The 56,913-nt window shown below is 71.4% G+C and carries 57 protein-coding genes (1 of these 57 only partly in view); 28 read left to right on the top strand and 29 right to left on the bottom strand.

Annotated features, from left to right (window positions below; genetic code table 11):
• Positions 1–175 precede the first annotated feature (175 nt).
• The 8 genes from AB0J91_RS23975 to AB0J91_RS24010 all read right to left on the bottom strand — a co-directional run bounded on the left by AB0J91_RS23975 (position 176) and on the right by AB0J91_RS24010 (position 5,806).
• Positions 176–982 carry an ESX secretion-associated protein EspG gene (locus tag AB0J91_RS23975; protein WP_363872740.1) on the bottom strand — a complete coding sequence of 269 codons (807 nt, stop codon included), beginning with the start codon at positions 980–982 and terminating at the stop codon, positions 176–178.
• Positions 979–1,836, bottom strand: a complete 858-nt coding sequence (locus tag AB0J91_RS23980; protein WP_363872743.1) for a PPE domain-containing protein — start codon at positions 1,834–1,836, stop codon at positions 979–981. The genes AB0J91_RS23975 and AB0J91_RS23980 overlap by 4 nt, the downstream gene beginning before the upstream one ends.
• Positions 1,837–1,842: 6 nt before the next feature.
• Positions 1,843–2,193: a hypothetical protein gene (locus AB0J91_RS23985; RefSeq protein ID WP_132686579.1), complete on the bottom strand. Its 351-nt coding sequence runs from the start codon at positions 2,191–2,193 to the stop codon at positions 1,843–1,845.
• Positions 2,194–2,287: 94 nt separating this feature from the next.
• On the bottom strand, positions 2,288–2,962 hold the full coding sequence (locus AB0J91_RS23990; protein ID WP_363789830.1) for a DUF3558 domain-containing protein: 675 nt from the start codon (positions 2,960–2,962) through the stop codon (positions 2,288–2,290).
• A 44-nt stretch (positions 2,963–3,006) separates the two neighbouring features.
• Positions 3,007–3,378: a DUF1707 domain-containing protein gene (locus AB0J91_RS23995; protein ID WP_363872746.1), complete on the bottom strand. Its 372-nt coding sequence runs from the start codon at positions 3,376–3,378 to the stop codon at positions 3,007–3,009.
• Positions 3,379–3,473: 95 nt separating this feature from the next.
• Positions 3,474–4,805 carry a dicarboxylate/amino acid:cation symporter gene (locus AB0J91_RS24000; protein WP_363872749.1) on the bottom strand — a complete coding sequence of 444 codons (1,332 nt, stop codon included), beginning with the start codon at positions 4,803–4,805 and terminating at the stop codon, positions 3,474–3,476.
• Positions 4,806–4,925: 120 nt separating this feature from the next.
• Positions 4,926–5,006 carry a putative leader peptide gene (locus AB0J91_RS24005; RefSeq protein ID WP_363872896.1) on the bottom strand — a complete coding sequence of 27 codons (81 nt, stop codon included), beginning with the start codon at positions 5,004–5,006 and terminating at the stop codon, positions 4,926–4,928.
• A gap of 173 nt (positions 5,007–5,179) precedes the next feature.
• Complete coding sequence (locus tag AB0J91_RS24010) at positions 5,180–5,806, bottom strand: nucleoside triphosphate pyrophosphatase (protein ID WP_363872752.1); 627 nt, start codon at positions 5,804–5,806, stop codon at positions 5,180–5,182.
• 80 nt (positions 5,807–5,886) lie between these two features.
• Here AB0J91_RS24010 and AB0J91_RS24015 point away from each other — a divergent pair, with 80 nt between their 5' ends.
• From AB0J91_RS24015 to AB0J91_RS24030, 4 genes are all read left to right on the top strand, one after another.
• Positions 5,887–6,714 (top strand): biotin--[acetyl-CoA-carboxylase] ligase, encoded by an 828-nt coding sequence (locus AB0J91_RS24015; RefSeq protein ID WP_363872755.1) that lies wholly within the window; start codon positions 5,887–5,889, stop codon positions 6,712–6,714.
• A gap of 74 nt (positions 6,715–6,788) precedes the next feature.
• On the top strand, positions 6,789–7,295 hold the full coding sequence (locus AB0J91_RS24020) for a PH domain-containing protein (RefSeq protein WP_363872758.1): 507 nt from the start codon (positions 6,789–6,791) through the stop codon (positions 7,293–7,295).
• Positions 7,296–8,246, top strand: a complete 951-nt coding sequence (locus tag AB0J91_RS24025; RefSeq protein WP_363872760.1) for a hydroxymethylglutaryl-CoA lyase — start codon at positions 7,296–7,298, stop codon at positions 8,244–8,246. It begins immediately after the preceding gene.
• Positions 8,243–8,884 (top strand): adenosylcobinamide amidohydrolase, encoded by a 642-nt coding sequence (locus AB0J91_RS24030; RefSeq protein WP_363872763.1) that lies wholly within the window; start codon positions 8,243–8,245, stop codon positions 8,882–8,884. The genes AB0J91_RS24025 and AB0J91_RS24030 overlap by 4 nt, the downstream gene beginning before the upstream one ends.
• Before the next feature lie 2 nt (positions 8,885–8,886).
• On the opposite strand, the gene AB0J91_RS24035 is transcribed toward AB0J91_RS24030, so the two are convergent.
• Positions 8,887–9,336, bottom strand: coding sequence for a MaoC family dehydratase (locus AB0J91_RS24035; RefSeq protein WP_363872766.1), 450 nt, complete (start codon positions 9,334–9,336; stop codon positions 8,887–8,889).
• Positions 9,337–9,553: 217 nt separating this feature from the next.
• Between AB0J91_RS24035 and AB0J91_RS24040 the strand changes: the two genes are divergently transcribed.
• From AB0J91_RS24040 to AB0J91_RS24060, 5 genes are all read left to right on the top strand, one after another.
• Positions 9,554–9,973, top strand: coding sequence for a YbaB/EbfC family nucleoid-associated protein (locus AB0J91_RS24040; RefSeq protein ID WP_363789818.1), 420 nt, complete (start codon positions 9,554–9,556; stop codon positions 9,971–9,973).
• 2 nt (positions 9,974–9,975) lie between these two features.
• Positions 9,976–10,296: a hypothetical protein gene (locus tag AB0J91_RS24045; RefSeq protein WP_363872769.1), complete on the top strand. Its 321-nt coding sequence runs from the start codon at positions 9,976–9,978 to the stop codon at positions 10,294–10,296.
• A gap of 5 nt (positions 10,297–10,301) precedes the next feature.
• A complete protein-coding gene (locus AB0J91_RS24050) occupies positions 10,302–12,296 on the top strand; it encodes a TNT domain-containing protein (protein ID WP_363872772.1) in 1,995 nt (664 codons plus the stop codon).
• On the top strand, positions 12,293–12,595 hold the full coding sequence (locus tag AB0J91_RS24055) for a hypothetical protein (RefSeq protein ID WP_363872775.1): 303 nt from the start codon (positions 12,293–12,295) through the stop codon (positions 12,593–12,595). Before AB0J91_RS24050 ends, AB0J91_RS24055 begins: the two co-directional genes overlap by 4 nt.
• 357 nt (positions 12,596–12,952) lie before the next feature.
• Positions 12,953–14,710: a DUF2339 domain-containing protein gene (locus AB0J91_RS24060; RefSeq protein WP_363872777.1), complete on the top strand. Its 1,758-nt coding sequence runs from the start codon at positions 12,953–12,955 to the stop codon at positions 14,708–14,710.
• Between the two features lie 198 nt (positions 14,711–14,908).
• Here AB0J91_RS24060 and hisN read toward each other — a convergent pair whose 3' ends face one another.
• Positions 14,909–15,682, bottom strand: a complete 774-nt coding sequence (gene hisN, locus AB0J91_RS24065) for a histidinol-phosphatase (RefSeq protein ID WP_363872780.1) — start codon at positions 15,680–15,682, stop codon at positions 14,909–14,911.
• Between the two features lie 125 nt (positions 15,683–15,807).
• Between hisN and AB0J91_RS24070 the strand changes: the two genes are divergently transcribed.
• Positions 15,808–16,482: a response regulator transcription factor gene (locus AB0J91_RS24070; protein ID WP_363789812.1), complete on the top strand. Its 675-nt coding sequence runs from the start codon at positions 15,808–15,810 to the stop codon at positions 16,480–16,482.
• Between the two features lie 202 nt (positions 16,483–16,684).
• Complete coding sequence (locus AB0J91_RS24075; RefSeq protein WP_363872783.1) at positions 16,685–17,959, top strand: ATP-binding protein; 1,275 nt, start codon at positions 16,685–16,687, stop codon at positions 17,957–17,959.
• 3 nt (positions 17,960–17,962) lie between these two features.
• Here AB0J91_RS24075 and AB0J91_RS24080 read toward each other — a convergent pair whose 3' ends face one another.
• Both AB0J91_RS24080 and AB0J91_RS24085 read right to left on the bottom strand, forming a co-directional pair.
• A complete protein-coding gene (locus AB0J91_RS24080; RefSeq protein WP_363872786.1) occupies positions 17,963–18,487 on the bottom strand; it encodes a GtrA family protein in 525 nt (174 codons plus the stop codon).
• Positions 18,488–18,612: 125 nt separating this feature from the next.
• Entirely contained in the window at positions 18,613–21,105 is a 2,493-nt protein-coding gene (locus tag AB0J91_RS24085) for a sigma-70 family RNA polymerase sigma factor (protein WP_363872789.1), read from the bottom strand.
• A gap of 232 nt (positions 21,106–21,337) precedes the next feature.
• Between AB0J91_RS24085 and AB0J91_RS24090 the strand changes: the two genes are divergently transcribed.
• From AB0J91_RS24090 to purE, 3 genes are all read left to right on the top strand, one after another.
• Positions 21,338–22,105: a hypothetical protein gene (locus AB0J91_RS24090; protein WP_363872792.1), complete on the top strand. Its 768-nt coding sequence runs from the start codon at positions 21,338–21,340 to the stop codon at positions 22,103–22,105.
• A 71-nt stretch (positions 22,106–22,176) separates the two neighbouring features.
• Positions 22,177–23,361, top strand: coding sequence for a 5-(carboxyamino)imidazole ribonucleotide synthase (locus AB0J91_RS24095; RefSeq protein ID WP_363872795.1), 1,185 nt, complete (start codon positions 22,177–22,179; stop codon positions 23,359–23,361).
• 64 nt (positions 23,362–23,425) lie between these two features.
• Positions 23,426–23,914, top strand: coding sequence for a 5-(carboxyamino)imidazole ribonucleotide mutase (gene purE / locus AB0J91_RS24100; RefSeq protein ID WP_363872899.1), 489 nt, complete (start codon positions 23,426–23,428; stop codon positions 23,912–23,914).
• Positions 23,915–24,073: 159 nt separating this feature from the next.
• Here purE and AB0J91_RS24105 read toward each other — a convergent pair whose 3' ends face one another.
• From AB0J91_RS24105 to AB0J91_RS24125, 5 genes are all read right to left on the bottom strand, one after another.
• Entirely contained in the window at positions 24,074–24,856 is a 783-nt protein-coding gene (locus AB0J91_RS24105) for a thioesterase family protein (protein WP_363872798.1), read from the bottom strand.
• 55 nt (positions 24,857–24,911) lie between these two features.
• Positions 24,912–25,625: a TIGR03089 family protein gene (locus AB0J91_RS24110; RefSeq protein WP_363872801.1), complete on the bottom strand. Its 714-nt coding sequence runs from the start codon at positions 25,623–25,625 to the stop codon at positions 24,912–24,914.
• Positions 25,626–25,642: 17 nt separating this feature from the next.
• Positions 25,643–26,737, bottom strand: a complete 1,095-nt coding sequence (locus tag AB0J91_RS24115) for an LCP family protein (protein WP_363872804.1) — start codon at positions 26,735–26,737, stop codon at positions 25,643–25,645.
• A gap of 409 nt (positions 26,738–27,146) precedes the next feature.
• Entirely contained in the window at positions 27,147–27,755 is a 609-nt protein-coding gene (locus tag AB0J91_RS24120) for a DUF4232 domain-containing protein (RefSeq protein ID WP_363872807.1), read from the bottom strand.
• Between the two features lie 450 nt (positions 27,756–28,205).
• A complete protein-coding gene (locus AB0J91_RS24125; RefSeq protein ID WP_363872810.1) occupies positions 28,206–29,618 on the bottom strand; it encodes an LCP family protein in 1,413 nt (470 codons plus the stop codon).
• Positions 29,619–30,208: 590 nt separating this feature from the next.
• Between AB0J91_RS24125 and rfbB the strand changes: the two genes are divergently transcribed.
• Both rfbB and rfbD read left to right on the top strand, forming a co-directional pair.
• Complete coding sequence (gene rfbB / locus AB0J91_RS24130) at positions 30,209–31,195, top strand: dTDP-glucose 4,6-dehydratase (RefSeq protein ID WP_363872813.1); 987 nt, start codon at positions 30,209–30,211, stop codon at positions 31,193–31,195.
• Complete coding sequence (rfbD, locus tag AB0J91_RS24135; RefSeq protein ID WP_363872816.1) at positions 31,192–32,112, top strand: dTDP-4-dehydrorhamnose reductase; 921 nt, start codon at positions 31,192–31,194, stop codon at positions 32,110–32,112. The genes rfbB and rfbD overlap by 4 nt, the downstream gene beginning before the upstream one ends.
• Positions 32,113–32,125: 13 nt before the next feature.
• On the opposite strand, the gene AB0J91_RS24140 is transcribed toward rfbD, so the two are convergent.
• The 6 genes from AB0J91_RS24140 to AB0J91_RS24165 all read right to left on the bottom strand — a co-directional run bounded on the left by AB0J91_RS24140 (position 32,126) and on the right by AB0J91_RS24165 (position 41,323).
• Complete coding sequence (locus AB0J91_RS24140) at positions 32,126–33,160, bottom strand: glycosyltransferase family 1 protein (RefSeq protein ID WP_363872819.1); 1,035 nt, start codon at positions 33,158–33,160, stop codon at positions 32,126–32,128.
• Positions 33,150–35,648 carry a glycosyltransferase gene (locus tag AB0J91_RS24145; RefSeq protein ID WP_363872822.1) on the bottom strand — a complete coding sequence of 833 codons (2,499 nt, stop codon included), beginning with the start codon at positions 35,646–35,648 and terminating at the stop codon, positions 33,150–33,152. Before AB0J91_RS24145 ends, AB0J91_RS24140 begins: the two co-directional genes overlap by 11 nt.
• Before the next feature lie 174 nt (positions 35,649–35,822).
• A complete protein-coding gene (locus AB0J91_RS24150; RefSeq protein WP_363872825.1) occupies positions 35,823–37,025 on the bottom strand; it encodes an NAD(P)/FAD-dependent oxidoreductase in 1,203 nt (400 codons plus the stop codon).
• 4 nt (positions 37,026–37,029) lie between these two features.
• Complete coding sequence (locus AB0J91_RS24155) at positions 37,030–38,472, bottom strand: AMP-binding protein (protein WP_363872827.1); 1,443 nt, start codon at positions 38,470–38,472, stop codon at positions 37,030–37,032.
• Positions 38,469–40,346 (bottom strand): beta-ketoacyl synthase N-terminal-like domain-containing protein, encoded by a 1,878-nt coding sequence (locus AB0J91_RS24160; protein WP_363872830.1) that lies wholly within the window; start codon positions 40,344–40,346, stop codon positions 38,469–38,471. The genes AB0J91_RS24155 and AB0J91_RS24160 overlap by 4 nt, the downstream gene beginning before the upstream one ends.
• 56 nt (positions 40,347–40,402) lie before the next feature.
• Entirely contained in the window at positions 40,403–41,323 is a 921-nt protein-coding gene (locus AB0J91_RS24165) for a glycosyltransferase (protein ID WP_363872833.1), read from the bottom strand.
• A gap of 56 nt (positions 41,324–41,379) precedes the next feature.
• On the opposite strand from AB0J91_RS24165, the gene AB0J91_RS24170 reads away from it, so the two are divergent.
• The 3 genes from AB0J91_RS24170 (at position 41,380) to AB0J91_RS24180 (ending at position 44,669) form a co-directional block, all read left to right on the top strand.
• The gene (locus AB0J91_RS24170; RefSeq protein WP_363872836.1) at positions 41,380–42,471 is read left to right on the top strand and encodes a glycosyltransferase family 1 protein; all 1,092 of its coding nucleotides are present in this window, start codon (positions 41,380–41,382) and stop codon (positions 42,469–42,471) included.
• A 173-nt stretch (positions 42,472–42,644) separates the two neighbouring features.
• Complete coding sequence (locus AB0J91_RS24175; RefSeq protein WP_363872902.1) at positions 42,645–43,772, top strand: glycosyltransferase family 1 protein; 1,128 nt, start codon at positions 42,645–42,647, stop codon at positions 43,770–43,772.
• A gap of 36 nt (positions 43,773–43,808) precedes the next feature.
• Positions 43,809–44,669: a glycosyltransferase family 2 protein gene (locus AB0J91_RS24180; RefSeq protein ID WP_363872839.1), complete on the top strand. Its 861-nt coding sequence runs from the start codon at positions 43,809–43,811 to the stop codon at positions 44,667–44,669.
• A gap of 4 nt (positions 44,670–44,673) precedes the next feature.
• On the opposite strand, the gene AB0J91_RS24185 is transcribed toward AB0J91_RS24180, so the two are convergent.
• Positions 44,674–45,039, bottom strand: coding sequence for a hypothetical protein (locus AB0J91_RS24185; protein ID WP_363789791.1), 366 nt, complete (start codon positions 45,037–45,039; stop codon positions 44,674–44,676).
• Between the two features lie 184 nt (positions 45,040–45,223).
• Here AB0J91_RS24185 and AB0J91_RS24190 point away from each other — a divergent pair, with 184 nt between their 5' ends.
• From AB0J91_RS24190 to AB0J91_RS24210, 5 genes are all read left to right on the top strand, one after another.
• Positions 45,224–46,324, top strand: a complete 1,101-nt coding sequence (locus tag AB0J91_RS24190; RefSeq protein ID WP_363872842.1) for an NDP-sugar synthase — start codon at positions 45,224–45,226, stop codon at positions 46,322–46,324.
• A 5-nt stretch (positions 46,325–46,329) separates the two neighbouring features.
• The gene (locus AB0J91_RS24195) at positions 46,330–47,238 is read left to right on the top strand and encodes a DNA-3-methyladenine glycosylase 2 family protein (protein ID WP_363872845.1); all 909 of its coding nucleotides are present in this window, start codon (positions 46,330–46,332) and stop codon (positions 47,236–47,238) included.
• A 188-nt stretch (positions 47,239–47,426) separates the two neighbouring features.
• Positions 47,427–47,720 carry a hypothetical protein gene (locus AB0J91_RS24200; protein ID WP_363872848.1) on the top strand — a complete coding sequence of 98 codons (294 nt, stop codon included), beginning with the start codon at positions 47,427–47,429 and terminating at the stop codon, positions 47,718–47,720.
• 141 nt (positions 47,721–47,861) lie between these two features.
• Complete coding sequence (locus AB0J91_RS24205) at positions 47,862–48,119, top strand: hypothetical protein (protein ID WP_132672468.1); 258 nt, start codon at positions 47,862–47,864, stop codon at positions 48,117–48,119.
• Positions 48,116–48,514, top strand: coding sequence for a type II toxin-antitoxin system VapC family toxin (locus AB0J91_RS24210; protein ID WP_363872851.1), 399 nt, complete (start codon positions 48,116–48,118; stop codon positions 48,512–48,514). The genes AB0J91_RS24205 and AB0J91_RS24210 overlap by 4 nt, the downstream gene beginning before the upstream one ends.
• 34 nt (positions 48,515–48,548) lie before the next feature.
• Here AB0J91_RS24210 and AB0J91_RS24215 read toward each other — a convergent pair whose 3' ends face one another.
• The 4 genes from AB0J91_RS24215 to AB0J91_RS24230 form a co-directional block, all read right to left on the bottom strand.
• Positions 48,549–49,052 carry an NUDIX hydrolase gene (locus tag AB0J91_RS24215; protein WP_363872905.1) on the bottom strand — a complete coding sequence of 168 codons (504 nt, stop codon included), beginning with the start codon at positions 49,050–49,052 and terminating at the stop codon, positions 48,549–48,551.
• A 26-nt stretch (positions 49,053–49,078) separates the two neighbouring features.
• Positions 49,079–50,428 carry a coenzyme F420-0:L-glutamate ligase gene (locus AB0J91_RS24220; RefSeq protein ID WP_363872854.1) on the bottom strand — a complete coding sequence of 450 codons (1,350 nt, stop codon included), beginning with the start codon at positions 50,426–50,428 and terminating at the stop codon, positions 49,079–49,081.
• Positions 50,425–51,414 carry a 2-phospho-L-lactate transferase gene (gene cofD, locus AB0J91_RS24225; protein ID WP_363872857.1) on the bottom strand — a complete coding sequence of 330 codons (990 nt, stop codon included), beginning with the start codon at positions 51,412–51,414 and terminating at the stop codon, positions 50,425–50,427. Before cofD ends, AB0J91_RS24220 begins: the two co-directional genes overlap by 4 nt.
• Positions 51,415–51,480: 66 nt before the next feature.
• Positions 51,481–52,239, bottom strand: a complete 759-nt coding sequence (locus AB0J91_RS24230; protein WP_363872860.1) for a site-2 protease family protein — start codon at positions 52,237–52,239, stop codon at positions 51,481–51,483.
• A gap of 597 nt (positions 52,240–52,836) precedes the next feature.
• Here AB0J91_RS24230 and AB0J91_RS24235 point away from each other — a divergent pair.
• Both AB0J91_RS24235 and AB0J91_RS24240 read left to right on the top strand, forming a co-directional pair.
• Positions 52,837–53,064 (top strand): WhiB family transcriptional regulator, encoded by a 228-nt coding sequence (locus AB0J91_RS24235; protein ID WP_145744635.1) that lies wholly within the window; start codon positions 52,837–52,839, stop codon positions 53,062–53,064.
• Positions 53,065–53,237: 173 nt separating this feature from the next.
• The gene (locus AB0J91_RS24240) at positions 53,238–55,265 is read left to right on the top strand and encodes a hypothetical protein (RefSeq protein WP_363872863.1); all 2,028 of its coding nucleotides are present in this window, start codon (positions 53,238–53,240) and stop codon (positions 55,263–55,265) included.
• On the opposite strand, the gene AB0J91_RS24245 is transcribed toward AB0J91_RS24240, so the two are convergent.
• The gene (locus tag AB0J91_RS24245) at positions 55,249–55,722 is read right to left on the bottom strand and encodes a metallopeptidase family protein (protein ID WP_363789782.1); all 474 of its coding nucleotides are present in this window, start codon (positions 55,720–55,722) and stop codon (positions 55,249–55,251) included. The genes AB0J91_RS24240 and AB0J91_RS24245 overlap by 17 nt on opposite strands.
• A 205-nt stretch (positions 55,723–55,927) precedes the next feature.
• On the opposite strand from AB0J91_RS24245, the gene AB0J91_RS24250 reads away from it, so the two are divergent.
• Positions 55,928–56,287, top strand: a complete 360-nt coding sequence (locus AB0J91_RS24250) for a DUF3499 domain-containing protein (protein WP_363789781.1) — start codon at positions 55,928–55,930, stop codon at positions 56,285–56,287.
• Between the two features lie 104 nt (positions 56,288–56,391).
• Positions 56,392–56,913 carry the start of a phosphomannomutase/phosphoglucomutase gene (locus tag AB0J91_RS24255; RefSeq protein WP_363872866.1) on the top strand. Its footprint extends 828 nt past the window's final position, so the window shows 522 of its 1,350 coding nt (coding positions 1–522); the start codon lies at positions 56,392–56,394; its stop codon lies beyond the right edge, outside the window.

The following is a 56,913-nucleotide window of genomic DNA, read 5'->3' on the forward strand; positions in this document are numbered from 1 at the left end:
AGCCGAGCCCGGCACGCTTCCAGACGAACACGCGCCGAGGTGCGCCTCCGCTAGCAGGATTCGAATTTCGCGCGAAATTCGAATGCGAACTTCGGCGCTCGAATTTCGCGCGAAATTCGAATGGTGATGCGGGGGCGAGGTCCTCGCCGTGCCGGGGCGGTGGCCGTGGTGAGCGCTACGGCCGGGGTGCGGCGGTCACCTCGTTGAGCAGTTCTTCCACGTGGCCTGCCAGCCGGCGGTTGTCCGCCGGGGCGATCGTGCTCCAGGCCTCCCCGGACGGGGACGTGGTGCGCAGTTGCGCGTAGCGGCCGAGGGCGGAGTCGAAGAACCCGACGACGCGCTCGGCCCTCTCGCGCCTGCCGTACCGGACTCGCGCGGCCGCACCGAACTGCCCCTGCGCCACGGCTCCGGCGACCATCTCGCCCAAGACCTCGGCGTCGTCGGGGCGAACACCGCGTCGTTGCAGCGCGGAGGCGAACTGCTCGGTCTTGTCACCCACCTCGTGGGCGGCGGCGTCGAGGACGTCGCTGGGCACCGACACCGACCGGCCCGGACCGGGAGGCAGCTCCGGCAGCGGCGAGATCGCCGCGCGCGGAAGCCCCGCGGCCGAAACAGCGGAAAAGCTCAGGTGATCGCCGTCCTTGACCACGAGCACGGCGCGCTCGCCGTCCTTCTCGGCGGCGGCCAGCACCCGAACGCTGCGCTGCAACCAGCTCCGCCCGTCGACCTCGCGGCCGGGTTCGGCGACGAGCCGCAGCATCCACGCCAGGTCGGCGTCGAGCTCACCACCGCTGATCAGGCCGCGATTCGACATCACGCGCCACGCGGAGGCGACCAGCTTCGCGCGTTCGGCGTGGGTGCGTCCCGGCGACGGGACCTTGAGGACCAGCGGGACGCCGTCGAGCTCCAGGTGCTCGGCCAGGACGTCGAATTCCAGCGCCGAGAGGCTGATCAACCTCTCGGCGCGTGCGGTGGTGTTCATCGACCGGGCTCGCCGCCGATCACCGGGCGCGAACCCGTCTGCTGCTCGCCGAAGAACCCGCCGTCACCCAGCTTCTCCGTGACCTCCCGCTCCACGGCCTCGTCGCGGCCGCCCTTGGCGCGCTTGCCCGACGCCCGCCCGGCGGCGGAACCGGCGGGCCGTCCCGAACGCCGGCCGTCCTGCTTGGCGCCGGGCGCGGTGGTGCCCGAACCGGTCCTGCCGGTCGGCGCACCGGTGCTCGGCGCGGCGACGGTCGGACCCCAGCTGATCGTCACCTGCGGTGATCCACCCGGCGCCCTGGACCCGCCCGCGGCCGGGGCGTCCACGACGACCTGCGGAGGTGGGGCGAACGAGGCCAGCGAAGTCGTGTTGGCCTGCGTGGACGCCTCGTAGGTGCGCATCACGTCGAACGCGCGCTGCTCAGCGGCGTGCTGCCGGGCCTCCTGGACCTCGTAGTCGGTCTGCCCGCCGAACAGGTGCGTGAGCGCGGTCGCCGCGGTTCCCGGGTCTTCGCTGGTCGCCTGCACCGGCGGTGGCATGTCCCTGCGGGCCTTGCTGATGAACTCCGCCTGCTGCTCGGCGCGCTCGCGCATGACCGTGCTCGCCTGCTGCGCCAGCACCGCCCACTCGCCCAGCGGGCGAAGCCCGGCATTGGCGTTGTCGGCCGCCGAGCCCTGCCAGCCGCTCTTCGCGGCGGCGACCGCGGCGGCCAGACCGCCGTCGATCTCGCCCAGCGCGCGGGTCAGCTCGCTCCAGCGGCGCACGCTGTCGGTCGAGCCGTGCGCACCCGGGCCCTCGTTGATCTGCGCGTGCAGCTCGGCGTGCTGGTATCCCTGCCATCGGTGGTCACCCATCGCGGATCAGCAACCCCCGCCCAGACCGGCCGCGCTGTCGTGGTCGATCTGCTCGTACTCGCGGCCGGCCTGCTGCAACGACTCCGCGGCGGCCTGCAGCTGGTCGCGGTAACCGCACAGCGCGGTCAGCGCGTCCTCACCGCCGCCCACCGATCGCTCGTTGAACAGCTCGGCCGCGTCCGCGCTGACCGGGTCCCCGGCCCACGGACGGATGCGGAGCTCGGTGATGGCGTGCTCGATCTGCAGCCCGACGGCGTCCAGGGACTCCTGCAGCGAGTTGACCAGACGCGGGATCGCGGTGGGCTCGACCTGCATCGAACCACCGGAACCCGCGCCGTACGGCTCGGTTAGCGGCACGTCGCCCCCTCCCACAGGTGAAACGTCCGCCGGACACTGTATCCGCGATCTGTAACGCTGTGGAGTCCTCCATACGCGGGGAGTGGCGTGGACCTCAGGGCGTCGACTCGGATGGCAGCTGCGTCGGGGCCTCCGAGCTGGAGGTTCCCGAGGCCGGCGGGTGGGCCAGCGTCCGCACCGCCTCTTCGGCGACCCGCTGAGCACCGGAGCACAGCTGGTCCACCGGCGGCGGTGGCTGGCCGCCGTCGTCGCGGTAGAGGACGTCGAGGTGCTGCCCCTCGGCCACGTCGACCGCCACGTTGCAGGACAGGTCGAGTCCCGGGGTCTTGATCACCAGCGCGGGGAACTGCTGCACGAGGATCGGCGTGGCCTCGACCTGCGCGGTGTCATCGGTCCACACCCGCATGCCCTCGGTGGTGATCAGCGCCAGGCGGGCGCCGACCTTGGCGGTGGTGTTGCGGTAGCTGCAGGTGGCGGCGTTGCCGAAGCCGGCGTCGGAGTCCGGCTGCGGTTCGCGGTCGAAGCCGAGCTGGTTGCGCTGGTCGGCGGTGAGCAGCTCGCACGGGTCGACGCCGTCCAGGCCGAGATCGAACGGCCTCGGCGGCAGCGACGGCGGTGCGCTGCTGACCGGTGCCGGTGGTGGCGGTGGAGGCGGTGCCGTGCCTGCCGTGGGCGCCGACTGCCAGATGCCGCAACCGGTGAGGGTGAGCGCGCCGAGGCCGAGCAACGCGCTGAGACGTCGCACCTCGGTGAACCGCGAGCTGTGCATGGGCCTCACCGTAACGAAACGTGGTCGCAGGTGACGGCAGGTCGTCACCTTCGTCGCCACACGAACCAGATGATCGCCACGGTCGGCAGCAGCAGCATCAGCCCGATCGGTCTCGCGACCACCACGAGCGCGAGCAGCAGCGCCACCGCGCCGACGGCCAGAGCGATGTTTCCCACCGAGGGCGCGGGGCGTGTCGTGGCGGGTGCCAGCTCGCCGAACGGGCGGGGTCCGGGCAGGTCGTCGAAGAGCACGTCGAGCTCGGAGCCGAACCGCGCTCCGGCCGCCAGCTTGCTGCGCTCGTCGTACTCGGCGAGCTCCAGGCGCCCGGCGGAGAAGTGCTCGCCGAGCAGCCGGATGGCCCGCTCGCGCTCGGGGTCACCGATGCGCAGGTCTTTTCCCCGCCGGCCGCTGTCCACGCGGCCCATCCTACGGATGGGCCATCACCCGAACGAAGTGCCGACGCGGGTTTCCCCGCCCGGTGCGCGCGATCACGCGCACCGGGCCGGTCCGCTCACGCCGTGGCAGGTTCCCGGTCGCCGATCAGCGGCGGCGTGCTGGGGGTGTCCAGCACCTCGTCGTCGAGGACGTTCTCGCTGCGGGCCACGATCACCGGCACGGCGATCTGGCCGGCGACGTTGGTGGCGGTGCGCATCATGTCCATGATCGGGTCGACCGCGTAGGCGATGGCGATGCCGGTGGCCACGACCTCGGGCGGGAAGCCCAGCGCGCCGACGGTCAGCGTCAGCATCGTGAACCACCCGGTCACGCCCGCGGTGGCGATCGAACCGAACACCGCGACCGCGATGATCGTCAGGTACTGCACCCAGCCCAGCTGGATGCCGAAGAGGTTGGCGATGAACAGCGAACCGATCGCCGGGTAGATCGCCGCGCAACCGTCCATCTTGGTGGTGCTGGCCAGCGGGACCGCGAAGCTCGCGTAGGAGGGCGGAACGCCGAGGTTCTCCGCGGCCTGGCGGGTCATCGGGAGGCTCGCGCCGGAGGAGCGGGAGGCGAAGGCGAACTGCAGGACCGTCCACGACTTGGCGAAGAAGCGGGCCGGGCTGACCTTGGCCACCAGCCCCAGCAGCAGCGGGTACACGGCGAACAGCACCAGCAGGCACGCCACGTAGGTGGAGCCGATGAGCTTGACCAGCGGCAGGAAGAACTCGTTGCCGTAGGTGGCCACAGCGTTGCCGATCAGGCCGAGGGTGCCCAGCGGGGCCAGCCGGATGATCCAGCCCAGCACGCGCTGGATGACCTCGAAGGCCGCCTTGTTGAAGTTCACGAACGGCGCGGCCTTGTCGCCGAGGCTGTAGGTGGCCGCGCCGATGATCAGCGACACGAACACGACCTGCAGGGTCTCGCCCTCGGCGAAGGCGCTGATCAGGTTGTCGGGCACCAGGCCGTTGAGCAGGTCCAGCCAGGAGCCCTGCGTCTTCTCGCCGATCGCCTGCAGCTTCGCCGGATCCGGCTCGATGACCAGGCCGCGACCGGGCTGGAACAGCCGGCCGACCACCAGGCCGATCACCACGGCGATCAACGACGTGATGGCGAACCACAGCGCTGTCTTGCCGCCCAGCCGGGCCGCGGTCCGGCCGCCGCCGAGCGAGCGGAGGCTGTTGATGCCCACCACGATCGCCGTGAAGATCAGCGGCAGCACGGTGAAGCTGAGCAGCTTGGTGAACGTGCTGCCGATGGTGTCCAGCGCGGTGACCAGCCATTCGGCGCCGGTCTGCTTGGCGACCCAGCCGAGCAGGGCGCCGAGCACCAGCGAGGCGAGCACTGCGACGGCGAACAACTTCGGGTTGAAGCGCAGGCGGGACCGCCCGGCGGTTTCGGACACAGGGATCTCCTGAAGTCGTGAAGGGTTGATGCGGCGAAGGGCGCGGGTCAGCGCCGGAGCGCGGCGGAGCGCCGCGTGGGTGAGTGCCCGAGCGAGGGCTTCAGCTCGGGCCGGAGGAGATCAGCGACAGACGCAGCTGGCCTGCCGTCGAAGATCGACGTGCAGGCGCGAGGTCAACAGCCACGGTCGCAGAACAGACATAGCGACCTCAATTAACCACCCGATCGAGCGATTAAGTCCCGAAGGTGGGGGAAATGTGCCCACGTTCACCCCGATGGCGGCCCGAGGCGACCGAATACCCCGGTGTTCGGGGTCATCACGGTTCTGACGGAGCCCGGATCACGAGGTGTTCTGGGGGCGGGAGGGACCTCGGGTCAGGAGGTGGGGGTGGTCCAGAGGTCGGTGATGCTGAGGCCGAGGTCGGCGAGGAGCCTGCGGGTGAGGGGGAGGCTGATGCCCAGGACGCTGGACGGGTCTCCGTCGACGCCCTCGATGAACCAGCCGCCGAACCCCTCCAGGGTGAAACCGCCCGCGACGTTGAGGGGTTCGCCGGTGGCGATGTAGGCGTTGATCTCGTCTTCGGAGGGGGTTCCGAAGCGGACCGTCGTGCCCAGGTGGCCGGAGGTGCGCTCGGTGATCTGCCCGTCGCGCACCCGGATGATCGCGTGCCCGGTCAGGAGCTCGGCGCTGCCGCCGGAGTTCTGGGCCCAGCGCTTGGCGGCGACCTCCGGAGTGCCGGGCTTGCCGACGATCTCACCGTCGGCCAGCAGCAGCATCGAGTCGCACCCGACGATCACCGCGTCGGGCTCCGCGCACTCGCCGGCGACCGCCTCGGCCTTGGCCTTCGCCAGCGCGGTGACCAGCTCGGCCGGAGCCGGATCGGTCAGCGACGCGGCCACCGCGTCCTCGTCGACGCCCGAGACCTGCACGAGCGGTTCGATCCCGGCGGAGCGGAGCACGGAGAGGCGGGCGGGCGAGGCGGAGGCGAGAACGAAGCGCACGCGCCCGATGCTAGTGCCTGGTCCCACACCGGCGGACGTGGTGCGGCGAGCCGGGAAGCGGATCCGCATAGGCTGAGCGGGTGAGTGCTGAAGTTCTGCTTGATGGAGACCGGCTGCGCCGACGACTGGTCGACGAGGGGCCGTATTCCGCGCTGGACGTGGTGGCCGTGACCGGCTCCACCAACTCGGACCTGGCCGCCGCCGCAGCTCGCGGGGCCGCCGACCGGACGGTGCTGATCGCCGAGGAACAGAACGCCGGGCGCGGGCGGCTGCAGCGGCAGTGGATCTCGCCGCGCGGCGCCGGGCTGTTCGTGAGCGTGCTGCTGCGTCCCGGCGTTCCGCCGTCGGCGGTGGGGTGGATGCCGTTGATCGCCGGCGTCGCCCTCGCCGAGACCGTCGAGCGGACCACCGGTGTTCCCGCCGTCCTGAAGTGGCCCAACGACCTCCTGCTCGGCTCGGGCGAGGACTGGCACAAGGGCGCCGGGATCCTCTCCGAGGCGGTCGCGGGACCGGACGGGATCGCGCTGGTCCTGGGCATGGGGGTCAACGTCCGGCAGCGGCGCGACGAGCTGCCCACCGGCGCGGGCGGCCTGCCGGCCACCTCGCTGGCGGCCGAGGGTGCCGACGTGGACCGGGAGGCGTTCGCGGCGGACCTGCTCGGTGCGCTCGCCGAGGTCGAGGGGCTGTGGCGCGACGCCGGTGGTGACGTGGTGTCCACCGGGTTGCTCGCCCGCTACCGCGAGCGGTGCCGGACCCTCGGCCAGCGCGTGCGGGTGGAGCTGGGGGACGGCGACCTGCACGGGGAGGCCGTCGACATCGACGACACCGGCAGGCTCGTGGTGCGCACCGAGGCCGGTCGGACCACGTCCGTCTCGGCGGGCGACGTGGTGCACGTCCGCCGGAGCTGAGAGCGTTCTCCACGTTCGGGCGCGCCCGGTAACGTGATTCGCAGACCGGCTTTCAGGGCTGAGGAAGGGGAACCGTGGCCTACCCGGACGGCCTGCTCCACGACGACGAGAACGTGGTCGTGCACAAGCATCCGCACTGGAAGATGCTGCTCGGCCCGGTGCTCGTGCTGTTCGTGGTGGTCGGTGGCGCCTCCTACCTGGCGGCGCTGGTGGCGACCACCCCGTGGCGACTGCCGGTGTGGATCGCGCTCGGCGTGGTGGGTCTGGTGCTGATCGTCTGGTCCACGCTCGCCCCGCTGGCCCGCTGGCGGACCACGCACTTCGTGATCACCACGCACCGGCTGATGGTCCGCGAGGGCGTGTTCACCCGATCCGGGATCGACATCCCGATGTGGCGGATCAACTCGGTGCGCTCCCGGCGCGGTCTGGTGGACCGCCTCTTCGGCTGCGGCACGTTGGTGGTCGAGTCGGCGTCGGACGAGCCGCTGGAATTCGATGACATCCCGCAGGTCGAGCTGGTGCAGACGCTGCTCTACCGCGAGGTTGGCGATGGTGTTGAACATCGGGCGCAGGAGGGCTGAATGGGACCACGTGAGCTGGGCTTGCCGATGCCGGTCGCCTCACCGGATCCGGCGGGACTGCCTGCCGAGGTGACGATCTGGGAGGTAGGCGCGCGCGACGGCCTGCAGAACGAGAAGGAGACGGTCCCGCTCGACGTGAAGCTGGAGTTCCTGCGGCGGCTGGCCGATGCCGGGCTGGCCGTCCTGGAGGCGACCAGCTTCGTGCACCCGAAGTGGGTTCCGCAGCTGGCGGACGCCGCCGAGCTGATCGACGGGCTCGACCAGGCCCCCGGCGTGCGGTTCCCGGTGCTGGTGCCCAACGAGCGCGGTCTGGATCGCGCGCTCGACGCGAAGGTCCGCGACATCGCGATCTTCGCCGCGGCGTCCGAGACGTTCGCGCAGCGCAACCTCAACAGCGGGCTCGGCGAGCAGTTCGCCATGTTCGAGCCGGTGGTGGGGCGCGCCGTCGGCGAGGGGATCGCCGTGCGCGGCTACCTGTCGATGTGCTTCGGCGATCCGTGGGAAGGCCCGGTCCCGGTCGAGCAGGTCGTGGCGACGGGCAAGCGGCTGCTGGAGATGGGCTGCCACCAGCTCTCGCTCGGCGACACCATCGGCGTGGCCACCCCGGGACACGTGGAGGCCCTGCTCCGCGCATTCGTCGCGGCCGGTGTCGGGGTGGACGAGATCGCGGTGCACTTCCACGACACCTACGGTCAGGCGCTGGCCAACACCGCCACCGCCCTCCGTCGCGGGGTGTCCACTGTGGACTCCTCGGCGGGTGGCCTGGGCGGCTGCCCCTACGCCAAGTCCGCGACCGGCAACCTCGCCACCGAGGACCTGATCTGGATGCTCGACGGTCTCGGCATCCAGCACGGGGTCGACCTCGGCAAGCTGGTCGACACCAGCGTCTGGATGGCCGAGCGGCTGGGCCGTCCGAGCCCCTCGCGGGTGGTCAAGGCACTGAGCTCGTGATCGCGCCGAGTCCGGTCCTGCACGCCGTGCAGGACCGGCCGGTGCTGGTCTGGCGCTGCACCCGCAAGTGGCTGGCGATCTCCTCGGCGCCCAGCGGCGGCGGCATCGGCCTGCGCGACTGGGTGTTCAACGCGACCGTGGTCACCGACTACGACCACCCCGACCCCTCGGCGCACGTCGACGAGATGGCGGCCGGACTCGGCCTGACCGGTGCGGGAATCGGCCTGCTCACCGCGGTGGACGTGCGGCACGAGGTCACCGCGACCGACGGCGGCGTCCGCGTTAGCGTGACCACCGGCGCCAACGCGCCCGTCTGGGCCGCGGCGCCCGTCGACGAGCAGGCGTGGGCACCGGGCACGATCAACGCGGTCTGCTGGTCACCGGTGCGCCTGAGCGAAGCGGCGCTGGTGAACGCGGTGGCGACCGTCGCGGAGGCCAAAACCCAAGCGCTGCTGGAATCCGGAGTCGCGGGCACCGGAACGGTCACCGACGCCACCGCCGTCCTCTGCCCGGCCGACGGCGACCCCGAGCCCTACGGCGGCCCCCGCTCCCGCGTCGGAGCAGCCCTGGCCCGCGCGGTCCACGCAGCGGTGACGGCCGGGCTGCGCGTCGAGCACGCGCGCCACGACCCGTCCTGAGGTCAGTCCTGCTCGCGGGTCCCGAACATCCCCACGAAGCTGAAGCGCAGCACCCGGTCCTCGCCGCGATCGGCGGTGCCGGTGATCTCCACCAGTCCCAGGTTCGGCTTGCTGCGGGAACGGCGCTGGCCGGTGACCTCCATGCCGAACTGGAGCACGTCACCCGGGAACACCGGGGCCAGCCAGGTCAGCTCGTTGCCGCCGGGCGAACCCTGCGAGGTCGAATCGGCGAGCACGTGATCGACGTAGGCGCGCATCCACAGCGACGCGGTGAACCAGCCCGAGGCGCACAAGCCGCCCAGCACCGAGTTGCGGCCCGCCTCCTCGTCGAGGTGGAACGGCTGCGGGTCGAAGCGGGCGTTGAACTCCAGCATCTCCTCGCGGTCGATCTCGGCCTTGCCCAGATCGAACGTCCGCCCCGGCGCCAGGTCCTCGTACGCGATGGTGGCCATGACGCCATCTTCGCAGCTATCAGGCGCGGACGGTGTTGAGAGGGTCCTCACAAGCCGCATCCGCGACCGGCGATTTCGGTGGCGACGAGAGCCGGAGGTGGTGAAAAGCGCCCTCGCGCGTGGAACCATCGAACCGTCCGCGCGTCCCACCAGGAGGGGCGCCGACCGCACGCGGCAGGGGAGGGCAGCGGCAGTGCCGACCGACCACAGATCTCAAGTGGAAGAGCTGATGGCCGACTACCGGCGGAGCCGGGAGCGGCTGTCCGACACCCGGCGCGACCTCGCCGCCGTCACCGCCACCGCGAGCAGCGACGACGGCCGAGTGCGGGTCGTCGTCGGCCCGCAGGGAGCGCTGCGCGAACTCGAGATCGCCGACGACGCAGCCCAGCGGATGCGACCGGCCGACCTCGCGGCCACGATCGTCCGACTCAGCACCGACGCCGCCCGCGCCGCCGCCGAACGCGCCGCGCACGTGCTCGCCGACGTGCTGCCCGCCGGAACCGACCCGGAACTGCTGCTCGGACCACCCCCGGAACCGGTGTCGCGCAACGATTCACGCCGGATCGACGATGATGCCGACGACGAGGACTTCTCGGACGCCAGCTGGTTGCAGCAGGGCCCGACGGGACGGACGTGACCATGGGCGGTTTCCGCAGCGACACCGAGCGGTTGACGCGACGGGCAGGTGAGTTCCAGGACCTGGCCGGTCAGGCGCAACGCATCGCCGACACCGTGCGGCAGGCCGTGGAGTCCGCGGGCGCCTGCTGGGGTGACGACGAGTTCGGCGAGCGCTTCGCCGCCGCCCACGGACCCCGCGCCGACGACGCGCTCGCCGCGGCGGGCGCGTTACCGGGCGAACTGCGCGCGCTGGGCCAGAAGTTCGCCGAGACCGCCGAGACCTCGCGCCGAACCGACTCCGACAACGCCGACGCACTCCGCCGGCTCACCGGAGAGGGGTGAGCGGCGTGGGCATCGAACTCCCGCCGGAACTCCGCGACGTCGCCGCCCGAGCCGGAGCCCGCTGGCCGGCCGCGGACGAGGACCTGATGCGCGACTCCGCCCACGCCTGGCGCGAAGCGGCGACGTCCCTCGACGCGCTCACCCGACACGCCGACGGCGTCGCGCGAGACGCGCTGAACTCCGTCGACGGCGAGGCGGCCGAGGCCGCCGGCCGGGAGTGGAACGGCTTCATCGCCGAGGACGGGCCGCTGCACGCCACCGCGAAGCAGTGCCAGGCCAACGCCGATCGACTCGACCACGCGGCCGAGCAGATCAGCACCGCCAAGGTCGAGCTCGTGCGCGAACTCGTCTCGCTGGCCAAGCAGACCGACGCCGCCGAACAAGCCGCCGCGACCGGAAACCCGCAGGCCCTGGCCGGTCTCGACACGGCGCTCAGCGGCGCGGCCGCCAACGTCGCCCGCGTCCACGAGACGTTGTCCACCGCGCTCGACTCCGGCGTCCCGGCAGCGGCGGAACGGGCCTCTGGTGCTCTGGCGGAAGCCGGCGCGGCCGCAGGCCATACGCTGGAACCGGAATCCGCAGTGGGCGGTGCGGAAGCCGGTGATGTCGGTGATGTGATCGAAGAAGCGGAACGTGGCGTGGCGGAAGCAGTCGGAGGTGCCCATGACACCGTCCGCGAAGCGGTTCCGGAAGGTGGGTTCGGCGCTCCCGCCGCTCCGGGCTGGCAGCCGGGAATGGCGGAAGCCGGAACCGGACCGATCCCGGTGATCGGCTCCGGCGGCCACGCCGGTGGGCGGCCCGACGAGGCGCCCAGCACCGCACCCCAGGCCTCGCACGCGGCCTGGGCACCGCAGCCCGGCCAGCAGCCGCCGGCACCCGCACCGGCAGCAGGTTTCAACCCGCCCCCACCCCCGCCGCCGCAGCAGCAGGGCGGTTACGCCGTCGCCGGAGGCCCCGCGGCCCCGCCACCCCAGCCGGGCGCGGCCGCCGCGCGCCCACCGCAGCCACCCCCGGTCAACCGAGGACCGATGGCCTTCGGGCAGGCCGGACCCGCACCGCAGCCGCCGAGCGGCCAGCCCCAGCACGTCCAGAACCAGCCCGCGTCCCACCAGCAGGTGCAGCGCGGAGCACTGCGCCCGCTGCCGCCGCAAGCCCAGCCGCCGCAGGCCCCGGTCGCCCCGGAACCGCAGCAACGGCCGCTGCGCCACGGCCCGCGCAACGCCGACGTCGTCGCCTTCGTGCTGCACCAGTTCCCGATCGGCTACATGCCGGTCGCCGCCGACCAGGCCAGCCGCCAGCTCCCGGTGCACGACGCGCCCGAGAACCGCGAGGGCTTGAACTTCCCGCCGCAGGACCACCCCCGCTCCGACCTGGTCGACGACACCGACGCCCTGCGCCGCGCCCAGAACACCGCGCTGTACGAAGACGCGCGCCGCAACCGCTCCGAACCCGCCGAACGCCCCACACCCCCGCAAGAACTGCTCGCCACGCACGAACCGCTCGGCGAGCTCAGCGAACTCGACTGGGAACGCCGCTACGAGATCCGCGACGGCGAGAACACCCGGCACCGCTGGCCGCAGGCCGAGGAGTTCCCGGAAGGCGGGTTCGAACCGGGCGAGGCCGCGGTGCTGGAACCGGACGCGGTGATCGACCTGCTCGGCACCGGCGACGGACGGCTCTTCTGCGCCGCCGCAACTCCTTTCGCGCACCGCTCGCTGCCTCCCGACCACGCCGAGCGGGACTACCGGCGCTACCGGCTCTTGCGGCCGCTCCCGGTGTGGCGGTCGGTGGCCGCGCCGTGGTTCGAGCAACCGGGCCGCGGAGTCCGCTACCGCACCACCTATCCTGCCGCCGACCTCGTCGGACTCGGATACCTGGTGGAACTGACCAAGTCCAGGGAGCTGTCGGAAGCCTCCACGCTGCGCCTGGTGCTCACCGGCACCACCGACGGCGAACCACCCCCGGACGAGCACGATCGGCAACAGGAGAGCCCGCGATGAACAGCGAATCGGTACTCGGCTGGCTGATCGCGATGGGAGTGCCGGAGGAACTGGTCTCCATCGGCGCCGAAGCCGACGACGCCTGGTGCCTGCTGCGCACCGAGTCCGAGAGCGGACCGGGCTGGGAGGTCTTCTGGCGCGAGCAGGGCAACCGCTACGACTGGGCCAGCTTCAGCAACGAGCAGGTCGCCTGCTTCTACCTCTTCGGGCGGCTCACCTGGACTCAGGCTTTGCGCGGTGTCGTGGGGCCGGTGGATGTCACCAACACTCCACCCCAGGGGACTCCTGTTGTTCGGTGAGTCCTTCTGGTGGCCGGAATCTGAGCAACGTTTGGGCTCCGGGGGTTGGGATTTTTACTGCCACTACTCAGTGGTTCCTTTGCTTGGCGGTGCTAGAAGCGGAACCTGAGCGGCTCTCTGGCTCCGGGATCCGAGACTTGTGTATGTCCAATACACGGCGCTACGGCTGTCCTCACCAGAGAGCCGCTCAGAACCCGCGGCGGTGCCGGTTGCTTTGTGGGGGTAGTGAGAAACCGGCTTCGCCGGTTGCCTGACGGTGGTAGGGCTTCTGGGCTTCTGGGCTTCTGGGTAGTGGGTGTTGGGTATCTGAGTAGTGCTACGGATGTTCGGGGGGTTTGTTGGCTGGAGCATGTCGGCATGTCGCAACCGCACCAGGGGGACACCCTCCAATTGGTCGCGGGTGAGCTCGCCGCGATCGGGCAGCGCCTGTCGTACCTGGGCAGCGTGCTGCAGACCGAGGCGGCGACCCGCCCCCAGGACACCTCCGCGCAACCGGCCGCTCCGCAGCAGCCGCCCGCGGAACCGCTTCCCGCGCCCCCCGCGCAGGCCGTGGCCGAGCCTCGACGCCGGATCAGGCCGGACCTCGAACCGAGCCGCGTGCTGGCCTGGGTCGGTGGCGGCGTCACCCTGCTCGGCGTGGTGTTCCTGCTGGTCCTCGCCGTCCAGCAGGACTGGCTCGGCCCGGCCGCGCGCATCACCGGTGGAGCCGCGCTCGCCGCGCTGCTGATCGCCGCCGGTTGGTGGGTGCACCACAAGGCCGCCGAGCAGCGCATCGCTTCGATCTCCCTGGCCACCACGGGTTTCGCGGCCATGTTCCTCGACGTCGTCGCCGCGACCGCGCTCTACGGCTACCTCCCGGCCCCGGCGGGGCTGGGCACCGGCCTGCTCGTCGCGATCGGCGGACTCGTCCTCGCGGACCGCTGGCAGGCGCAGCCGTTGGCGATCGGCGTCGTGCTCGGCTCCGCGATCTGCGCACCGATGATCACCCAGGGCGCCGACGCGCTGCTGATCGGCTTCGTGGTGCTGCTGCAGGTCGCCGCCGCCCCGGTCCAGGTGCGACGCGGCTGGGGCGGACTCGCGCTCGCCGCGGGCATCCCGACCGTGCTGGCCGCGCTGGTCGGCGCCTTCTGGGGGCTGGCCTTCCCGAACCCCGTGCTGGTGCCCGCGATCCTGGTCGCCGCCGTGCTGGGCGTGGTCGTCGCCGCCGTGATGGCCGGTTTCCGGCCCGCCGCCGAACGCACCGCGATAGGCCTGCTCGTCGCCGCACCGACCCCGTCGTTCCTGGCCGGCCCGTTGCTGCTGGAACGAGCCGAGGCCACCGCGACCGGCGCGGGCATGGCGCTGCTGCTCGCCGCGATCTGGGCCGTCGGCCGCTACCTGCCCGCCTTCGCCGACTGGCTGCCCGGCCGCTTCCTGGCCGCCGTCGGCGCGATGGCCGTCGTGGCCACCGGACAGGCGACGATCACCGCGCTGGACGCGTCCAGCTGGGCCACCGGCCTGCTGTGCGAGGCGCTGCTGCTGACCGCCGCCGGGCACCTGCTGCGGCGCGGCGGAATCCTGCTGGGCGCCGCCTGCTACGCGGTGTTCGGGTTCTTCCTGGCCCTGGCCAACGAGGTGCCGATCAGCGCACTGCTGTTCACCGACGAAGGAACCGGCGTGGCCGGTCTGGTCGCGGGCCTGCTGATCGCCGTGGTGGCGGTCGCCCTGCCCACCGCAGGGGTGCGGATCGGGAAGGTCGCCAGCCTGCCGGCCTCGCTGCCGCTGTGGGCCTCGGCCGCGCTGGCACTGCTCTACGGCACGGCCAGCGCCACGATGGCCGCGTGCCTGCTGGTCAGCGAGTCGCGCGGAGCGTTCCTGACCGGCCACATCCTGATCACCCTGTGCTGGGTGGTGTTCGCGATCGCCCTGCTGCTGCGCGGAGTTCAGGTGCGGCACCTGCGCATCGGCGGCCTGGTGCTCACGGCCGTGTCGCTGGCGAAGCTGCTGCTGTTCGACCTGGCCACGCTCGACGGCTTCGCCCGCGTGATCGCGTTCCTGTGCGCAGGACTGATCCTGCTCACCGCGGGCGTCGGCTACGCCAGACTCCTCACCCGCCAAGCAGAACCATCGATCTAGGTCTGTTGAGGAGAGCGGCGGTAGCCGCTGTTTCAGGTGCGGGACTCAGCTCGCACCGCCGCGGGTTCTGAGGCGGTTCTCCTGTGAGGACGTGTCGACGTGGTGTATTGGCATACATGAGTCGGCGCGCCCGGAGCAGGAGGGCCGCCTCAGGTTCCGCTACCCGCACCGGCGAGCAAGGTGATTCCCCAACAGTTTTCAACGCTCCAGCAGGCGCAGGGCTTCGTCGTGGAGGTGCCCGTTGGTGGACAAGCCGTTGCCGCCGTCGTAGCGGGCGACGCCTGCGAGGTCGGTGAACCTGCCACCGGCCTCCTCCACGAGGATCTGCGCCGCCGCCACGTCCCACGGGTTCACGATCGGTTCCGCGGCGATGTCGATGACGCCCTCGGCGACCAGGCAGTGGTGCCAGAAGTCGCCGAACGCCCTGTTCTCCCAGCAGGCGTCGATCAACCGCAGGTAGGACTCCCGCGAGTGGTGCTCCACCCAGGTGCCCAGGTGGGTCGTGGACACGTAGGCGTCGGCGGTGTCGCGCACCCCGGACACCGAGATCCGCTCGGGCTCGCCCTGGCCGGTCCGGCACCAGGCACCTTCGCCCGCGGCGGCCCACCAGCGCTTGCCCAGGGCCGGGGCGCTGATCATGCCCACGATCGGGCGCTGGTGGTCGACCAGCGCGATCAGGGTGGCCCAGGCGGGCACGCCGCGCAGGAAGTTCTTGGTGCCGTCGATCGGGTCCAGCACCCAGGCGCGCCCGTCGCCCGTCGTGCCGCCGCGCTCCTCACCGGCGACGACGTCACCGGGACGGTGCTCGGCGAGCACCTCGCGCACGGCGTCCTCGACGGCCAGGTCGGCGTCGGTCACCGGGGTGCGGTCGGGTTTGCGGTCGACGCCGAGATCGCGGGCGCGGAAGCGCGCCGTGGTGATCGAGTCGGCAACATCGGCCAGCTGCTGGGCGAGATCGAGATCGCTGGTCACATCCCCAGACCCTAGTCCGTCGCCACCGGCGACCTGGCGAGGGCGGTGATCCGCGGGGCCTTTCAGGTCCTGCCAGCCGCACCGCTGGGCGAAGGAACTTCCGCGCAGGCTCTAGTCTGGGATGCGTGAGCGTGGTGTTGCTGGCAGAAGATGATCCGGCCATCGCGGTGCCGCTGTCCCGGGCGCTGCAACGCGAGGGCTACGCGGTGAAGGTGATCGCCGACGGTCCGTCGACGCTGCACACCGCCGCCGAGGGTGGCGTTGACCTGCTGGTTCTCGATCTGGGACTGCCGGACATGGACGGCCTGGAAGTGTGCCGCAGACTGCGCGCGCAGGGCCGCGGACTCCCCGTCCTGATGCTCACCGCGCGCACCGACGAGGTCGACTTCGTGGTCGGCCTGGACGCCGGTGCCGACGACTACGTGGCCAAGCCGTTCCGCCTCGCCGAGCTGATGGCCCGCATCCGCGCGCTGCTGCGCCGGGGCGCGCCGGAAACGGTCGAGGCCTCCGGGGTGCGCCTGGACCTGACCGCCCGCCGGGTCCTGGTCGACGAGCACGAGGTGCAGCTGGCGAACAAGGAGTACGAGCTGCTGCGGGTGCTGATGCAGCACGCGGGCCAGGTCGTGACCCGCGAGGAGATCCTCGAAGAGGTCTGGCCGGAGTCCGACCGCAAGGGCAGCAAAACCCTCGACATGCACATCTCCTGGCTGCGCCGGAAGCTCAGCGACAGCAACGGCCGGCTGGACGAGACCCGCATCGCCACCGTGCGCGGCGTCGGGTTCCGCTTCAACTCGGACTAGGAGCGGCTGAGGAATGCGGCGAAGCCGCTGTTTCAGGTGTGGGACTCAGCCCGCACCGCTGCGGGTTCTGAGCGGTTTCGTGGCGAGCACGCCGGGACGCCGTGTATTCGCGTACATCAGGAGCGGCGCACGGAGTCCACGGAGCCGCTCAGGTTCTGCCACCTGCACCGCTAAGCACAGCAACCCCATCAACAGGATTTAGATGCGTCGCCGGATCTTGCAGGCCACCCTGCTCGCAGTGGCCGTCACCACGGTCGTGCTGGGGCTCCCGCTGGGCTTCAGCGCGCTCAAGCTCGTCCAGGACCTCACCGGTGCCGACCTGTCGACGCGGGCGCAGCAGATCGCGACGCTGCTCGACGAGCAGGTCGCCAACCAGCGCCCGATCGACCTCAACGCCGTGCGGCTGGCGGTTCCCGGGGGAGCCCGCCTGGTGGTGCGGACCCAGGCGCACGACTACGTCTACGGGCCCGATCCCGGTGAGGACCCGCTCGTCCAGAGCGTGCCGATGGTGCAGAGCGGCACGGTGACCATCGCCGCGCCCAGCGCTCCGGTGCGCACCCAGCAGCTCCAGGTCGCCGGGCTGGTGCTGATGCTCGTGGTCCTCTCCGCGGGCACCGGCATGATCGTCGCCTCGGTGACGGCGCGACGCCTCGCCGATCCCCTCCGCCACGTCGCGTCGAGGGCCGCGCGGCTCGGCGCGGGTGACTTCCGGCCCGATCCGCAGCGGCACGAGGTGCCCGAGCTCGACCGGGTCGCCGACGCGCTGGACGCCTCCGGCGCGGCGCTGTCCCAGCTGGTGCAGCGGGAACGCGAGCTCGTCGGCGACGTCTCGCACCAGCTGCGCAGCCGCCTGACCGCGCTGCACCTGAGGTTGGAGGCGCTGGCGGCGGTCGACGACGCCGACGTCTCGGAGGAGGCGGGCGCCGCGCTGGAGCAGGCCGAGCGGCTCTCCGCGGTGCTCGACGACCTGCTGGCGGCCGCGACCGCGGCGCGCGCCCGCGACGCCGAACCGCTCGACGTGACGAGCCTGCTCAACCAGGTCGCCGACGAGTGGCGCGAACCGCTGCGCAACCACGGCCGCACCTTGCGGCTCAAGATCGGTGACGAGCTGCTGGCGCGCGCCACCCCGGCCCGGCTGCGGGAAGCGATCGGCGTGCTGCTGGACAACGCGCTGCGGCACGGCGAAGGCCCGGTCACGCTCACCGCCAGGCACGGCGGTGGCACGGTGCTCATCGAGGTCTCCGACGCCGGGTCGGGCGTGCCGGACGCGCTGGTCCCGCACGTCTTCGAGCGCGGTTTCTCCGGGCACGGCTCCACGGGCGTCGGTTTGGCGCTGGCCAGGGCGCTGGTGGAGGCCGACGGCGGTCGCCTGGAGCTCAGCCAGGCCCGGCCGGCGATGTTCGAGGTGTTCCTCAGGGTCGCCCGCGCCGACGACGTGCTGGGCCTGCTGTGGAAGCCGGAACCCACCCCGCGCTGAGCCTCAGCGGGCCAGCGCTCGGTCGTTCTCCGGGGCGTCCTCTTCGTGATCGGTGGGGAAGACCCACTTGCGGAAGGCCCACCAGCGGAACGCCATGCCCAGCAGCAACCCGACGATCTGCCCGGCGGTGAAGTCGGCGATCTCCTCGATCAGCCTGCTCGTGTAGGGCGTTTGCAGGTGGAGCACGTAGCGGGAGACCCACAGCGGCGCGGAGTACAGGCCGACTCCGATGCCGCTGATGATGAAGTACAGCGTCGCTTCGTGGTGCCTGCGATGACCGCCGCGCGTGCGGAACGACCAGTCGCGGTTGAGCACGTAGGACACCAGCGTCGCCACCAGCACCGCGATGACCTTCGAGGTCACGGGTTTCGGCGAGAGGATCGTCAGCTTCAGCGCGTAGAAGATGCCCGTGTCGATGAAGAAGGTGATCGCGCCGACGACACCGAACTTGAGCAGCTCGCGGTACCGAAACGCGAAAGCCCGGTACGGCTGCGGGACCCGCGCCAGCACCGAATCTGCAACGGACACCCCTCAAGTCTACGGAGGCGCCGCGCGTCCCTGGGCCAGGACCGGAGTACGCCACCTCACTTCCAGTCGCTCGTCCCGGCCTCGATCAGACCGCGGATCGAGGCCGGGACGAGCGACTGACCAGGTCAGGAACCCGAGGTGGGGGTGCTCGACGTCGTGGTGCTCGACGTGGTGGGTCGGGTCGTGGTGGACGAGGACGGCGGTGCGGTCGTCGTCGACGGAGGCGGCGACGAGCTCGGAGCCGGGCTCGGCGTCGTCGTGGTCGGCGGCGGTGCTGTCGTCGTGGGCGGCACCGCGGTCGGTGACGGCTGCGGCGGTGGAAGCGGGCGCTCGTGCGACGGCGGGCTGCAGGGCCCGTGCTCCCACGGACGGTCGTGACCGTTGCCGTGCCCGTTCCCGGGCGTCCACGGCGGCTCACCGGTGTGGCCCGGCGGCCACCACGGCGGGCAGTCCGGCCCGGTGCTGGTCGTCGTCGACGTGGTCGTGCCGGTGGTGGTCGGTGGCGGGGTCGGTTCCGGCGGCTTCGGCGGCCACCAGGGAGACCACAGGTGCAGCGCCACGGCCTGCCGATCGGTCGCTTCGCCCAGCGTCGCGGTGATCGGCAGCCAGACGTCGTACCGGTGACGGCCGTCGACGGCCACCGCGTCCTGACCGTGCAGCGGCCACCACGGGTGGCCCGGGTGCTCGCGGTCGCTGGAGACCCACAGCTCCCGGTAGAAGCCCTCGCGCGGAGCGAGACCGTCTTCGGCGCAGGTCACGAGGCGTCCGACGGAGGTGCAGCCGGTCGGCACGACGTCGGCCTCGACGCCTTCGGGCAGCTCGGCCACCACTTCCGCGCGACCGGTGCTGGTGCCGGTGTTGCGCACCCCGATCGCGACCCGGCTGATGTCCATCCACGGCTGGTCCCACGCCCAGGCGTGGAGATCGACCCGGTCGACGGGCTTCGGCGGGGCCGGCGGTTCGGGTTCGGGTGCGGGCTGCACGATCACCGGAACCGCGGGCAGCCGCAGGTCGATCTGGCCACCGGCGGTGATGGACACGGTGATCTCGCCGCCGGTCGCCGTCTCGTCGGCCCGCACCAGGTGGTCGAAGACCATCGACTCACCGGGCTGCAGGCCCCGGTCGGTGGTGCAGGTGATGGTGCCGGTCTGACCGTTGCAGCGCACCGCAGGAGCACCGGCCGCCTGCGTCCGCACCGAGGCGCTCTGCGGCGACGTGCTCGCGGGCGTGGTCGACGCTGCCTGGGGAGCGGTGCTCGCCGGGCCGGACACGGCCGCCGGGAGCTGCGCGGTCACGCCCGGCGGCAGCGCCATCGTCGAGGTGAGCGGCACCGAGGGGCCGGTGCCGCTGTTGGTCACCCGGATCGGCACCGACACGGGTGCACCCCCGGCGACCAGCTGCAACGGCTGCGAGGGGCCGGTCGCGTTGAGCGAAGGCGTCACAGCCGGAGGGGGCGGCGGAGCGGGCGCCGGGGCGGGCGCGGGAGCAGCGGGCGGCGCCGCGGGAGGAGGCGGCGGCGGAGCGGGCGCCGCAGGCGGTGCGGGTGGTGCCGGTGGCGCGGCAGGGGGAGCCGGTGCCGGCGCGGGCGGTTCCGCGGCGGGCGGAGGGGCAGGCGCCTGCGCGACCGGGATGGACTGGTCGGCTCCCGAGGTCATGGCCACCGCGATCGCGGCCGCCAGCACGGCGGATGCGACACCGGCGGTCACCGCCTGGCGAGGACCCGAGCTGGCCGCGTCCCCGGCGGCCGCACCGGCACCACCGGCGGAGCCGCCGGCGACGAGCGCCCCGGCAGCGGTACCGCCGGAGGAAGCCGTGGCGAGGTAGCCGGTGGCGGTGGCGCCCAGGACCAGCGGCGCGATGATGACCCGCAGCGCACCGTTGACGTCGGCGAGCTCGGCCGCCAGCGCCCGGCACCGGTCGCAGGTGTCCAGGTGGGTCTCCACCTGCGCGGTCTCGCGCTTGGACAGACCCCCTCTGGTCCACGCGCCCAGCTTGTCGACGGCGGCCCGGCACTGCTCGACACCGGAGCCGGACGCTTCCAGCTGTCCCAGGTGGACCTGCAGGTAGGCCTGCCGGAGCCCTTCCCTGGCGCGGTAGGCCAGCGCGGACACGCCGTTGGACGTCAGCCCGAGCAGCGGGGCGACCTCGGCGGGCGACTGCCCTTCGATCTCGACGTGCCAGAGCACGGTCTGCCAGCGCTCCGGCAGCCGGGAGAACGCCTGCGCGGCGAGCGTGCGCTCTAACCCGTCGACGGCGGTGTCGGTGAACGGCACGCTGACGTCGGCCCCGGAGACCTCGGCGACGTCGTCGGCCAGCTGCACCTTGCGCTCGCGCCGGGTCCGGTCGTAGGCGCTGTGCCGCAGCGCGGTCAGCAGGTAGGCGCGGAACGCCGTGGTGGGACCGCGGCCTTCGCGCAGCGTGTCGAGGACCTTGGCGAACGCCTCGGAGACGAGATCGTCGGCCTCGGCCGGCGACTTGGCGACCTGGCGGGCCATGTTGTAGGCCGCCGCCACGTGCCGCTCGTAGAGCTCGCCGTAGGCCTGCGACGAACCGCCGCGCACCTCTTCCAGAAGCTCACCGTCGCTGGAGCCTTCGATTTCCGCTGGAACAGTCGCCACGCCGCACCTTCCTCCCCGCAGGGGGCATGTCCTCGTCAGTCCTACCTGGGAGCTCGGTTGGCGAAAACCACCTGGTGTGGAATTCGCCGATCATTGTGATCCGAATCGTATGGGCAAAGCCAGCGAGTCCACCGTCATGGGCGACCGTCTGCTCCGTCTCGCTCACGAGTAGGCCCTATGGGGAGGGACGTTGAGCATGCGGGACTGGCCACTGAGGTGTGACGCGTCGGCAGTGCGGACGCTGGAGCGAGCGGTGCGCTCGCGCTGGCGGACGGCGAGCCTAGCAGCGGGGTGGCCGTTTCCCAGCGATTGGGAGGTTTCGGCCGTCGACGCCGTGTGCGCGGCCGTCGTGGCGGGCGACGACCTGTCCGATCCGCTGGCGGAACTGGGCGCGTCACGCGCGGAATCGGGCGTGGGACTGTCCGGAACGCTGCAGGACCTCGCCGCCCTGCACGCCGTGACGAGCGAGGACTCCGACGGGCTGGTCTCTGCCGACCCGGACGCGGTGCCCGCACCGCTGATCCGGATCACGGCGCTGGGCTGGGCGGACGCGGTCAGCGGCATGTCGATCGGCCGCGAGGTCGAGGACCCGCTGACCGGGCTCAACACCGCCACCTACCTGCGCACCCGGCTCCACGAGATCTACCGGGAGTCGAGCTCGCGGGACTCCACCGCCGACGAGGACTACGCGCTCATCACCGTGATGCTGGGCGTGTCCGCCGACGGCTACCCGCGGATGGTCGCGATGGTGCTCATCGCCGACGTGCTGCGCGCGGTCTTCGACGCGGGTGAGACCACGGCGCTGCTGCGGGCGGCCACGGCGGCGATACTCGCCCCCCGCACGCCGCAGCTGCGCAGCCGCTGCCAGCAGGCGCAATGGATGATCGAGCACCGGCTGGCCGCGGACCCGGCGCTGCGCGACTGCGGCCAGATCCGGTTCCGAGAGGAGACCCTGCCGGCCGATCACGCGGAGGTGTGCCGGTTGCTCGCCGCGCTGTGATGGCTGTGAACCAGGTCGCGCTAGACCGTCCCGGTGCAGGTGTGAGCGGTGCGCAGCCTTAGGCTGGACGGGTGGACCAGCGCACCGGAACCCCAGTTGTCGGCATGATCGGCGGTGGCCAGCTCGCCCGGATGACGCACCAGGCGGCGATTCCGCTCGGGCAGTCGCTGAAGGTGCTGGCGAACTCCGCGGACGAGTCCGCTGCGCTGGTGGCCTCGAACGTCGAGTTCGGCCACCACACCGACCTGGAGGCGCTGAAGACCTTCGCGCAGGGCTGCGACGTGGTCACCTTCGACCACGAGCACGTGCCCGGCGACCACCTCCGCGCGCTGGAGGCCGCCGGCGTGTCGGTGCAGCCGCGCCCCGACGCGCTGCTGCACGCCCAGGACAAGCTGGTGATGCGCCGCAAGCTCGCCGAACTGGGGCTGCCGGTTCCGCCGTTCGCCGAGATCACCTCGGTCGACGACGTGCTGAAGTTCGGTGCCGAGCACGGCTTCCCGTGCGTGCTCAAGACCGCGCGCGGTGGCTACGACGGTCGCGGCGTGTGGTTGCTCGACTCCGCTGAGGACGCCGAGCGCGTCGTCTCCGAGCTGCTCGACGGCGGCGCGCCGCTGCTGGCCGAGCAGCGGGTGCCGCTGCGCCGCGAACTGGCCGCGCTGGTCGCGCGCTCGCCGTTCGGGCAGGGCGCGGTGTGGCCGCTGGTGGAGACCGTGCAGGAGGACGGCATCTGCGTGCAGGTGCTGGCCCCGGCCCCGGACGCCTCGCCGGAGCTGATCGAGCGGGCCCAGGACATCGCCCTCAACGTCGCCGAGTCGCTGGGCGTCACCGGCGTGCTGGCGGTGGAGCTGTTCGAGACCACCGACGGCCTGGTGATCAACGAGCTGGCGATGCGCCCGCACAACTCCGGTCACTGGACCATCGAGGGTTCCCGCACCTCGCAGTTCGAGCAGCACCTGCGATCGGTCCTCGACTACCCGCTGGGCAGCACCGAGCAGACCGCGCCCGCCGTGGTGATGGCGAACCTGCTGGGCGCCGAGGTCGAGCCGACGATGAGCGTCGACGAGCGGCTGCACCACCTGTTCGCCCGCTACCCGCACGCCAAGGTGCACCTCTACGGCAAGAGCGAGCGCCCCGGCCGCAAGCTGGGCCACATCACGGTTCTCGGCGACGACATGGCCGAGGTCCGCGAGCAGGCACGGCTGGCGGCGCACTGGCTCTCCGCGGGCGAGTGGCTCGACGGCCACGAAATCCACTGACGTCCAGCAGCTCTCGACATTCCAGGAGGTCCGCGTGAGTGAGCAGCCGCTCGTTGGCGTGATCATGGGCAGCGACTCCGACTGGCCGGTGATGCAGGCGGCCGGTGACGCGCTCACCGAGTTCGACGTCCCCTTCGAGGTCGGCGTCTACTCCGCGCACCGCACGCCGCAGCGGATGCTCGACTACGCGCACGAGGCCGCCGACCGCGGGATTCGCGTGATCATCGCCGGCGCGGGCGGCGCCGCGCACCTGCCGGGCATGGTCGCGTCGGCCACGGTTCTGCCGGTGATCGGCGTCCCGGTTCCCCTGAAGCACCTGGACGGCATGGACTCGCTGCTCTCCATCGTCCAGATGCCCGCGGGAGTTCCGGTCGCCACGGTCTCGGTCGGCGGAGCCCGCAACGCGGGCCTCCTCGCGGTCCGCACCCTCGCCACCGACTCCGGCGACCTCGGCACCCGCCTCCGCCACCAGATGGCGGACTTCCAAGCAGCCCTCGAAACCATGGTCCACGAGAAGCACGCAGCCCTCCAGGCCAAGACCAACCAGCCCTGACCCCCACCAGCCGCAAAAACCCCACCCGGGCCAACCGGACTGCGGCGGTATTCAGCCACCCGATTACTGCGGTTTTCCGGGTCCGGATTACGGCGGTAATCGGGTCGCCCCCGGTGCGTCTCGTGTGGGGGGACGTTGTTCGCGTGCTGCGGGTCGGGGTCAGCCCAGCTGGTTGACCATGACTGCTTCTTGGGCCGTGCCGATGGGGCCCTCGGTGTCGTAGAGGCGGGCGTGAGCGGTGCCGATCCCGGTGAGTTGGACGTCTCGTCGCATCTCCATGCCGAGCCACTCGCCCCGCATCTCGCGGTGCAGGTAGATCGAGACGTCGGTGTTGATCCAGGGACCGAACAGTTCGCCGATCGGGCTGGCGGCGCTGATCGCGTCGGCGAGGATCGCCACGTGCGACAGCGGGCTCAGGGGTTCACCCGGCAGCAAGGGGAGCGGCATCCGCATCCACGCGCGGCTGGTGCCGATCGCCGACTGGTCGGCCAGCCACCGCACCTGCATCACGTCGTGCACTCCCCAGCGAAGTCCCAGCTCGGGCGGAAGCAGCGTGCGGTCCTCCAGACCGTCGGGACCGTCGAACGGCACCGCGGAATCGGGTGCGGGACCGTCGAGGTCGGAGCGTCGCAGCAGGTGAGCGGTGGCGTTGGTGTGCAGCCGGCCGTCGACGTGCAGTCCGGCCTGAACCACCTTGAGCCGCTTGCCGGTGCGCAGCGGCCGCACCTCGATCGACAGCGGAACACGCGGCACCGGGCGCATCAGGTCCACGGTGAGCCGGGCGACGAACAGGTCCGGGTCGTCGTTGGCCGCTTCGACGGCGCGGGCGATCAGACCCGCGACCGGGCCGCCCCCGGTCAGCTCGCCCCAGGGGTTCCCGGACGCCTCGTTCGGCACGAGGAACTCGCCCTCGGTGCGGAAGAGTGACTGCGCATCACGCATCCATCGATGTTACCCACGAGTAGGTAAGTGATGGGGGCGTTGTGTGAGGGGTCTCTCAGAGCCCGAGTTCGACGGTCGTGCGCTCGTCGGCGCGTCGCTTGTCGAGCTTGGCGGGGTCCGGGTGGGTGCAGTGCACGAGCGCGGCCTCCGCGGCGAGCACCGCGAGCAGTCCGTCCACGACGCCTCCGGGCAACGTCCAGTCCAAGGTGGACAGGACTCGGTCGTCGCGGCCGATTCCCAGTTCACCCGCGCGGAGCCTCGCCAGCTCCAGCACCTCGTCCACGGACTTGCCCAGCAGCGCGGGCGAATCCCCGGCGACGGGCGTGATCGGGCTGAAGTCGTCGCCGTGCACGCGGATGTCCGAGACGTAGTCCGCGGTGCCGGTGGGCAGGCCGCGAGCCGGCGCCCCCAGCGGGTCCAGGCCGACGGCGGCGACCACGTGCGCGCCCTCACCGCGCGCGAGGTCGGCGGCCGGTACGAACGCGACCTCGGCACCTGCCGGTTCATCGGTCACGTGCGCGCCCGCCCACCAGGCACCCAGCAGCACGCCGACCGTCTGCCAGTGCGCGGGCAGCGACACCGAGACCGGTGTCTCCGGCTCCAGGTCGATCTCGTCCACCAGCCAGTTCGCCGTCTTGGCCGCCCAGTTCGCGGTGGTGGCTCGGGAGAGCTCGATGCGAGCACCGGTGGCGTCGTCGTAGTGCGTGATCAGCGGTTTGGGTGCGCCGCTCGCCAGCAGCGGACCGAGAAGTGCCTGGGTGACGCTCATGCGCGCAGCCTAACCGGCTAGTTCACGCAGGGAACGTCGCCGTCGGAGGTGATCGGTTGCTGCCGGGCGGTCCCGTCCAGCCGCAGGCCCGGTTTCGGGGCCAGGCCGGGCGCGTTCGCGGACAGGCCCGCGAAGAACTGCTGCACGGCCGCGCGGTCGATGGAGACGATGCTCTGCCCCCGCTCGTCGCGCGCGCCCGCGCTGAGCACCGGCATCGTCACGAAGTTGACCCGCCCCGCGGCGATCTGCTGCATCTGCTGCACGAAACCCAGCGCGTCCCAGTCCTCGTCGAGCTCGACCGTGCGCTGGGTGGCCGCGGTCAGGTCGTTGACCATCGCGGGATCGGTGAGCGTGCCCGTCGAGAGCACCTTGTTCGCCAACGCCGCCATGAACACCTGCTGACGCACGATGCGATCCAGGTCGCCGCGCGGTAGGCCGTGCCGCTGGCGGACGAACGACAGCGCGTCGCCGCCGGTGACGGTGTGCCGCCCGGCGCTGAAGTCGGCCCCGGAATCCTTGTCGCTGGTCGCGTTGTTGAGGCAGACCTCGACACCGCCGACCGCGTCGGTGAGCTCGAAGAACCCGAGCAGGTTGATCTCGGCGTAGTGATCGATGCGCATGCCGGTGAGCGTCTGCACGGTCTGCACCAGCGCGCGCTGCCCGGCGACCTTCGAGCGGTGCTCGACCTCGACGGCAGGCAGGTGCTGGCCTTCCAGCTCATCGGCAGCGGCCTTCTTGGTGAGCCCGTACACCGCGTTGATCTTGTCGGGGCCACCGGAGGGCGTCTCGGTGTAGGTGTCGCGCGGGATGGACACCGCGGTCGGAGCCGCGCCGCTGTGCGGGACGCGGATGAGCACCAGGCTGTCGGTGTTGAGCCCACCGGTCGCCTCGGTGCGCAACTGCTTGAGGACCTTCAGCGGCAGCGGATTGCCCTGCGCGTCCGTGCGGCTGTCGCTGCCGACCAGCAGCACATCGGTGGCCCCGTCGTCGGGTGGGGGAGCGTGCGGCACCTCGGCGAGCACCTTCGCGGAGCTGACCTCGCTGAGCCGGTCGATGACGAACCAGCCGACGGCGCTGAGCCCCAGCACGACGACCGACGCGAATGCCACCACGCTTCGTCCTGCGATCCGCGCCGCTGAGCGGGACCGGCCGGACGAAACGACTTCGGGGCCGTCCGGCTCGGGGAGCTCACGCCCCTGATCCGGTTCGTCCACCGAGCCCTCCCCCTGGGTTTGTGTCGATGATTCACAGTAAACCGCCGAGGATCATGCTCAAAAGCCGGAGGAGGGGAACCTTTCGCTCACGTTGTGAAGGGAACCCTTGGGTCGCGAGGAGGGGAACTTTCCGCTCATGTCGTGAAGGGAGCCCCTGGGTCGCGAGGAAGGGAACCTTCCGCTCACGTCGCGAGGGGAGACCTTGGGTCACCGGGCTGGGAACCTTTGGCTCACTTCGCGAAGGGAGCCCTGAACGCGGCGAAGCCCGCGCCGGTGCGGCGCGGGCTTCGGGCGGGAGTCGCGTCGGTCAGAACAGGACGCCCTGGGCCGAGGGCTGGAGGGTGCCGACCTGCAGGCTCTTCAGCGGGATCTCGGTGACCGGCTCGTTGTTCAGGCTGTTGACCGGGGCGTTGACCGAGCCGCTCATGTCGGCGGGGCTGGCGACGAAACCGCTGGTGACGTAGGTGTTCGAGTCGCCCTTGTCGCCCAGTTCGGCGTGGACGCCGGCGAAAGCGGTCCGGCCCGGCTCGAGGGTGATGTCCTGCGGCCCGCCCGGGATCTCGACGTTCTCGCTGGGAACTTCCTCGATCGGCTCGTTCGCCATGTCGGTGGGCGTCAGGTTCACCCAGCCGCCGAGCTCGCAGGCCTTGTCCGAGGTGTTGGTCATGGTCAGCAGGTACTGGTTCGGGTTGGACTGGGCCTGCAGCTTGATCTGGAAGTCCGTCGCCGAGCAGTTTGACGCGGAGACGTCATCGCCCTGCGGGGTGCCGACGCCGACGGCGTTGACGGCCTGCGAACCGGATTGGGGCAGCCCGGCCGGCGAGTTCGTCGCGGCCTGGCCGCTGCATCCGGCGATCAGCAGAGTTCCGCCGAGGAGGGCGGTCGCGGCACCGGCGGTACGAATTCGCTTCAGCATGATTGGGTCCTTCCCCCAGGGTGCTATCGGGTCTCTCTCACCCGCTTTTGATTCGTAAGACGTGCCGCCCCCGGCTCGGTTGCTCCGCGTTGGAAAAGAATTTGAGCAAGTCTCTCACCTGCGCGTTCGTTGACCTCGGGAAGTTTTGGGTCAATTTCCGCGCGGTATCGGGGGAATCCCTTGGGGGTTGTCCCCCATATATCCGGGATCGACGTGCGCGATTCCGGATCGTCGTGTATCAGGCGGGCGTCGCGGAATCAGGAGAAATTGCGATTCAGGGTCTGGCCCTGCGCGGGACCGACCGCGCGGGACAAGCGCGTCCCCGGGCGCGGTCGGTGGATCGAGCCCCTCACAGCAGGCGCATGGGAGCTTTCCTGTCAACTGCTGGTGACAGGAAAGCTCCCATGCTGCCTGGCGGCTCCGACGGTGACAGGGAAGTTCCCATGCACCTCAGTCGATGCAGGGGACCCCGTCCGCGGTGATGGGGTTGTTCCCGGTGTCCGCCTGCGTGCGCAGCGGTGCGGCCGTGTTCAGGCCGTCGAGGCGGAGGGTGGGGGCGCCGGCGAAGTTCGACTTGCCGGGGCCCTTGTAGTCCTTGCCGATGTAGACCTCGACGCTGCCCGGGGCGAGGTTGGGGCTGATCTCGGTGGGCAGGCCTCCGAGGGACTCGGCGACCAACTTGCCGACGTCCTGCTCGCCGTTGGCGTAGTAGACGACCGAGGAGGCTCGGGTCTCGGAGTTGGAGCTGCTGCCTTCCTGGAAGCCCTGACTGGTCAGCTCCTCCAGCACGTTGGCGGCCAGCCCGCTGATGCCGGAGGCGTTGTAGACGCTGGTGGTGACCTTGGTCGGGGACTTCAGGGTCGCCAGCTTCTGCGCGCGCTGCTGCGGGGGCAGAAGAAGGTCGGCCGCGAACTGCTTGCTCTCGGCGATGTTGAGCGTGACGTCCTCCTGGCCGGACTCGCCGACCAGGTGCACCGGGGCGCTGTAGAACTGCACGTTGCCGCCGGCGATGCCCTGCATCTGCTCGGCGAAGCCGAGGATGTCGCTGGCCAGTGCCGGGTCGAGGGTCACCGACTTGTTGATCGCGTCGATCAGCGCGCTGAGCTTCGCCGGGTTGGCCAGGGTGCCGGAGGACAGGATCCGGTGCGCGAGCGCGGACATGAACACCTGCTGGCGCTTGCCGCGGGAGAGCTCGTTGAGCAGGCCGTGGCGCTGCCGGACGAAGGCGAGCGCGTCGGCGCCCTGGATCGTCTGCACGCCCTTCTTGAAGTTGGCGCCGGAGTAGCTGTCCTTGGTGGCGTCGTTGAGGCAGACCTCGACGCCGCCGACGGCCTTGGTGATCTCGTAGAACCCGAGCAGGTTGACCTCGGCGTAGTGGTCGATGCTCACGCCGGTGAGCTTCTCCATGGTCTCCAGCAGCGCCTGCTTGCCGGCCAGCCGCGACTTCTCGTCGAGCTCCTTGGGGTCGGTGACGCCTTCTTCCTGCAGCTTGGCGCGTTCGGCGTCCTTGCCGCGGTTCATGGTCTCGGTGAGCTTGTGCTTCTCCTCGCCGACACTGCTGTTGACCATGGTGTCCCGGGGGAAGGACATGGCGCTGGCGCTGTGACCGCCGTTGGGGATGCGCACCAGGATCATGGCGTCGGTGAGGTCGCCGCCCTCCTGCGTGGTGTGCAGCTCCTGCAGGATCTGCTTGGGCAGCGGGTTGCCCTGCGCGTCGGTGCGGCTGTCGTTGCCGATCAGCAGGATGTCGGTGGCGCCGTCGGGGGCGCTGAACCCGCTGCCGATGACGTCGGCGGTGCCGGTGCCGCCCGCGCCCGGCCGGAACATCGCCCAGGCGAAGCCGGTGATGCACAGGACGATCACCGACAGCAGGGCGGTGAGGGTGCGGGCGCCGTTGCGGGTGGTCTTCCGCTGCCAGAAGCCGCCTCGGCTCCAGACGTCGTCGGGATGCAGGTCGGCATCACCGCTTCGAGCAGATTCCCTGGCCGCAGCCTTACTCTGAGCAGTCGCTGAGCTGCTCCTCGCGGCACTCGCGGCGCCGGTCTTCGCAGCGCCTGCCGCACCGGTGCGACGAGCACCCTGCGGTCGGCCGGCAGGAGCGCCGGAGCGGGCCGGCCCGCCTCCGGGGCCACGTGGCGGAACACCTCTTCCGGGTCGCCCATCAGGGCTCCCGGGCCGCCTCGGCCGGTCGTCCACGCGATTCCTCCTTGGGGGCTGCGGGGGCGAGCGTTACACCTACACGAGTGATTTTGCCCGACTTCTCGGAGAAGGCTAACGGTGATCCACTCGAACCATGACGGGTCCCTCGAGAACTGGTGATCTCACTCATAAGGGTGAACCACGTCTGTGACGGTACGTAACTCGGGAGTCGATGGGGTCGAGCATCGGCGCATGTCAGACTGCCCATCGCGGGCCGTGCGCCTACTGCCCGCGCAGGACGAGGAAGAGGCGGAATGCGGATTCTGGTCACCGGTGGGGCCGGCTTCATCGGCTCGCACTACGTCAGGCAGCTGCTCAGCGGGGCTTATCCGGCCTTCAGCGGCGCCGAAGTGATCGTGCTGGACAAGCTGACCTACGCGGGCAACGAGGCGAACCTGGCGGAGGTGGCCGACGACCCCCGGCTGCGGTTCGTGCGCGGCGACATCTGCGACCGCGACCTGCTCGGCGAGGTCATGACCAGCGTCGACGTGGTGGTGCACTTCGCCGCGGAGACCCACGTGGACCGCTCCATCACCGGTTCCGACGCCTTCGTGGTGACCAACGTGGTGGGGACCAACGCGCTGCTGCAGGCCGCGCTGGAAGCCGGTGTGGGCAAGTTCGTCCACGTCTCCACCGACGAGGTCTACGGCTCGATCGAGACCGGTTCGTGGCCAGAAGATCATCTTCTCGAGCCCAATTCGCCTTACTCGGCGGCCAAAGCGGGCTCCGACCTGCTGGCGCGCGCCTACCACCGCACGCACGGGCTTCCGGTGTGCATCACGCGGTGCTCGAACAACTACGGCCCGTACCAGTTCCCGGAGAAGGTGCTGCCGCTGTTCATCACGAACCTGATGGACGGGCGCAAGGTTCCCCTCTACGGCGACGGCATGAACGTGCGCGACTGGCTGCACGTCGGCGATCACTGCCGAGGCATCCAGCTCGTCGCCGAGTCCGGGACTCCGGGTGAGATCTACAACATCGGCGGCGGCACCGAGCTGACCAACCGGGAGCTGACCGAACGGCTGCTCGCCGAGTTCGGACTGGACCACTCGATGGTCGAACCCGTCGAGGACCGCAAGGGCCACGACCGCCGCTACTCGGTCGACCACGCCAAGATCGCCGAGCTCGGCTACGCCCCGCAGATCGACTTCGAGACCGGGCTGCGCGACACCATCGCCTGGTACCGGGACCACCGGTCGTGGTGGGAACCGCTGAAGGAGCGCGCGGCGGTGGCCCGATGACCCGCCTGGCGGTGCTCGTCCCGGGCGGCAAGGGACAGGTCGGCTCCGAGTTGTCGGCGATCCTCGACGCCCGGCGCGGGAGCCTGGTGCACGCACCGGGATCGTCAAAGCTCGACATCACCGACACCGAATCCGTGCGCGACGCCGTCGAAGCGTTCGCCCAGGCCGCCCGCGACGCCGAACTCCGCCCGGTCGTGATCAACACCGCCGCCTACACCGCCGTGGACGCCGCCGAGTCCGATCCCGAAGGGGCGCACCGGGTCAACGTCGCGGGCCCTGCCGCGCTCGCCGAGGCGTGCCGGGACGGCGGACTGCCGCTGCTGCACGTGTCCACCGACTACGTCTTCCCCGGCGACGCCGACCGCCCCTACGAGCCGGGCGACGAGACCGGGCCGCGCACCGTCTACGGCCGCACCAAGCTCGAAGGGGAGCGGGCGGTGCTGGAATCGGGTGCGAGCGCCTGGATCGTGCGCACAGCCTGGGTCTACGGCGCGCACGGCGGCAACTTCGTCAAGACCATGGCTCGGCTGGCGGCCCAGCGCGACGAACTGTCCGTCGTGAACGACCAGATCGGCTCGCCCACCTGGGCCGCGGACCTGGCTCGCGGCCTGCTGGAACTCGCCGAGCCGGTCGCCGCAGGCACCGGCCCGCAGCAGCGGGTGCTGCACTGCACCAACACCGGATCCACCAGCTGGTTCGAGTTCGCCCGCGCCATCTTCGCCGAACTGGGCCTCGACCCGCACCGGGTGAACCCCTGCACCAGCGCCGACTACCCGACCAGAACCCCGCGCCCGGCCTACTCGGTGCTGTCCGAGAACGCCTGGAGGGACGCGGGTCTGACACCGCTGCGGCCTTGGCAGGACGCGCTGAAGGAGGCCTTCACCACCAGCGGGGAAGCTTTCCGCCACCGCGGATGAGCGGAAGGTTCCCCTACGCCACGGCGCGCAGGTAGGCGGCATGGGTCCGGCTCGCGCAGTGCTCCCAGCTGAAGCTCTTCGCGTGCGCGCGACCGGCCTCGGCCTCCGGGGGCGCGGCCAGCGCGCGGCGCAACGCCTCGCGCAGCGCCGCCGGGTCCTCGGCCGGTGCGAAGACCGCGTGCGCACCGGCGACCTCCCGCAGCGCGGGGAGGTCCGAGCACACCACCGGCACCCCGCACGCCAGCGCCTCCAGCACCGGCAACCCGAAGCCCTCGTCGCGGGACGGCAGCACCAGCGCGCTCGCCCCGGCCACCAGGCCGCGCAACTCCTCGTCGGTGAGATAACCGGTGCGGATCACCCCGTCGACCTCGCCCACCGGTCCCGGGCCCGCGATGACCAGCGGCGGGAGATCCGGAGCGAGAGCCGACCGCAGCACGTCGAGCCCCTTGCGCGGGCTCTCCGCACCCACGAACAGCAGGTACTCGGGCGGAATCCGATCGTCTGAGGCCGGTGCCGCCGAGAACCATGCGGGATCGACCCCCAAGGGCGTGACCGCGAGCTTCTCCGGCGAGACGTCCAGGCGCTCGGCGACCTGGTCGGCCACCGCCGCCGTCGGCGCGCACACCACGCGCGCCCGCTGCGCCGAAAGCCGCACCAGCGCGGGCAGATCCTCGTCGGCCAGCGAAGGATCGTCCAGGAACGCCAGGTCGTGCACCGTCACCACACCCGCCGCGCGCACCGACGGGGGCAGCACGAAGTTCGTCCCGTGCACCACGTCGACGGTCCCGGACAGCAGCTCGACCGGCGGGAAACGCCCGCCCCGCCACAACATCCGCAACGCACGAGCCGGGATCGGCGGCCCCACCACGTGAGTTCCGGCCGGCGCCTCGGTGCGCAACCGGCGCCACCCCCGGGCGCTGAAGCCGATCAACCGGACGTCCACCTCGGACGCCAGCGCCGCCACCAGCGACGCCGTGTAGCGGCCGATGCCGGTGCGCGGCCCCAGCAGCGGTGTGGCGTCGAGCAGAACCCGCAGGTCAGCGGCCACGGAGCCGTTCCCCGGCGATGCGCCGCAACCGGCCGGTCGCGCGCTTGGCGACCTCGGCCGGACCACCGGCGTCGAGGTACTCCCGCAGCAGCGACAGATCCCGGCGCACCGCCTCCACCCGTCCCGGCTGCGCGCTGCGCACCAGCGGGGCGGCGGCGGTGAGCCGGTCGGCCGCCGGACGCGGATCGCGGCAGAACGAGGTCAGCGGCGAGAGCACCGCCTCCCAGGTGAAGCGCTCGCGCACCGGCTCGATCCGGCGGCGGCACTCGGCGGCGAACTCCGCGTCGTAGAGGACCTTCTCCAGCGCGTCGGCGAGAGGCTCGGGATCCTCGGCGGGCACCACGACGCCGATGCCCTCGCTGCGCACCAGGTCGGCGAACGAATCACCGTCGGTGGTGATCACGGGCAGCCCCGACCACAGGTAGTCCAGCACCCTCGTGCGGAACGCGAAGGTCGTCTCCACGTGCTCGAAGTGCGTGGTGACACCGCAGTCGGCGTCCAGCAGGAAGTTCTGCCGCTCCTGGTAGGGCACCCAGGTCTCGTTGAAGAACACGAACTTGTCGGTCAGGCCGAGCCGCTGCGCCAGCGCCCGGGTCTGCCCGGCCATGCCCATCTCCGGCACGTCCGGGTTCGGGTGCTTCATGCCCAAGAAGAACAACCGCACATCGCTTCGCCGCTGCGCCAGCCGGTCGATCGCGCGCAGCAGGGTCAGCGGGTCGAACCAGCTGTAGACGCCACCCGCCCACAGCACGACCTTGTCGTCGGCCGAGATCCCCGGCCTGGTGCCCTTGATCGCGGGCGCGGTGCGGCGCGGAGCCACCGAAGGCAACCCGAACGGAACCACCGACAGCAGGGACCGCACCGTCGGATCGTTGTCGTAGAGCCCCGGCGTCAACCGTCCCAGCGACGCGAGGTGCCCGAGCCAGAAGTGCCGCTGGCGCTCCGAGGCGCACAGGAAGAAGTCACCGCGCTCCAGCTGGGTGTTGAGCACCTCGGTGACACCGGCGAGGTCCTTCGCGCGGCGCTCGTCGTCGGAATCCCGGCCCTGCTCCAGCAGTTCCAGGTGCATCGGGTCGTAGACGTCGCAGACCACGATCTTGGTGGAGTCCACGCGCTTGAGCGCGGGCACCATCTCCAGGACGTGCCCCTGCAGCACGACGATGTCGGCCCACTCGACGTGCTCGGCCAGCTCTCGCGGCTTGGCGGCCAGCACCTCGAACTCCGACTCCGGCGGATCCACCCGGGCGTTGACGCTGACCAGCCGGACCCGGTGCTCGGCGGCCAGCACCTCGGCCATGTGCCAGGCGCGGATCGCCGGACCGGCCATCCGCTCGGTGACCGCGTCGCCGGTGATCACCACGATCTTGCGCGGCCTGCCGAACACCTCGTCCAGCTCGAACGCCTCCACCAGCGCGTCGTGCGCGGCCAGGTAGCGGGGAAGCGGGTAGGCGGGTTCCATCGCCTTGCGCATCAGCGGCAGCAGATCGGCATCGGTGCGCACCCGCTCCCGCTGCTCCTGCTCGCGGGAGAGCTTCAGCGACGGCAGCAGCTCCACGAACTGGTCGATGGCCAGCATCCCCGCCAGCGCAGAGCGGTCGATCGGCACCGGGGAATCGTCCTCGGCCTCGCCGCGCCGGGTGATCTCCAGCTGCGTCGGGTCGATCTCGCCGCGCGCCGTGGCCCGCCGCACCGCCAGCGCCATCGCCGCGGGCAGCGCCTTGGCGAGCGTCTCGTCGGAGACGTTCTTGTACAGCGCGGCCAGCGCGTTGCGCTCCAGCAGGTAGTGCTCGCGGGAGGAGGACACCTCGGCCATCGACGCGTGGTGGCGGTGGAAGATCAGCGACCTCGGCTCGTAGCGGACCCGCCAGCCGCGCAGGTTGAGCCGCCAGCCCAGGTCCACGTCCTCGTAGAACATGAAGAAGCGCTCGTCGAAACCGTCCAGCGCCGCGAACAGCTCGGCCCGCACGAACAGCGCCGACCCGGTTCCGAAGAGCACGTCGCGGGGCGCGTCGTGCGAACCGTCGTCGAGCTCACCGGCGTGCCGCTTGTAGCCCATGCCGAACCAGGTGAGGCCGCCGTCGACGAAGTCGACGCGCTCGCCGTCCCAGTCCAGCACCTTGCTGGCCACTGCGCCCACGGCCGGTTCCGCCCGCAGCACCTCCGCGGCCGCCCGCGCCCAGCTGCGGTCCGGCCGGGCGTCGTTGTTGAGGAACGCCAGCACCTGCCCGGACGCCTCGCGCGCGGCCAGGTTGCAGCCACCGGCGAAACCGGTGTTGCTCGCCGACTCGATCAACCGCGCCTCGGGCACGGCATCCCGGATGCGCTGCGCGGAGCCGTCACCGGAGGCGTTGTCGACGCACAGCACCTCCAGCTTGTCGGCCGGGTAGTCCAGCTCATCGCGCACCGCGCGCAGGCAGGTGATGGTGTCGTCCGCGCCGCGGTAGTTCACGACGATCACGGAGACGACGGGAAGATTCGCTTCGACCACGCCCCAAGCCTGCACCATCGCGAGTCCGGGCCGCCCGGGTGTTCGGTCAATTCGGTCGCCGTGACCGGCCTCGGCGGCGGTTCGGGCCTCGTCAGGGGGCGGTTCTGGTCCGAACTGTCCGGGCGAATCGGACATCGATCGTGGACGGTTCGGCCCCAAAACCGCCCGCTGCCCTCACCTCGGGCCCTGGCTGAGCAGCTCCCGGAGCCTCGGCGTGTAGAGGGCCGTGATGTCGGCGGCCCCGGCGAAGGCGTCGAAGTAGATCGACGTCAACTCCTCGTCCTGCTGGATCGCGCGCAGCAGAGCCAGGCGCTGCTCGTTCGGCGGCGTCATCCGCGCCACGGACAGCGTCGCCTCGTACCCCGAGGCCGAGGTGCGGTCGCGCTCGGCCGCGAAGCCCCGCAACGCCGCGTCCAGCCTCCCCGGCGAGTCGAGGAACCCGCTGATGTGCCTGGCCAGCGCCTCTGCCTGGGTGAACGCGTCGCTGATCCCGCGAGCGGTGATCGAGTCCTTGTGGTGGCCGGCATCGCCCACCAGCACCCAACCCGGACCCGCCGCCTCGCGGAAGAAGTTCTGCTGATCACCGGACCCCCGCAACCGCTCCACCTGCTCCCCTCCCTGCAAGCGCTCGTGCAGCTCAGGTGCGGTTTCCCGAACGCGATCGAGGTGGGCGCGCTGGGCGTCCGCGCGCACCGAGCGGAACCGCGACTGCGGGAAGTAGGTCAGCACCAGCGTCGCGTGCCCGTGCGTGGGCGTGGCCGCCACCCAGCTGCCCGGCGACTCGTAGATCTCCAGATCGGCGGGCACACCCGTCCAGTACGAGTAGTAGGCGCAGGTCAACCGCTCGTCCCAGGTCGTGAACCCGGCACCGGCGTGCGCGGCCACCGACGAGCGCATCCCGTCCGCGCCGATCACCAGCGGCGCGCGCTCGGTGAACTCCACCCCCCGGTGCTCGCCGCGCACCCCCACCACCCGGCCGCCGTCGTCCCGCAACAACCCGGTGACCCGGCACTTCTCCCGCAACTCCGCGCCTGCCGCCACAGCCGCCCGCGCCAGAAGCTCGTCCAGCACGAAGCGGCGCGGCGCGTACCCCGCGCGCTGCCCGGCGACGCCGCGCCCGCACCCGGCCAGCCGCGCATCGGCGACCTGGTAGCGGGCGTGCCGCAGCGGCGGGCAACCGGTGGCGCGCAACTCGTCCAACAACCCCCACCGCGCCAGCGCGGCCACCCCGGGCTGGTGGATGACGTGGGTGGAAACGGTGTCTGAGGGGAACGTCCCGCGCTCCAGCAGCAGCACCCGGTGACCCGCACGGGCCAGCAGCATTGCGGTGGGCGAACCCGCGCAGCGGGCACCCACGACGATCGCGTCGAACATCATCGCCTCACAGTTCGAGTTCGGTGCGCAGCGCCCGGCGGTCGAGCTTGCCGTTGGCGTTGAGCGGAAGTCGGTCCAGCACCGTGATCCGGCGCGGCAGCATGTACGGCGGCAGCCGGTCGCGCAGACCCGCCTGCAGCGCGTCGGGATCGCAGTCGCCCCCGACGGCCGCCGCCAACTCCGGTTCGCCCTCGGTCGGCACCGCCAGCACGATCGCGTCCCGCACGCTCGGCAGCGCGCGCAACGCGGCCTCGACCTCACCGAGCTCGATGCGATGCCCGCGCACCTTCACCTGCTGATCGGTGCGGCCCAGGTGCAGCAGCACACCGTCCTCGACGGTCACCAGATCCCCGGTCCGGTACCAGCCGCCCGGCGCGAAACGTCCCGCGTCGTCAGCGGGATCGAGGTAACCGGCGAACCGCTGCGGCCCGCGCACGCACAACTCGCCGCGCGTCGCCGGCCTGCCGGAGGGGTCCAGCACCCGGAACTCCAACGAGGGGAAGCACTCGCCGATCGGAGCGACCCCGTTCGGCGTGCTCGGCCACCCCGACACCTCGCGCGGCAACCGGTAGCCGGTGCAGGCGATCGTCAGCTCAGTCGGCCCGTAGAGCACCTCGACATCGCTGTTCGGCGCCGCCCGCTTCCAACTCCGCAGCGCCTCCAACGGCACCGCCTCACCGCCGAAGATGCTGCACCGCAACGTCGGCATCGCCCCCGGTCGCAGCGTGCCGAGCCGCTCCGCGAAGGAGATCAGCGACGGCACCGAGAACCAGTGCGTCAACCGCAGCGCGTTGACCGTGCGCACCGGTGACAGCAACGCTCCCGCGCGCGGCACCACGAGCGTGCCGCCCTGGCCGAGGGTGACGAACATGTCGTGCACCGAACCGTCGAAGGTCAGCTCGAAGTTCCCCGAAACCCGGCTTCCCGGCCCGATCCCGTACCGCGCGGCGACCTCCGTCAGATACGCGTCGACGTTGCCGTGCGAGACCGGCACCGCCTTCGGCGTTCCCGTCGATCCCGACGTGCAGATGACGTAGGCGATGTCGTCCGGCCCGACGGGCACCTCCCGCACCCGTCCGAAGGGCTCGTCCGTCCCGGCGCGCAGCACGGGAACCTTCCACTCACCCCGAGCCCCGGACTGCTCGGTGAGCAGCAGTTCGACACCGGTCTTGGCCACCAGTTCGCGGATGCGCTCCGGCGGGTGCTGCGGGTTCAAGGGAACCACCGTCGCACCGGCGCGCAGCACCGCCAGGTATCCGGCGCACGCGAGCACCGAGCGGTTCGCCAGCAGCCCGACCCGTCGCGGGGGGCCCGCCGCCTGCAGCCGCGCCGCCAACCGCTCGACCAGTTCGCGCAGCTCCGCGTAGGTCAAGGCGGCACCGTCGACCTCCAGAGCCGGCTCGTCGGGGAACTGGGCGGCGGCCCGTTCGAACCACGTGAGAACGTTCATCGCCGAACCTCCGCCAGCTCTCGCGCCCAGCGGCACAGGTCCCGCACGGTGCGCAACGCCGCCAGCTCCTCCGGATCGACCTCGCGCCCGGTGCGCTGCTGCACCTCCACCAGCAGTTGCAGCTTCGCCAGCGAATCGATGCCGATGTCGGCGAGCGCGGAATCCTGGTCGAACGCGGTGCGCGCGTGCTTGCCCAGCAACCACTCCGCCGGATCATCACCCGCCGGCTCCTCGCCCGGCCAGTAGCGGCGCGTCTGCCACGGGTACGTCGGCAGCGGCACGTGCCGTCCGGGCCCGAACAGCCCGTCCCGGTCCACCGACTCGGAACCGAGGAACCGGTCCAGCTCCGGCGTGCTGTCGGTGGTCAGCGACTCGACGAGCTCCCGGTGCGTCGCACCGATCGCCACCGCGCGGTGCTCGAAGCGGGTGCGGCGCAGCGCCGCGCTGCGGCACAGGTCGCGCACCGGGAAGTCCGCACCCGAACCCGAAAGATGCTCGACGTAGGCGCGGGTCAGGTCCGCGAGCGCTTCCGGAGTGCGCGCCGACAGCACCAGCGGCCAGCGCGTCCCGTCGTCCGGTGTGCGCGGCTCGTGCTCGGCGCTGCGCAGCACCACGTGCGCGTTGAGCGCCGACGACCCCTGCGCGGACACCCCGGCGATCGCCCGCGAGGGGATGTCGGTGAGCGCCCGCGGGATCGACAGACCCGACCAGTCCACGTCGGTGCGCGGGAGCCCGGCGTGCAGGCTCGCAGGAACCTTGCCGTTCTCCAGGCACAACGCGGCCTTGATCAGCCCGACCAGGCCACCGGCGGCCTCGGCGTGCCCGAGGTTGGACTTCACCGAGCCGACCAGCAGCGGCCGGTCCGGTGATCGGGAGGTTCCCATGAACCGGCCCAGCGCGGTCAGCTCCAACGGGTCCAGCAGCGGCGAACCCGACCCATGTGCCTCCACGAAGTCCACCGCCGAGGGCTCCACGCGCGCGTCCCGGTAGGCCCAGCGCAGCACGTCCAGCTGCCCCTCCAGCGACGGGTTGAGCACCGAGTCGCTGCTGCGTCCGTCGTTGCCCACAGCGCTGCCGGCGATCACCGCGCGCACCCGATCCCCGTCGGCCAGCGCCGCTTCCATCGGCTTGAGCACCACCACCGCGACCGCGTCGGAAGGCGCGTGACCATCGGCGTCCGCGCTGCCGAAACGGCTGCGGCCGTCCGCCGACATGGCCCCGGCGTGCGACATCATCACGGCCTCGTCGGGCCGCAGCGGCAGGTTCACCCCGGCGACCACCGCCGCCGGGGTCTCCCCGGACCGCAGGCTCTGCACCGCCTGGTGCACCGCCGTCAACGCCGACGAGCACGCAGTGTCGATCACGACGCTCGGACCGCGCAGGTCGAAGTGGTGCGACAGCCTCGCGGGCAGCAGTGAGCGAACGTTTCCCAGCTGCGTCGCCGTGGCGGAGGAAAGGCCCTGCTGGAGGGCGGATTCGAGGAAATCGGCCCGGGAGTTGCCCACGAACACGCCGGTTCGGGATCCGCGCCACTGCTCCGGGACGACTCCGGCGTCCTCGAACGCCTCCCACGCGCACATCAGAAGCAGCCGCTGCTGAGGATCGAGCGCGGTGGCCTCGGCCGCGGACATGTCGAAGAAATCGGCGTCGAAATCCGCGATTCCGTCGACGAACCCGGCCCGGCAACCGGCGAGACCGCCGGGCCCCGAGGAACGCAGCGCCGCCGCGTCGTAGCGCTCAGCGGGGGTGTGCGCGGTCGCGTCGACACCGCCGCACAAAAGTTCCCACAGCCGGTCGGGATCGGTCGCCCCGGGAAGCCGGCAGGACATCCCCACGATGGCGATCGAACGCTGGTGAACTCCAGTCGTAGTCATGCCCCCGAAGTGTGCGCAGGCCGCTTACAACCGACTTGCACAGCACTGACGTCCGCTCACCGGCCCGCCCAGGTCTCCCACACCTCGCGGCGGGAAACCCGCGCCATCCGGCCGATCCTGCGACGGGCGCGCAGCGTCGCGGGCAGCAGCGAGGAGACCTTCACCAACACCCGCAGCCGCAGACCGGCCCGCAGGTTCGGCGGGCGATGGGGCACATCGCGCCACGGCAGGAGCAGCGTGATGGCCGCGAACCTCGCCAGCTCGCGAACCGCCACCCCGGCGGGCGCGCAGCGCAGCAGGGTGAGCAGACGGTTCCCCTCGTTCCAGCGGTGGAACAGCGCCGAACCGGGCCGGGTGCTGGCCCCGTGCAGATGCGTGGCGGTCGCCTCCGTGCCCACCACGTCGAAACCCGCCAGCCGCAGCCGCCACGCGGTGTCGGTGTCCTCGTAGTAGCAGAAGAAGTGGGCCGGAACCCCTCCCACTTCGCGCAGCACGTCGGTGCGCAGCAACGCCGCGCCACCGCAGAACCCGAAGACCGCGCCGGTCGCCGTGGCATCCGCGCCGTGCCCGTCAGCGGTCAGCCGCACCCCCGTCGACTGCACACCGCCGTCCGGCGCCAGCAGCACGGACGTGGCCGCCGCCGCGGTCGCGGTGGCAGAAAGGTTCCCCTCCACCACCTCCAGCCAGTCCGCGGACGGGGCGGCGTCGTCGTTGAGCCAGGCGACGAAGGGCGTGTCCACCTCGGGCAGTGCGGCTGCCAGGCCGCCCGCGTAGCCGACGTTGCGAGGCAGTCGCAGCACCTCGATCTCGGGATGGGCGGTGAGCAGTTCGGCCGTGCCGTCGTCGGAGGCGTTGTCCACCACCAGCGTCCGGTGCGGACGTGACTGCGCGGCCAGCGCCTCCAGGCAGGCGTCGATGTGGGCCCGGCCGCGCCACGTGATCACGATGACCGTGGTGCGCACCCCGTCTGATGTCACCCGGGAAACCTAGCGTCACGCATCGGCGGGCTTCCAGCGCGTGCGAAGCTGAGCAGGTGCCCGAGCTGGTAGCCATCGCCGAGCAGCTGCTGGCCCCGGTCCCCGGCGGCACCGGCCGCTACACCCGGGAACTGCTGCGCTCCCTCGCCGCCACCGCACCCGACGGATGGACGGTGACCAGCGCGATCAGCCGCAGCGGCGATCCCGAGAAGGCCCGCGTCGCCGGCGTCGCGGGACCCCGCGTGCTGCCGCTGCCGCGACGCGCGCTGATCGCCGCGTGGGAGCGCGGCCTGCCGCTGTGGCCGGGCGGCGACACCGTGCACGCGATGACGCCGCTCGCCCCGCCTCGCCGACGCGGACGCGGCCTGGTCGTCACCGTGCACGACACCGTCCCCTGGACCCATCCGGAAACCCTCACCCCGCGCGGAGTCGCCTGGCACCGGCGCATGATCACCAGAGCCGCAGGCCACGCGGACGCCCTGGTGGTGCCCACCCGCGCAGTCGCCGAAGACCTGGCCGGTCGAGTTCCGCTCACCTCCGAACCCCGGGTGGTCCCCGAAGGCGTGAGCCCCGCTCTGCTGGCCGAACCAGCACCCGCCACCCGTCTCGATCCGCCGCCGGACTACCTGCTGGCGATCGGCACCATCGAGCCGCGCAAGGGCTACCAGCACCTCATCCGCGCCCTCGCCGAACCGAACGCCCCCGACATCCCGCTGCTGATCGTCGGCCGCCCCGGCTGGGGAGACCTCGACCTGCCCGCCCTCGCGGCCGACACCGGGTACGGCCGCCTGCGGGTGCTCAACGACATCACCGACGCCGAGCTCTCCGCGTTGCTGCGCGGCGCCACGGCGCTGGTCGCGCCGAGCCTCGCCGAGGGCTTCGGCCTGCCGCTGATCGAGGCGATGTCACTCGGCCTCCCGGTCGTCCACTCCGACGCCCCAGCCCTGTCGGAGGTCGCCGGCGGTGCGGGAGTCGAAGTCCCCCGAGCCGATCCGCCCGCGCTGGCGGTCGCGTTGCGCCGCATCGTCGACGACCCGCAGCGCAGAACCCACCTCGCCGCAGCCGGGCGGCGCAGGGCGGCCGAGTTCACCTGGGAAAGAGCGGCCCTCGACATCTGGGAACTGCACCGCGATCTCGTCGGTGACTGAAAGGTTCCCCTCCTGACCCCGAGACCGACGATCAGGTTGCGAGCTGGCGAACGGTGACCGAAAGGTTCCCTTGCTCACAAAGGCTGCTCCTCGCTCCCACGTTTTTCACGTACTGGGCACGAAGCCGTGAACCTTCGCCGTACTCTTTCCTGGTGCACAGAGGTGAACCGCACATTCTGATCGACGCCACCGCGGTCCCCGCGGACCGAGGCGGCGTCGGACGGTACGTCGATTCCCTGCTCGCCGCCCTGGATTCGGACGGCGCGCGGGTCACCGTGGTGTGCCAGCCGCGCGACGCGGCCGTCTACGCGACCCTCGCGCGGAACTCGCGGATCGTTCCGGCCGCCGAGGCGGTCGCGACCCGGACCGCGCGGTTGACGTGGGAGCAGACGACGCTGCCGGTGCTGGTCAACAAGCTCGGCGTCGACGTGCTGCACTCGCCGCACTACACGACGCCGCTGGCCAACCCCGCCGCGTCGGTGGTGACCCTGCACGACGCCACGTTCTTCACCAACCGCCGCGTCCACTCGCCGGTCAAGGCCCGCTTCTTCCGCGCGTGGACGCGGGCCGCACTGCGCCGCGCCGAGATCTGCGTGGTGCCCAGCCAGGCCACCGCGGCCGAGCTCGCGCGCACCATCGGGGCGGACCGCAACCGCATGGCGGTGAGCTACCACGGCGTCGACCCGGACCGGTTCCACCCGCCGACCCCGGAGGAGATCGAGGTCGTCCGCGACCGCCTGAACCTCTTCGACCAGCCCTACGTCGCGTTCCTCGGTGCCCTCGAACCGCGCAAGAACGTCCCCGCGCTCATCCGGGCCTTCACCCAGGCCTGCCAGGGGCGCCGCGACGAGGCCCCCGCGCTGGTGCTCGCCGGGCAGCCGGGTTGGGACACCAAGGTCGAGCGGGCGCTGGAATCGGTTCCGCACCGGATCCGGGTGATCAGGGCCGGGTACCTGCCGTTCGACGAGCTCGCCGGATTCCTCGGCGGTGCGCGGCTGGTCGCCTACCCGAGCCTCGGTGAGGGCTTCGGACTGCCGGTCCTGGAAGCGATGGCCTGCGGTGCGCCGGTGCTGACCACGCGCAGGCTGAGCCTGCCGGAGGTGGGCGGTGACGCCGTCGTCTACTGCGGCGTCCGGCCCACCGACATCGCCGCCGGCCTGCGCGAACTCCTCGACGACCCGGCCCGCCGCTCGGCCCTGGCAACTGCCGCGCAGCTGCGCGCCAAGGAGTTCACCTGGGGAGCCTGCGCGACCCAGCACCGCGAGGCCTACGCGCGCGCCCACCACGCCCGCACCCGCTGACCCGGTGGCGACCGCGTTGCAGCAGAATGTGACGGCGTGACCAACGCGCGCACCTACGGCGACGAACTCGCCGTCGTCACCGTGACCTACTCGCCCGGCGAAACGTTGCAGCGCTTCATCGACACCCTGGACAAGGCCACCGAGCGCCCGGTCCGCGTGATCCTCGCCGACAACGGTTCGCAGGACGGCGCGCCGCAGCAGGCCGCGCAGCAGCACGCGAACGTCGAATTCGTGCCGACCGGCGGCAACCTCGGATACGGCGGGGGAGCCAACCGCGGAGTCGCCGCGCTCGGCCCGGAGTACGGCTGGGTGGTCATCGCCAACCCCGACCTGGAGTGGGGCGCGGGCTCCCTCGACGAGCTGATCGCGGCGGCCGGGCGCTGGCCGCGCGGTGGCGCTTTCGGCCCGCTGATCACCGAACCCACCGGCGAGGTCTACCCCTCCGCTCGGCTGCTGCCCTCGATCGGGCGCGGTGTCGGGCACGCGCTGTTCGTCAAGATCTGGCCCGGCAACCCCTGGTCGCGCGCCTACCGCCAGTCGGATTCGGGGAGCGGTGAACGCACCGCCGGATGGCTGTCGGGATCCTGCCTGCTGATGCGGCGCGAGGCGTTCGACTCCATCGACGGGTTCGACCCGCGCTACTTCATGTACTTCGAGGACGTCGACCTCGGCGACCGGCTGGGCAAGGCCGGCTGGCTCAACGTCTACGTGCCGGACGCCGAGATCATGCACATCGGCGGCGCCTCGACCTCCCAGGTGTCCAAGCGGATGCTCACCGAGCACCACCGCTCCGCCTACCGCTACCTCGCCGACCGGTACCCGGGCCTGAAGTGGGCGCCGCTGCGCCTCGCGCTGAAGCTCGGCCTGACCGCGCGCGCCAAGATCCAGGCGCGCTGATCGTCTAGTACTGCTGCGGGTACTGCTGGGTGGGCTGAGACCCGAGCGGTCCGAACTCGTGCGGGCCGCGCTGCGACTGGTACGGGTTGGGCGGCATGCCGTGCTGCGGCTGCCCGTAGTCCTCGGTCGGCCACCCGGTGTGCGGGTCGACGGTCGGGAACTGCGGCTGCTGCTGCGCCTGCATCTGCTGACCTGCGGCGGGCAGCATGTTCGTGTCGGTGTCCGCGCCCGCGCTGTTGACGATGTCGCGCGGGATCCGCACGGTGTTCGCCGCGTCCATCGGCGACGTGGCGTTGTCCGGTGTGACGACGAACGCGCCGCGTGCCCGCGCGCGAGCAAGTGCTTCGTCGGCTCGGAGGCGCGGGTCCATGTGGATGCCCTCTCAGTCGTTCGCAGTCGGTGGTGCCGAACCTGGCAAAAAACCAGGTGTGGCGTTGAACCGGGCACGGCCATCGGGCACGGGCCCGGTGTCATTATGCCGTTGCCACTGCCAGAGTATTCCCCCCAATGGGTTTTCGTCATTGATCTAGGTCAGGTAGAGGAGGACGACGCCGATGTCCGCGGATGCGCAGACCCCGGCCGAACCGCGCCCGAAGGCGGAAGCGGTCGTGCTGGTGGGCGGTCGGGGGGTTCGGCTCCGGCCTTTGACCCTGTCCGCACCGAAGCCGATGTTGCCGACCGCCGGCGTGCCGTTCCTGCGCCACCTGCTGTCCCGGATCAGCGCGATCGGCATCGAGCACGTGGTCCTCGGCACCTCCTACAAGGCGGAGGTCTTCGAGGAGCACTTCGGTGACGGATCGGACCTCGGCCTGCACATCGAGTACGTGGTGGAGTCCGAACCGCTGGACACCGCGGGCGCCATCCGCAACGTCGCCGACCGCCTCACCGCCGACGACGTGCTGGTGTTCAACGGCGACATCCTCTCCGGCGTCGACCTCGCCGAGCTGCTCGACACCCACCGCGACGCGGCGGCCGACGTCACCCTGCACCTGGTGAAGGTCGACGATCCGCGCCGCTTCGGCTGCGTGCCCACCAACGCGGACGGGCGGGTCACCGACTTCCTGGAGAAGACCGAGAACCCGCCGGTCGACCAGATCAACGCGGGTTGCTACGTCTTCCGGAGAGAGGTGATCGAAAGCATCCCCACCGGCAGACCGGTGTCGGTCGAGCGCGAGACCTTCCCCGAGCTGCTCGCCTCCGGAGCCCGCGTGCAGGGCTACGTCGACGCGTCGTACTGGCTGGACATGGGAACCCCGGCCGCGTTCGTGCGCGGCAGCGCGGACCTCGTCCTGGGCAACGCCCCGTCCGACGCGCTGCCCGGCCCGACCGGGCCGGCGCTGGTGCTCGCCGGTGCGAGGGTCGCCGAAGACGCGGTCGTCGACGCGGGCAGCACCTTGGGGGAGAACTGCGAGATTGGTTCCCATGCCCACGTCAGCGCTTCGGTGCTCTTCGAGGGCGTGACGGTCGAGGCCGGCGCGGTCGTGGAGCGCTGCGTGGTGGGAGCCGGTGCTCGCATCGGTGCCGGGGCCGTGCTGCGCGACGTGGTGATCGGTGACGGCGCGACGATCGGTGCCGACTGCGAGCTGCTCGCCGGGATCCGGGTCTGGCCGGGCGTCGAGCTTCCGCCGAACGGAGTACGGTTCTCGGCGGATTGAACGATATGAACGAACCCCTCACCCGTGACTGGCACCACGACTACCCGCTGGACCTGGTCCGCGTCCTGTCGCCGCTGCGGCGCGGCAACGGTGATCCGACGACCCGCGTCGAGCCGGGCGAGCTGTGGTGGGCCAGCACCACCGCCGGCGGCCCCGCGACGCTGCGCCTGCGCCGTGCGAGCAAGGGAACCATTCGCGCATCCGCGTGGGGCCCGGGAGCCGAAGCGGTGCTGGAGGGCGTCCCGGACCTGCTCGGCGCCTCCGACGACGACAGCGGTTTCGCGCCCGCCCACGACGTCGTCACGCGAGGGGTGCGGGCGGCGTCGGGGATGCGGCTGTGCTCGTCGGGCCGGGTGTGGGACGTCCTCGTCGCCGCGATCCTGGAGCAGAAGGTCACCAACCGGGAGGCGTGGCGCTCGTGGCGGGAGCTGTGCCGCCGCTTCGGCCATCCCGCCCCCGGGCCGGTGGAGAAGCTGTGGACGGCGCCCGATCCGCGGCAGGTCCGCGAGATCCGGGACTGGGAGTGGCACCGCGCGGGCATCGACGGAGCCCGTCGCCGCACCCTGCTCGCCGCGGCCTCGTCGGCGCGCAGCCTGGAGAAGGCCGTGGTCCTCCGCGGTGAGGCGGGCCGGAACCTGCTGCAGAAGATCCCCGGCATCGGTCCCTGGACGGCGGCCGAGGTCGCGCAGCGCGCCTGGGGCGACCCCGACGCGGTGAGCGTCGGTGACTTCCACCTGCCCGCGATCGTCGGCACCGCCCTGGTCGGCCGCCCCCTCGACGACGAGGGGATGCTCAGCGCGCTCAGCCCCTACGAAGGCCACCGCCACAGAGCGGTCCGCTACCTCGCCGCGGCAGGGGTCAACCGCCCCCGCTACGCCCCGCGCTTCCCCGTGCGCGATTACCGGGCGTTCTGAGCCGCACCTTCTCGGCGCGACCTCCCTCCCGGAGGCTACGGAGAGTGATCGAATTCGCGTGGGTGGCGAATGCGAACATTCCGCCGGGCGAATTGGATCGTGAGACGTATTGCAACGCAATGCGTCGTTCTAATCTGGTCGTGCGTCAGAGAGCGCCGAACCTTCCGGCGTAAGAGAAGGTGAGTGACATGACGAAGCTGGACAAGCTCGCCGAGTACTGCGGAAGCCATGACATGTCGGAGATCATGGAGTCGGGGCACTGGGAGGACGAGCCCGCAGAGCCTGACCCGATGATCACCACGTCACTGCGCCTGCCGAAATCACTGCTGGATCAGGTTCGCGAACGAGCCGCAGCAGAGGACGTGAAGACGACGGCGTGGATCAGGAGGCTGATCGAGTCCGCACTGGTGCGCTCCGAGCCGAACGGCGTCGAAGCGCGGCTGCGGCGCCTGGAAGACGCCGTCTTCAACGAATCGGCCTGAGCCGCTCAGCCCCTACGAAGGCCACCGCCACAGAGCGGTCCGCCGCGGCAGGGGTCAACCGCCCCGCTACGCCCCGCGCTTCCCCGTGCGCGATTACCGGGCGTTCTAGCCATGACTGCATTATGACTCTATAATGAAGTCATGGCTGTTCTGACGATTCGCAACGTTCCCGAAGAGGTAAGAGAGTTGCTCACCCGGGCCGCAAAGCGGAGCGGTCAGTCCTTGCAGGCTTACCTGCTGGCTGTGCTGGAGCGTGAGGCGCGGTTCTCGCGCAATGCTGAACTGGCGGACATGGAGCCTGTGGGTGGCGGGTTGTTGAGCATGGACGAGATCGTTGATGCGGTCCGCGCTGCCCGTGGTGAGGCTCCAGGGGGCGATGGTCGGGCGGGTGTTGCGTGATCGTCGTCGACACTTCCACCTTGGTCTCGTTCTTCCTGGGAGCGAACCACAGTGGTCCCCAGGTCCGGAAACTCCTCGGGACGCACACCAGCTGGGCAGCGCCTCCGCATCAACCAGTTGAGATGCTCAGCGTGCTACGAGGGCTGGTCGCGGGCGGAAAGATTTCTGCGATGCACGCCGAAGACGTTCTCGGCAGGTGGGCGGCGACGTTCATCCAGGAACTCCCGTTCACCGCCGCGGTCAGAGGAAGGATCTGGGAACTCCGCCACAACCTTTCCTCCTACGACGCTGCGTACGTTGCCGTCGCGGAGCTGAACGAACTGCCCCTCGTCACGGGTGACAAGCGGCTGGCCGCTGCCCCGGGGATTCGATGCGAACTCCGGTTGGTGCAGTGAGTCGGCCTTGGCCTCGCAAGCGTTCGAAGGGGAGTCAGCCTGCCATCGCCGCGGTGAGCAGCGGGCCGAGATCGGTGTTCTCCGGCGGGGTCGCCAGGGGCCACCAGCGCAGGTCGAGGGATTCATCGCTGCGGGTGGGTTCGGCGCCGGCCGGGGCGCGGACCACGTAGCGGACGTCGAAGTGGCGCGTCGGCTTGCCGAGCGAGCATGTGATCGGGTGGACGTCGAGGTGCACCGGCTCCGGATCGACCACCAGGCCGGTCATCCCGGACTCCTCGGTGGCCTCGCGCAGCGCCGCACCGGCGAGGGTGTCGTCCTCCGGCTCGCAATGCCCGCCCAGCTGCAGCCACCGGCCCACGCGCGGGTGCAGGGTGAGCAGCACGTTGTCACCCGCCGAGTCCAGCAGCACCGCCGAGGCCGTGACGTGGCCCGGTTCGCAGGCGCGCAGGCAGGCGTCCTCCCGGGCGTCGAGCAGCGTGAGGAACGCCTGGCGCAGGGCTTCTTGCTGCGGGTCGACCGGGCGCCAGTCACCCAGCACCCGAGTCGTGTCCGCGTGCGGTCCGGTCACAGCTCCACCAATCCGTCGTCGAGGTCGCGCGGCGGTCGCGGGCCCTCGGCGGGCGTCGCCGGGTGGCCGACCGCGACCGCACCGAGAGGCTCCCAGGTGTCCGGCAGGTCCAGTGCCTTGCGGACCACGTCGGCGCAGAACATCGTCGACGAGACCCAGCACGAGCCGAGTTCCTCGGCGGCGAGCGACACCAGGAGTCCCTGCACCGCGGCACCGCCCGCGACGGTGAACATCTGCCGCTCGGCATCCGAGCGCGCCTCGTCCGGGTAGGTGTGCGCACCATCGCGCACCAGGAACGGCAGCACCACTTCCGGCGCCGCGTAGAGCAGGTTCCCGCGGTTGACGCGGCGCTGGGCGGCCTGCTCGGACAAGCCGTCGCCGCGCAGGTCCTCCAGCCACGCGGTGCGCATCGCGTCGAGCAGCTTGACCCGCAGCGGGCGATCGCGCAGCCACACGAACCGCACCGGGCGCGTGTGGTGCGGAGCGGGAGCGGTCAGCGCCGCGCCGACCGCGCGCCGCAGCGATTCCTCCTCCACCGGGGTGTCGGCGAACTCGCGCACCGAGCGGCGCACCAGCACCGCTTCCCGTCGTCCCCGCGCGATCGCCTCGGCCGTTCCCAGGTGGAACAGGTCCTCCTCGACCGGCCGGGCGAGGTCCCGCGCCGCCGAACCGTCGTCCACAGTGGTCAGTCCGCGCACCACGGCGACGGGGATGCCGCCGAGCTTGCCCTTGACCAGGTCCGCCGCACCGGCGATCTCATCGGCGATCGCGACCTCGGTGACGGCCAGCTCGTTGCCCTGCGCGTCCGTGCTGCCCGCGTAGCGGTGCAGCACGGCCAGCCCGGCGGAGCCGATGGCCGCGTCGGTCTGCCCGACCCGCCAGGCCCGGCCCATCGTGTCGGTCACCACCACGGCGACCCGCACGCCCAGCCGCGCGGCGATCCCGTCCCGCAACCGCCGTGCGGAGGCGTCCGGGTCCTCCGGGAGCAGCGCGATCTGGTCCTGCGCCACGTTCGAGGCATCCACGCCGGACGCGGCCTGCACGATGCCGAGCTTGTTCTGCGTGATCAGCGTCCGGCCCTTGCGGGCCAGCACCGACCGGGCTTCCGAGAGCACCAGCTCGCGCCGCAGCGCGTCGCGCTCCTCGGGATCGTCGGGCGCGGTGACCATCCGGCCTTCGACCTTCGACACGATCTTGCTGGTGACGACGAGGACGTCACCGTCGCTCAACCAGGGAGCGGTCGCCGAGATCGACGCCGCCAGATCGTCCCCCTCGACGAACTCCGGCAGCCCCGTCACCGCGAACAGCTGCAAGCCCCCGGTCGCCGCGTGATCCCTGGGTGTCATGCCTTCTCCGAAGCCAGGTCGAACGCCGCCCGCGCCATCGCCGCGGTGGCGTCCACATCGGACATCAGCAGCGGCACCGAGCGCACCTTCACACCGGGCACGTCGGCGGTGTCGTCGCTGTGCACCAGCCAGCCGTCCAGGATTCCCTCGGCATCGCCGCGCGCGCCGTAGTGGCGGCCGACGGCCTCCGCCGAGGTCTCCACGCCGATCGCGCTCAGGCAGGCGTCGGCCATCCCGCGCAGCGGCTTGCCGCCGATGATCGGCGACAGGCCCACCACGGCGGCCTCCGTCTCGCGCAGCGCGTTGCGGAAACCGGGCACCGCCAGCAGCGTTCCGATGCTCACCACCGGGTTCGACGGGGCCAGCAGCACCACGTCGGCCTGCGCGATCGCGTCCAGCACCTCGGGGGTCGGCTTGGCCTCGTCGGCGCCGACCGGCACGATCGCGCGCGCCTCCGGCTCCGAGCGGTAGCGCACCCACCACTCCTGGAAGTGCACCGCCCGGCTCTCGCCGGTGTCAGGGTCGTCGATCGCCACGTGGGTCTCGACCCTGTCGTCGGTGACCGGCAGCAGCCGGACCCCCGGGCGCCAGCGGTCGCACAGCGCCTCGGTCACCGCCGTCAGCGAGTAGCCCGCGCGCAGCATCCGGGACCGCACGAGGTGGGTGGCGATGTCGCGGTCGCCGAGGCCGAACCAGGTCGGTTCCGCGCCGTAGGCGGCGAGCTCCTCCTTGACCGACCAGGTCTCGTCGACCCGGCCCCAGCCCTTGGCGGTGTCGATGCCGTCGGCGAGCGTGTACATGCAGGTGTCGAGGTCGGGGCAGACCCGCAGCCCGTGCATCCACACGTCGTCGCCCACGTTGACCACCGCGGTGATCTCGTGTTCGGAACTCTCCGCCTCGCCGATGGCGGGCAGCCCGAGCGCCGCCTTGACTCCGAGCAGGAAACGGGCGCCACCGACGCCGCCGACCAGAACTACGACCTTCACACCACCGATCCTCGCACGCCCGTCCCCGGCGAGGTCTGTGAACCCGGACGCTCCCGGTCAGTGGACTCAGAGGCCGCCGAAGATGCTCCGGAAGAAGGTCTGCCCCAGCGAGGTCATCGCGGAGTCCCCGCCGACCAGGTCGAACACGAAGTAGGCGAGCTCGAAGAACCAGCTGCCCACCAGCGGAACACCGATCAGCAGCAGGAACAGCACCAGCGGAGCCCACGGCCGGGCCTTCTCGCCGAACCGCCGCGCCGGCGCGGACAGCCACGGCTCGATCGCGCCGTACCCGTCGAGGCCGGGAACCGGCAGGATGTTGAGCACGAAGGCGATCACCTGCAGGAAGGCCAGGTAGGACAGTCCGGCCGTCAGGCCGATCGGCATCGGGACCAAGGCGATGATCGTCGTCAGGATCAGACCCAGCACGAGGTTCGTCAATGGTCCCGCCAGCGAGACCATCGACTCGACCCTGCGACCCCGCAGAGCGCCGTGGTTGATCCACACCGCGCCGCCGGGGAGCGGGATGCCGCCGATGGCCACGAAGATCAACGGCAGGATGATGCTCAGCACTGGATCGGTGTAGCGGCGCGGGTCCAGCGTCAGGTAGCCCTTCGAGCGCACCGACCAGTCGCCACCGCGGTAGGCGGTGACCGCGTGCCCGAACTCGTGCAGGCACAGCGAAACCGCCCAGCCGCCCAGCACCAGCAGGATCACGCCGCTGGTCAGAGCGGTGGTGTCGGTGAACGTCGTCAGCACACCGCCGAGCGCGGTGACGGCGACGATGCCGAGGAACAGCGGGCTGACCCGCGCGACGGAGGTAGTCACGCTCCAAGTCTCCACGACTCGCCGTGCGCGTGTTGATCGGATTCGGACAGCGGTGATCGCGGAGGGGTGGTATTAATGATCTTGGCGCAGCGCGATGCGCCGTACGGACCACTGGCCCTGTGCTGAACGCGCGGGTCTGGTTGGGGCGGCCGGACCTGGGGATCCGCAGATCCGGATGTCCCCCTACGGATGGTCCCGGCTTGACCGCAAGGAGCTACACGGGTGTAATCACAGCAGTGTCATTCGCTGTTGAAACCGAACCCCTCGCCGCGGCGAGGTGGTCGTTTCGGCGGTTGGCCGGGAGCGGGAGAACCCGGCCGGACACGAGGTCGATCGGCACGTCGCCGGCAGTGAGAGGGCGGCGATGTGAGCGGTCGGCGACGGCATCGCCGTCGATGCGTTCCGGTCCCGTCCGCGGGACCGGAAACCTGCGAGCAGGAGTGCGTCCTGTTCCGGTCCTGGGGAGGACCGGCGGGATAACGGGGAGAAATCGGGGGAGTCATGTGGGAATCAGGAGATAGCCGTCTCGCGGAGCGCGGGGACGCCACCGCCACCGCCACGGTCGCGGAGTTCGACGCGCTCGCCGAGCTCTTCGAGATGGAAGAAGAGCAGGAGTGGCAGGAGCGCGCGCTGTGCGCGCAAACCGATCCAGAAGCGTTCTTCCCGGAGAAGGGCGGATCCACTCGTGAGGCCAAGCGCATCTGCGCAGGCTGCGAGGTCCGCTCCGAATGCCTGGAATACGCGCTGCAGCACGACGAGCGCTTCGGCATCTGGGGTGGCCTGTCGGAACGCGAGCGCCGCAAGCTCAAGCGCCGCGCGGTCTGATCGGCTGCTTTCCGCGCTCGTCCCGCAGCGGTGCGAGCTGCGAAGGTCGTCTTCACGCCCGTCGCGTCCGGTCCGCAACGGCACGAGAGGTCGTCACACCCAGTCCGCTGGACGTTCCGCGTGCATTACCGTTCGGGCCGTAGTGGTTCGGACGAGCGGGAGGACCAGCGCGGGTGGACGAGCCGTCGAAGTCGCGGTTGCAGGTCGTGAAGTCGTTGCGCCGCTTCGTCTTTGAGCGAAGCGACCAGACCGAGCAGCCGACGCCGTCACCACGCGAGGCCTCGGACGCCCCGACCACCGCGGAAACCCAGGAGCCGGTTCGCCGCTCACCGCGCGAGCGGGCGCTGTCGGCCCTGCGGTCGCCCGGAACCGCGATGACCGCCGCACTGGTCGTTTTCGCGCTCGTCAACGCGCTGATCACGAATCGGTTCGGCGGAACGCTGGCTGGCGGCCGGCTGTTGCCGACCGCTGATCTGGCCACCACCTGGAGCGACTACCTCAACGCGTGGCACGCCGTCGGCGGTGGCACCGGATCGCCCGCGTCGCCCTCGCTGGTCGTGCTGGCGCTGCTCGGCTCCGTCCTAGGTGGACCGTCGGTCGTGGTCGCCGCGCTGATGCTCTTCGGCGTCCCGCTGGCCGGGCTGAGCGCCTACCTCGCCACTCGCGCGATCGACGCCTCCCCGCTGCGCCGCGCCCTGGTCGCCGGTGCCTACGCGCTGCTGCCGGTGGCCGCGATCTCTGCCGGGCAGGGACGGCTCGACGTCGTCGTCGCGCACGTGCTGGTTCCGCCGCTGCTGGCCGGGATCGCCGCCGTCATCCGCCGTTCCGACGGCCAATGGCTCGGCACCGCCTGCCTCACCGCGTTCGGACTGGCCGTGCTCGGTGCCTTCGCGCCGGCCGTGCACCTGTCGCTGGTCGTGCTGGCGCTGCTCGCCCACGTGCTCGTTCCCGGCAACGGCCTGCGCGGACGCCGACGTGCCGCCGGGCTCGTCGCGCTCGTGCTGCTGTCGGTGGCCTGCCTGCTGCCGTGGCCGGGACAGCTGCTCAGCCACCCCGAGGTGCTGGTGCACGGGCTCGGCGCCCGCGTCGTCGAGCAGCCCGCGTCGGTGCTGCTGGCCACGCTCAGCCCGGACGGCTCCGCGGTGGGCGCGCTCGGCGTGCTGCTGGTGCTGACCGCGATCCTGGCGCTGGCGATCTGCTGGGACGCCCGGATGCTGGCCGGTGCCGGAGTCGCCCTGCTCGGCTGGCTGGCGGCCGTCGTCATCGGCACGGTGTCCACCGAATCGCTCATCGGCGGCGTCGCGAGCCCCGGCTGGACGGGCGGCCCGCTGGTGCTGGTCGCCGCCGGATGCGCCTGGATCGTGCTGATCGCGAAGATGCCCGCGCTGAGCTGGAAGATCACCGCGCCGGTGCTGGCGGCGGGTCTGCTCGCGCTCGGCGGTGCGTCGGCGATCGGCAGCGCTTCGGGCCCGCTGCAGGTCCACCAGGCCGTTCCCGCGACCGGCACCCGTCTGGTGCTCGACCCGGGACCACAACCCGCCCGGCTGATCACCGGCAGCGGTCCGCGCTTCGGCGACGACGACCTCGCCCCGGCAGGAACCGCCGCCGACTGGCTGCGCCGGATCGACGAGGACCTGCGGAGCGACGACAGCGCACGGGTCCGCCGAGCGCTGGCCGCGGTCGCCGCCCGCGGCGCCGACCACGTCGTCGTCCCGGCGAACTCGCGGGTCCCCGAACTCGCCCACGACATGGTCGTCGACGACGGCCGCCTCACCGGCCCGGCCCGCGAGCTGCGGCTGCTGCTGCCCGCGACGCCGGTGAAGCTCGTCGGCCCCGACCTGTCCAGGCAGGCCCAGACCGAGCCCGGCCCGGCCCCGGAAGCGCGCCCGCTGCCGGTGGGCGCCGAGCTGCCGTCGTTCACGGTGCGGATCTCCGAGGGCGGGACCGGGCGCGCGCTGGTGCTCGGCGCCGAGAACGAGCCCGGCTGGTACGCCACCGTCAACGGCAAGCGCGTCCCGCTGGCCACGGCGTGGGGTCATCAGGTCGCCGTGCCGCTGCCGCAGCAGGCCGCCGAGGTCCAGGTCGGCTACACCGAGCTCCCGCGCACCACGCTGCTGGTGGTGCAGGCGGCGGTGGTGCTGTTCACGGTGATCGCGGCGATCCCCGGGCGGCGACGCCGGGGCGTCACTGCCCCTCGATGACGTCCGGATCCAGTCCCAGGTAGGTCGCGACCTGCTCGACGAGGACGTCGTGCAGCAGGTCGGCCATGTCCGTGCCGTCGCGGGCGCGGGCTTCCAGCGGTCTGCGGTAGAGCACGATGCGGGCGCGCGTGGGCAGGCCGCGCTTGTCCACGCCGGCCGGGACGAGCCGGGCGAGCGGGACGTTGGCGTCGACGACCACGTCGTCGTCCCAGGTCACCTTCTCCGGAGCGGTGTTGTTGATCTCCGGTACCTCGTCGACGGCCACATCGAGCTGGGTCAGTTCGGCGTGCCAGCGCTGCTCGATGGGTTCCAGCGCCTCCAGCACCAGCGCGTCGAAGCGCTGCGAACGGCTGCGCGAGACCGGGACCGAGGAGGGGTACAGCGGTCCGCGCAGGCCACGGCCGCGCCGATCCCGCCGGTAGCGGGTTCGACGCCGAGATCCACGTGCGGTCACCACGGGCTGAGGGTACGCCCTCCGCAACCCGGGCCGGGACAACCGGCACCGGGATTTCCGGTGGTGATCGCGACCGCCTGTTCGCCGAAAGCAGACACCCCATCAACTCGGTGCGAGGCAGGGTGGAAACTGGTGTTCGGCGTGGCTCGTGAAAGAGATTCCGCGTGCCTGCGCCGCGAGGTGGACAGGAGGCGCTATCGTGCGTGGCGTGCGGAGCGTGAGGCGGTGCTCGCGGACCGGGTGTGTCAACCCGGCCGTCGCCACGCTCACTTATGCCTATGCGGACTCGACCGCGGTCGTCGGACCGCTGGCCACCTATGCCGAACCGCACAGCTACGACCTGTGCGAGGCGCACGCGCTGCGGCTCACCGTTCCCAACGGCTGGGAGGTCGTCCGGCACGAAGGCGAGTTCGCGCCACCCACCCCGTCAGATGACGACCTGACCGCGCTGGCCGAGGCCGTGCGCGAAGCGGGCAGACCGGACAGGCCGGTGGAATCGCAGGTCAGCGCCCCGGGAGCCGGTCGCCGCGCACACCTGCGGGCGCTGCCCGACCCCGTGGACGAGTGAACAGATCGTGACGAACAGCTCTGGTCAAACCGGATGCCGCCAACGACATGCCGATCGCCGGTAGGCTGCCAACCACGTTGGTTGGGAACCGGGGAGGGTGCAGCGTGCGGGACCTGTCGGGGATCGTCAAGGCTTACGACATCCGCGGAGTGGTCGGCGAAGGCATCGATGCCGACGTCGTGCGGGAGATCGGAGCGGCGTTCACCAGACTGGTCGGCGGACCGGCCGTGGTGATCGGTCATGACATGCGCGACTCCTCGCCCGGGTTGGCGCAGGCGTTCGCCGAAGGTGTCACCGGCCAGGGCGTCGACGTCATCAACATCGGGCTCGCCAGCACCGACATGCTCTACTTCGCCTCCGGCAAGCTGGAGCTGCCGGGCGCGATGTTCACCGCCAGCCACAATCCCGCCCAGTACAACGGCATCAAGCTCTGCCGCGCGGGCGCAGCGCCCGTCGGCCAGGACAGCGGCCTGTCCGAGATCCGCGAACTGGTCGGTCACGGCGTGCCGGAGTTCCTCGGCGCCAAGGGGTCGACCAGCGAGCGCGACATGGTCGCCGAGTACTCGGCCTACCTGCTCGACCTGGTGAAGCTGCGCGACATCCGCCCGCTCAAGATCGTCGTCGAC

The sequence above is a fragment of the Saccharopolyspora sp. NPDC049357 genome (assembly GCF_040677225.1).
Taxonomy (GTDB): domain Bacteria; phylum Actinomycetota; class Actinomycetes; order Mycobacteriales; family Pseudonocardiaceae; genus Saccharopolyspora.

Coding starts and splice junctions, on each gene's coding strand:
- AB0J91_RS23975 (WP_363872740.1), bottom strand. CDS start 982: ATGAACACCACCGCACGCGCCGAGAGGTTGATCAGCCTCTCGGCGCTG.
- AB0J91_RS23980 (WP_363872743.1), bottom strand. CDS start 1,836: ATGGGTGACCACCGATGGCAGGGATACCAGCACGCCGAGCTGCACGCG.
- AB0J91_RS23990 (WP_363789830.1), bottom strand. CDS start 2,962: ATGCACAGCTCGCGGTTCACCGAGGTGCGACGTCTCAGCGCGTTGCTC.
- AB0J91_RS24005 (WP_363872896.1), bottom strand. CDS start 5,006: ATGTCTGTTCTGCGACCGTGGCTGTTGACCTCGCGCCTGCACGTCGAT.
- AB0J91_RS24025 (WP_363872760.1), top strand. CDS start 7,296: ATGGGACCACGTGAGCTGGGCTTGCCGATGCCGGTCGCCTCACCGGAT.
- AB0J91_RS24035 (WP_363872766.1), bottom strand. CDS start 9,336: ATGGCCACCATCGCGTACGAGGACCTGGCGCCGGGGCGGACGTTCGAT.
- AB0J91_RS24045 (WP_363872769.1), top strand. CDS start 9,976: ATGGGCGGTTTCCGCAGCGACACCGAGCGGTTGACGCGACGGGCAGGT.
- AB0J91_RS24055 (WP_363872775.1), top strand. CDS start 12,293: ATGAACAGCGAATCGGTACTCGGCTGGCTGATCGCGATGGGAGTGCCG.
- AB0J91_RS24060 (WP_363872777.1), top strand. CDS start 12,953: ATGTCGCAACCGCACCAGGGGGACACCCTCCAATTGGTCGCGGGTGAG.
- AB0J91_RS24075 (WP_363872783.1), top strand. CDS start 16,685: ATGCGTCGCCGGATCTTGCAGGCCACCCTGCTCGCAGTGGCCGTCACC.
- purE (WP_363872899.1), top strand. CDS start 23,426: ATGGGCAGCGACTCCGACTGGCCGGTGATGCAGGCGGCCGGTGACGCG.
- AB0J91_RS24105 (WP_363872798.1), bottom strand. CDS start 24,856: ATGCGTGATGCGCAGTCACTCTTCCGCACCGAGGGCGAGTTCCTCGTG.
- AB0J91_RS24110 (WP_363872801.1), bottom strand. CDS start 25,625: ATGAGCGTCACCCAGGCACTTCTCGGTCCGCTGCTGGCGAGCGGCGCA.
- AB0J91_RS24120 (WP_363872807.1), bottom strand. CDS start 27,755: ATGCTGAAGCGAATTCGTACCGCCGGTGCCGCGACCGCCCTCCTCGGC.
- rfbB (WP_363872813.1), top strand. CDS start 30,209: ATGCGGATTCTGGTCACCGGTGGGGCCGGCTTCATCGGCTCGCACTAC.
- rfbD (WP_363872816.1), top strand. CDS start 31,192: ATGACCCGCCTGGCGGTGCTCGTCCCGGGCGGCAAGGGACAGGTCGGC.
- AB0J91_RS24150 (WP_363872825.1), bottom strand. CDS start 37,025: ATGATGTTCGACGCGATCGTCGTGGGTGCCCGCTGCGCGGGTTCGCCC.
- AB0J91_RS24155 (WP_363872827.1), bottom strand. CDS start 38,472: ATGAACGTTCTCACGTGGTTCGAACGGGCCGCCGCCCAGTTCCCCGAC.
- AB0J91_RS24160 (WP_363872830.1), bottom strand. CDS start 40,346: ATGACTACGACTGGAGTTCACCAGCGTTCGATCGCCATCGTGGGGATG.
- AB0J91_RS24185 (WP_363789791.1), bottom strand. CDS start 45,039: ATGGACCCGCGCCTCCGAGCCGACGAAGCACTTGCTCGCGCGCGGGCA.
- AB0J91_RS24190 (WP_363872842.1), top strand. CDS start 45,224: ATGTCCGCGGATGCGCAGACCCCGGCCGAACCGCGCCCGAAGGCGGAA.
- AB0J91_RS24195 (WP_363872845.1), top strand. CDS start 46,330: ATGAACGAACCCCTCACCCGTGACTGGCACCACGACTACCCGCTGGAC.
- AB0J91_RS24200 (WP_363872848.1), top strand. CDS start 47,427: ATGACGAAGCTGGACAAGCTCGCCGAGTACTGCGGAAGCCATGACATG.
- AB0J91_RS24205 (WP_132672468.1), top strand. CDS start 47,862: ATGGCTGTTCTGACGATTCGCAACGTTCCCGAAGAGGTAAGAGAGTTG.
- AB0J91_RS24220 (WP_363872854.1), bottom strand. CDS start 50,428: ATGACACCCAGGGATCACGCGGCGACCGGGGGCTTGCAGCTGTTCGCG.
- AB0J91_RS24235 (WP_145744635.1), top strand. CDS start 52,837: ATGGAAGAAGAGCAGGAGTGGCAGGAGCGCGCGCTGTGCGCGCAAACC.